Consider the following 57,671-nt stretch of genomic DNA (forward strand, 5'->3'; position numbering starts at 1 on the left):
GCAATACCCCGCGCTCGACCCTGAGGCTCTTTACCTAGGGGCAGCGGCACAGCCGCAATATTACGATACATGCCCTCGACAATATCAGTGATATTTTCTACTGCATCAAAGGCTAAGCGGGCCGCGCCGTGCAGACTTTTTCCAGTTTCCATAGGTCCTCTCGGTGGTCATTTTCTAACGCTAGCTTGGGTTTTCCGGGAGCAAAGCGCTGTTCAGTAAATATACAGCTTGCAATATACCTAGCTTGAGGGAGAGTTAGTACACTTATGTATACATATATTCACAAACCCACTACCCAGATCATTTGGTGGCTCGTGGCCCAGTGCATCAGTCGCCTAGCCTAAACGCTGCCTACATGCCCGCTGAGGAGCTGAGAGCAATGGCGTTCCAAAGAAGCAGCGCTTGAGATTGCCTTAACAACGATTAATAGACTTTTAATGCTAGAATTTAAACCAGAACTGACTGGGCCGCGTACACAAAACTATTAAACGAATTTAAGGTGTTTGCTATGTTTTCATTTCTCAAGAAAGACCCGATTAAAAAGTTAAACAAGCTCTATTTACAGAAACTAGAAGAAGCGATGTATGCCCAGCGCAATGGCGATATACGATCTTACTCCAGCATCACTAGTGAAGCAGAAGATATTAGAATTAAGATGGATGCCCTGCGCGAATCTATCGCCAGCCAGTAAGTCCAATTCTAGTAGCTGGCTGACCAGAGGCTCTTTTATTACCGTGTTTCAGTGCTCCAGGCACTAAACTGAGAATAACGGTCAAGTAAGCAAAGCGCAAAACCCACTGCCACGCCCGGACCGACACCCAAAACTAGGCACACTCAACCGTGCCTTATTCCGTCATTAGAAGCTTCAAACCAAACCCAGACGGCCAACACAATCCAGCAAAAAAGCAGCTCGGTGGAATATCCGGCTGCAAATAGGTTTACAGAACCTGCGCCAAACGCCGCGATAATATCGAAATTTTCAATCAGTGCCGGAATCATCAAAACACAAAAGGTGATTGTGAGTAGTAGTGCCACCAATATAAGGCAGGCTTTAAACACAGTACGACTCATAACTTAATTCTCGCTAGATAGCGCAAAGAAGGTACTTAAATTGAGAAAACTAAGGCGGCAGACGTACCCGTGACTGCTAGGGAAGCGCCGCCAAAATTTAAACACATATTGCGAACGTACACCCAGCTACGACAAGATAGGCCAATATCCGCGAGGGCTGAAGTCCTATCAGATAATACAATGTGTGCAGATAGCAGGTCGCAGCAGAACCTCATCAAATAATTAAGATCCTGGATTTTTTGGAAACCAAGGAAAAAACCTGTTTGTTGTTTCTTGATATCTTTTATATCCCGTGCGTTTTTGCACTGAATAGTATTCCGAAGGAATGGCACCAGTAAGATAGTTGAGGGTGATGTATAACATCACCGACGCGCCAAGCGCGCCTACCCCCAATACGATCCAAATACCCTGTATTTCAAACTCTTGCAATGCCAACCACGAAGGCACTGAGGCTATCATCAAGCTGGTCCACACCAGCCATTCAGAAAAATAGTTGGGGTGACGGCTGTAGCGCCACAGACCAATATCACAGACTCCCCGCTTGTTTTTAGAGATAAACTGCATCTTCTGCGCATCCGCTATCGATTCCAGGATATACGCTAAGAGCCAAATACCTACGCCCGCAATTTCCCATACCGAAAATACATCGCTACCGTTAACAGCCAGCATAAAACCAGGCAAGGCCAAAACCGATATATTCGCAAAGCCCTGAACCATAATTTCGGCCAGAGAATGAAATTTAACCCGCGCTCCGTCGGAATCCTCCAAAATCATGCGACGATAGACGTAACGAGGGAATTCGATTTTAAAAATTACACCCGTGGCCTTAGCCATAATCAGTGCACCTAGGCCCATGCGCAAGCCAATGAGCAGATAGACACCGCCAACCACAAACTTACGGATGGCATTGCCATCGCCCATCAATAGAATCAGAACACCAATAAGGGCGACACCAAACGGCCAGGCGATATCAACATATGACATACGGCCGGTTATCAGAAATGGAATGCATGCGACCAAGATAAAGAGCACCATCTGCACAGCTGCGTTCACCAACAACATGGAAACCAATGTTTCATTCGCAGCAAACATTACCACCGACCAGATAGCCAAAAACACTACACTTAACGCGCCACCGAAATTCATCTCCTGCCCCTAAATTGATTGTTTTAAATGTATAAGATACCGGCTGGGAAATATTCCCATCCCTTTAAAATCACCGCCATGATTATGCTCGCCGTTAGCGTGCATCTCCCTGCACGCCTGCCATTGCATATTAGATTTACTGCTGCTCAAGCCCAGATAGAAGTCACATATTAAAATCGCAGCAGCGGTCACTTGTATTTAGCCGAAGTAATAAACTCGCCAAAAGTCTCACACCAAACAATAACGCTTGTGTAACGCGACGGGTCGACGCCTGCAGGAACGTTAAGCAAGAAGTTGGCGAAGGTCTTAATGTCGCCAACAAGCGTCATACGCGACTTCAGACGATTGAACTCGGCTTCGGTCTCGACAAACTCGGGTGAGAGGTAGAGCTTGTAGTCCGGCCCCGGCGCTAGACTGCCCATTAGCGAAATTGAGTCACGCCCTATTGATACCTTGCCGTCTCCCCAGTGAAAAGCGTCACTGCCCTCAAGGTCGCGATGAAACTCTGCCGAGTACATGGCACCCTCGGCAACCGCAGATATATCATCAAGCGATGGCGGTGGCGGAGCAATAAGAATAGGTAGGGCATAAATCCCTCCAGCAAAGCCAATTGCGACAGCAAGCCCGTGGGACACAAGAATTAAGAACGCGTACTTAATCTTCACGAATAGATCTCCAGTTATTTTTTATGGCCTAGCAAACACGTAAAAAGGCCTTTGTATCCAGCGAGCGAGCTTATCACCGTCGGTCTGTAGTGCCTTAACTTCACGAATTTTAAATATTACACAAAATATCCCGGCGCTGACATTGTGTATTAACATTGAAGTTTATCAGCAAGCGATAATCACGTCGGCTCGCCCTGCTTAGCGATAAGATCTCAACATCTTTAGCCCAATGTGGTCGCCAATCGTTGCGTCAGTGCCTGCAAGCCCCGGCCTTTATTACTTATTTTCCAAGCGAGAAAATTTTCAAGGACAGATACTGTAGCCAATCCTAGCGGTAGCAATTCACCGCTATCAAGTTGCGCTTGAATACGCTGGCGTGGCAGGTGGCCTATACCAATGCCGGCCCGTATCGCCGCCACTTTTTGATCAATGTTTTGCACATAGAACATTTTGCCATCGCTGCTTAAGCCTGCGCTGCGAGTCACGCTCGTCATCGAGGTGTCGTGGGTAATGATCCGCCTGACCTTTAAAAGTAATACTTCTAAGGTCTCGGGCCTCGCCGCCATATCGGCCAGCTCATGACAAGACGCTATCACCGGCAGCAAATCAACCCTTTTCATAGGTACCGCGCGGTAGCCTTTTTGGAGCGGAACCGGCCCTGGCGAACCCACAATCAAATCAACCCGCCCCTGCTCGAGCGCCTCCCACCCACCATTTAAAACCGATTCACGCACATCGATTTCGATAGTTGGATGCTCTCGGAGAAACTCGGACAGCACCGCAAAAAAACTGGAATAGGATTGCAATGACTCAACTGCAATATTGATATGGGGCTCCCAGCCCGTGGCGAGCTCCTTTGCCTTGTTTGCCAGATGCGTCGTGGCTTGCAATATATCCCGGCCCTCGCTAAGTATTAGTCGGCCTGCTGGCGTTAATACTGAGCGCCGTCCCTGCCGCTGAAACAAAGTGATATCTAACTGTTCCTCTAACTTTTGTACGGCGTAAGAAACCGCCGACGTTGCTCTATTCATCTCTTCAGCCGCTTTTGCAAAGCTACCCCGCCGGTCGATAGTATCCAGTGTTTCCAATGCCTCAATTGTTATTGGATTTCTCGCCATTTCAATATCCGAAAATAGTTCTAATAATTAGAACATTCTAAACAATTAACAGACCTTATAACCAGCTCTAAAATCATTATAATGAACACACCAATTAAGTAAACCGCATAAAAAACACTTGGGTAAACAAAATGAAAGCAATTATAAACAACATAACTTCAACAAACAGCGGTCTGGACACGTTAGCTCCTCGGATAGCTGCCGGCGCAATTTTTGCGGCCCATGGCGCTCAAAAACTATTCGGCTGGTTCAATGGTTATGGCCTAGAAGCCACCGCAGGCTGGATGGCATCCATTGGAATTGAGCCCGGAATGCTAATGGCAATCTTGGCTGGTAGCGCCGAGTTCTTTGGCGGTCTTTTACTAATTGCCGGCCTACTCACACGCCCAGCGGCGTTGGCACTTACCTTCACTATGGTCGTTGCTCTGGTTACTGTTCACTTAGATAACGGCTTCTTTATGGCTAATAACGGCTACGAATTTGCCTTAGCTTTGCTCGCCATCAGTGTTGGATTAGTATTCAGGGGCGGCGGCAGCCTTAGTGTAGATCGCCTAATTAATATTCAACTGACAAAGTAGACGATTCGCTGAAAATCATCGTCCAAGCAATATTAATAAGAACATATTAGTCATCAATAACGGGGCAGGAGTGAATCCTTAGGCCGGCCATATTACCGAGCGAGAAGTACAGCTCGGTCGGTTTTTCGGGCAACGCACTTTTCAGGAGCAATAAAATGGGCTTATTACAGCAGGGAAAATGGGTTGATCAATGGTATGAAACAGATAATAGCGGCGGTGAATTTCGCCGTCAAGACAGCGGCTTCAGGCACTGGTTAACGCCAAACGGAGAAGCTGGCCCTGAGGGTCAACAGGGCTTCACGGCAGAGAAAGGTCGCTACCACCTCTATGTGTCACTGGCCTGTCCCTGGGCTCATCGCACATTGATTTTTCGCGAACTAAAGCAACTGCAAGACTATATTGATGTCACCGTAGTCGAGCCAGTCATGCTTGAAAACGGCTGGGAAATGACAGATCCACTTTATGGCTTTGAGTTTCTCTACCAATTGTATTTGAAAGCCGATGGCCAGTATGAGGGCCGAGTCACGGTGCCAGTCCTGTGGGACAAACAAACCAAGACCATTGTTAGCAATGAATCCTCAGAGATTATTCGCATGTTTAACAGCGCGTTTAATCATTTAAGCGGCAACACCACTGATTATTACCCCGAGGCGTTACAGGCAAGCATCAATACTTTGAACGACCGCATTTATAACACTATTAACAACGGCGTCTACCGAGCGGGTTTTGCGACCACCCAAGAAGCCTATGAAGCCGCTTTTCATCAGTTGTTTAAATCGCTAGATTGGCTTGAAGACCTATTGTCGCAACAGCGTTATACGGCAGGTATTAAAGTGACAGAAGCGGACTGGCGTTTATTCACCACCTTGATTCGCTTTGACGCCGTGTACTTTGGCCATTTCAAAACTAACCGCCAATTACTGGCCGACTACCCCGCTATTAGTGGCTATGTCCGCGAGCTATATCAAGTCCCGGGCATAGCGCAAACCGTCAATTTTGAACACATTAAAACCCACTATTACGCCAGCCACCTGATGATCAACCCCACGGGTATTATCCCCTTGGGGCCTGAGCAAGACTTTAATATCGCTCATGGCCGAGAAAAACTTTAAACCGCGTAACTGGATTGCAGCGATATCAAAAGTTGGAGGTCAGTACTAATTTAATTTCCGATCAAGAGGATAAAGGGATCAGAGTCGCTCAATTATAATAATTCAGCAGACTGACTCATTTTATGAGCCAGTCCTGAGACCTTAAAACAGCCTACTTTTTGCGCTTCGGCAAAGTGCCCATGGTTTTACAAATAATGCTCAGCATCACCTCGTCGGCACCACCGCCAATCGAGGTTAAGCGGGTATCTCGAAAGGCGCGTGCTATTGGGTTATCCCACATATAGCCCATACCGCCCCAATATTGTATGCAGCTATCGGTGACTTCACGCAGCAGTCGACCTGCCTTTAGCTTTGCCATAGACGCTTTACGGGTGACATCTGTACCATTGAGGTATTCCTCTACGGCATTAAATGTTAGTGCGCGCAGCGCTTCGACTTCGGTTTGTAATTCGGCCAAGCGAAAATGTACCACTTGATTATCTAGCACCGACTGGCCAAATATTTGACGCTCGCGGGTGTAGTCGATGGTTTTATTAATACAATCTTCCATCGCTTTTAAACTGCCGGCAGCTGCAAACAAACGCTCTTCTTGAAACTGTAGCATTTGGTAGATAAAGCCATGACCTTCTTCGCCGATAAGATTTTTCTGCGGCACTCGTACATCGTCAAAGAATACCTGTGCGGTATCGGATGAGCGCATACCCAATTTATTTAATTTTTCAGAGAATGAGATACCCGGTGTATTAGTGGGCACCACGATAAGTGACTTATTTAGATGAGGCTTGTCATCACTGGTATTGGCCAGCAGACACAAATAATCTGCCTGAGTGGAATTGGTGATCCACATTTTAGAACCATTGATAACGTAGTCATCGCCATCTTTTTTGGCGGTGGTTTTAATGGCCGAAACATCTGAGCCGGCGTGCGGTTCACTGACAGCAATAGAAAATACCGCGTCACCAGCGATCGCTGGCGCCAAAAACTCTTTGCACAAAGCATCGCTACCAAAACGCGCCAGTGCCGGTGTTGCCATGTCGGTCTGCACACCAATCGCCATCGCCACACCACCGGTTGCGATACGACCCAACTCTTCAGAAAATACAATCTGGTAGCTATAGTCTAGCCCCATACCACCATGTTCAATGGGCTTACAGATACCCAACAGACCGAGATCACCCATCTTTTTGAACAGTTCATGGGCCGGAAATATGCCGTCCGCTTCCCACTGGTCAGCATGGGGATTAATCTCGGTATCAATGAATTTTGCTATGGTTTGGCGAATCGCCTCGTGCTCTTCTGTCAATATCATTTTTTACTCCGCAATAATGTGTATTAAAGATATATGTCTTAAGCAAACAGATCTGGGATGTTCTCAAAGGGATAGGGAGCTGGTGAAAATAGCGACTTATCTTTACCCATTGGTTCGACCTTTTGAAAGGCCGGGCGAGCCATCATGCGCTGCATATAATCGAGCACCTGTGGCTCATAAAACTGTGATAGCCCCAGTCCATGACCAAGATACAGCGCGTACACAATGGCAATATCAGCCACGGTAAAACGGCCGTCACATAGAAATTCGCGATCGGCCATATGGGTGTTTAGACGCTTAAGACGCGCTAGAAACCACTTATAATAGTCTTTCACTACCTGCGGTTGGCGGCGATCCATAGGCTCTAATTGCGAATAACGCAGCACCAGCGTTTGCGGGAACGTTAAGGTGGCATCGCTGTGGAATAACCAGTTCAGGTAGTCACCGTACTCAGGGTGATCCGCTTTTAAACCAAAGTCATAGCGCTGATAACGCTCAACCAGATATAGGCCAATGGCTGAGGACTCGGTCATATGAGTCTCGCCATCGACAAAATACGGTACCGTCCCCAGCGAGTTCACTTCTAAAAATTCGCGCTGAAACATACGCGGCGGAAACGCTAATACCTCAAGGTCATAGTCTATGCCCATTTCTTCCAGAGCCCACAAGGCCCGCAATGAGCGAGCGGTATAGCAATGCCAAAGTTTAGGTAGCTTAGTCGGTGTCATATCAAGTCCTGTTATAACTGGTATTGACGCGCCGCAAGGTCGCGCATTATTTCTTCTGAACCGCCGCCAATCGCATTAACACGAACTTCGCGATAAAAACGTTCGACTCGATTGCCACGCAAATAACTAGCACCACCCAATATTTGACTGGCCTCGCGAGCGCAGTATTCCATGGTTTCACTGGCCTGCACCTTGGCCATTGCCAAGTCGCCGGGGTCACAGCGCCCGTCGATATAAGCTTGGGTTAGATACTGAAGATAGGTTTGAGTAGCATTGAGCTTTTGCTTCATGGTCGCAATTTTGTGACGAATTACTTGATGATCCGCCAGCCGCTTGCCAAAGGTTTTACGCTGCTGCGCCCATACGACTGCGTCTTCTAGGCAAGCCCGCGCCGCCGCCTCCATGGTCACCGCCAAACTGAGCCGCTCGGGGTTAAAGTTGGTCATAATAACCCAAAAGCCCTTGCCCTCTTCGCCTAACAAATTCTCGACCGGCACCCGTACATTATCGAAGTAAATCGTGCCGGTATCTGCGCACCACCAACCCTGTTTGCGGTCCAGCGGCGTTCTCGCCACACCCGGTAAATCAGTGGGAATCAATAGCATGGAAACGCCACGGCCACCCTCACCACCGGTTCGCACGGCAGTAGACACCCAGTCGGCATTCATCACGCCAGAAATAAAGGTCTTACTACCGTTAACAATATAATGATCACCATCGCGCACGGCGGTAGTGGTGAGATTAGCCACGTCGGAACCACCAGAGGGCTCGGTAATCCCAAGTGAGATACGCTTTTCTCCAGCTAATACCTTGGGTGCAACCATCTCTTTAATCGCGTCACTGCCGTAATTGATCACCGGCGGCAGGCCAATGCCGTGAATAAGCAGATTACTGATTAAGCCCCCAGCAGATCCAGCCCGGGTAAACTCTTCATTGCAGATATTAATATGCCACTGATCAATGCCTTCGGAGATACCGCCGTAAACCTCAGGGTAGCCCATTTGCATAACACCAATTTCTGCAGCTTTGCGCCACAGCTCGTCAGGTATTTTACCGGCCTCTTCCCAGTCATCCAGAAATGGCACCACTTCTTTTTCCAGCCATTTGCGAAGCTGTGTGCGCCACTCTTCGTGCTCGGGTCGCAAATACGGATTAAACATCCTTGCGCTATCAAAACTGAGAGACATTGATCTTCCTTATTATGATAAAGCTGTCGGCATAGTTTATACATATGGACGATAATGGCTTGGGAATTGGTGCCAGCGAAATCGGGAATTGGTGCCAGCGACGGGGGATTATTTCTTGCGGAAATCTCTGGGGGAGAGGCCATACCAGCCGCGAAAGGCCGCCGAGAAAGAACTTTGATCCATATACCCTAGCAAAAAGGCAATATCAGTAATACTCAGACGCTCATCGGCCAAATACTGTTGGGCAAGCTCTGCGCGTAACTCCTGCAGTATTTGTAGGAACTGGGTGCCCTGCTCAGCTAGACGCCGCTGCAAGGTACGCCTGGAGATATTGAGTGCCGCCGCGACCTTATCCACGCCCATATCGCCACTCGGCAATAACCGCAATAAGGTTTTGCGCAAGGCGATAATAAAATCGCTGCTTGTACTATTTTCTTCAAATAAGTGCCGAATTGGCTGCGCTAAAACCTGACCCCAGCCGGCATTTAAACCGATGAGGGGATAACCTAAACAGGCGATATCTAGATACAGACTGCTTACCGGCTGATCAAATTTTAAATTGTCGCCAAACTGCTGCCGCAACAAAGTCAAATCCTGTGGCCGCGCATAAGTAAAATGCGCCGCGCGCACCGGAATCGGCTGAACACATACCGAATTGACAATGGCGGCGGCTACACCCAAGGAGGAGTCTGACAAATAACGCTGCGAGTAAGTTGCTTCTTCCAAGGGCTGCCAATCCAAGCGGATAAACTGCTCCTGGCGCCGCACTTTTACTTCACCAATATCACCGACAATACGCAGTACACTGGGCATCACGTTTAAATATTCTTTAAAGGTGCGACAACCCGAACAGGCATACAGCTGCAAATTCAGAAGATTGATGTAGTCGATACGCCCAACATACAGACCAATGTCGGAGTTATTGGTGGCGCGCGCCACACACTCATATAAGTTAAATAAGTCCGCGACCGGAACTCGCTGATCACTATCAACCTCCGCAGGCTGAACGCCCACTTCGTTAATAAGCTGATCAATGTCTGCACCCAAGATCTTTGCGGCTTGAAAAAGCGTATTCAAGGCAGAACTATTCACCGACCAAGATCGCTTCACCTCCGCGCTTAAGCGCGGCACAGGAGCTAACTTGTTTAATGCATCATTCGTAAGCGACATTCGTATTCTAAATAGCCTTCAATGCCTGAGTGTAAGCGTTCTATTTAAGGACCAGAATATGAGCTTCTGAGCACAAGAATCTAATTTAGCCAGATTATACCGCGAACTTGAGTACCAAGCGGCCCAAAAGCCCGAGCTAAGCACCTATCCAATCCTGCCGGACGCCACCGTGGGTATCGAGCAAGCATTATACTCCGCTATCATGTTTGGCATGCTAACATTGCGCGCGCTAAGCGCGCCTTAAATTTGCACATGTGTTTTACAAGATGACAACGAGAAAGGGACACGAGGATATGAAGGCCTTTGAGTTTCACACCACAAAATCCATTATTGTTGAACGCGGCGCCGCCGCACAGCTAGCCGATCGCATCCGCGACATGGCCTGCCAGTCAGTCATGATTGTCAGTGATCCCGGCGTTGTAAAGGCAGGACTGCTAGAGGCCACCCTGGCTAATTTCAAAAACTTAAATATTCACGTCTCGGTGTTTGCCGATGTGGTGGCAGACCCACCTGAAGCGATTATTCTAAGTGGCATCGAGGCCGCCCAACGGCAGGGTGCAGATTGTATTATCGGCTTTGGCGGCGGCAGCTCTATGGATGTCGCTAAGCTGATAGCCCTGCTAGCCAACAACGAACAAAAGCTGGCCGAGGTCTACGGCGTGAATGCCGCAAAAGGCCAGCGACTGCCGCTGGTGTTAATACCCACAACCGCCGGCACCGGATCAGAAGTCACCGCCATCGCCATTGTGACCACCGGTGAAAACGAGAAAAAGGGCGTGGTGTCGCCACTATTGCTACCCGATATTGCCTTGCTCGATGCCGAGCTAACAATAGGCCTCCCCAGTCACGTGACCGCCGCCACCGGTATAGATGCGATGGTACACGCCATAGAGGCCTTCACCAGCAAGCGCCTCAAGAACCCTATTTCAGATAGCCTCGCGAAAGATGCGCTGCGCCTGCTGTCTGCCAATATTCATACCGCCTGCCAGCACGGAGATAATATTCAAGCCCGTGAAAATATGCTGCTCGGCTCCTGCTTAGCCGGCATGGCCTTTGCCAATGCCCCGGTGGGCGGCGTACATGCCCTAGCCTATCCCGTCGGTGCACGCTTTCATGTACCCCACGGCCTGTCTAACTCATTAATGCTAAATGCCGTGCTGCGCTTTAATTTACGCGATGCCGAACATCTTTATGCAGAGTTAGCCGACGTGGTATTTCCCGCCGCCGCCGGCGCGCCGCAGATCCGTGCGCTGTCACTACTTAACTACCTAAAAGACTTGGCCGGTGAACTCGGCATTGCTAAATCACTGCGAGAAGTTGGCATCAGTGAAGACGATATCCCCCAGCTTGCAGAAGACGCCATGAAACAGAGCCGCCTACTGATCAACAACCCCCGCGAGATCCATTTAGCGGATGCTACCGCACTTTATAAGGAGTCACTGTGAGCGATAAAGCAACGATTCCCAGCCGCGCAGATTTTTCACATTTCTCAGAAATGCAAACTCGCTGGCATGACAACGACGTCTATCAACACGTTAATAACGTGGTGTATTATTCCTTTTTTGACACCGCCGTAAATCAGCATTTAATTAATAGCCGCGCACTCGACATTGCCAACAGCCCAGCCATTGGCTTAGTGATTGAAACCCAATGCCGGTACTTTTCCGCGGTAAGCTTTCCTGACTTGATCGTGGTTGGTATAAAAGTGGAACACCTTGGCAACAGCAGCGTTCGCTACCAAACCGCGATCTTTCGCAATGACGAAGACAGCGCATCAGCGGTCGGCAACTTTGTTCACGTATACGTTGATCGCAACACCAATAAGCCAGTCAGAATTCCGGATAAAGTCAGATCGGTACTAGCCGCTCTCATCTGCGAATAGCTACTCGCAAGAAACTAAATCTGAGTGTCACAAGCAAATTGGAGTAACCATGTCAGACGGACTCAAGAACTTACTTGACCTGCTAACACTTGAAAAAATTGACGAGAATATCTATCGCGGCCAATCCGAAGCCACTGACTGGGGCCGGGTCTACGGTGGTCAGGTAATCGCCCAAGCACTGTCAGCCGCAGCCCAGCAGGTTGCGCCCGACCGCCATATTCATTCATTCCATAGCTACTTTTTGAGACCCGGAAACCCTGACTACCCCATCATCTTTGAGGTGGAAAGTAATCTAGACGCCGGCACCATCTCTAACCGCAGAGTAAAGGCCGTGCAGCGCGGGCAAACTATCTTTTTCATGACCAGTTCCTTTCAGCTCAACATCGACAGTTTTGACCACCAGAGTGAAATGCCAGCAGTACCACCGCCAGATGATTTACCCCATAAATTAGAACTGCGTGAAGAAGATCTGCGCTTTGCCCCACGAGAGCGGCCACACAGATTTAACGGTGTGCGCGCCATTGATTTCCGTACCGTTAACTACGAAGACCTGACGCAGCCTCACAAAAGTCCGCCCACAAAACAAACGTGGATGCGCCCCAATGGTCACTTACCAAACGACCCCCGTATCCACAATTACGTGCTTGCCTACGCTTCAGACTTTTTCTTTTTAGCCACCGCCAGTCAACCTCATGAAGTGTCGTTATTAACCGAAGACTTGCGCATGGCAACTATCGACCACAGCATGTGGTTTCATCGCCCCTTCGATTTTAATGATTGGCTGCTATACGACATAGACAGCCCTAGCGCTTCTAACGGCCGAGGCTTTGTGCGCGGAAAAATTTATGACCGTGCAGGACGGCTAGTAGCGAGCAGCGCCCAAGAAGGCATAATGCGTAAAAAACGCGGAAGTTAAATCCACGGCATCACGTAAACCTAGGGCTGAAAGGCTAAAAGTAGGCGAGCCTGATCCCATAAAGATAGATTATCTAAGTTCAATACTGTGGCGCATAGACCCCTTGGCCCAGATAGGAAGAGAGAAATATACACATGGATCGCAGCGACGGTATCTCTGGCTAACAGCGGCGGGTCACAGCAGAAAAACACTTTTAGGCTGCGGTCTTAAGAACTTGTAAATTGAATAGCACTAATTGATAACATGACGACTCTTGTCGGCATGTTTTTATTCCAGCATTAAAAAGCTACTTTCTAAATTGTTTAAAATTGGCAGGACGCTTTTCCATAATAGCCACTACCCCTTCAATATTTTCCGGTGTACCCGCTAGCCGTGACATGCCTTCGGCTTCGCCACCCATTGCAGAATGAATAGCGGCGCGGTGGACATTGCGCATTAATTTTTTAGTTTCCACCAAGGACGAAATCGACCAATGTGCAATTTCACGGGCCTTAGCCATGGCTTTTTCTAAGAGTTCGTCATCATCAAAACATGCGGTGGCAATACCCACTTCAACTGCTTTATCAGCGTTAATCCACTCAGAGGTATACATAAGTTCTGCGGCCTTACGGGCGCCAATAATCGCCTGCAGCTGGTAGCTACTACCCCATTCAGGCACAAGACCCAGTGCGGTAAACGGAAAGCGCAAACGTAAACTGCTACCCACATAAACCACATCAGTATGCAGCAATAGGGTTGCACCACCGCCCACCGCCACACCGCGGGCGGCGCTGACAACTGGCTTATCAAAATCTACCAGGGCCTTGGCTGATGACTCAAAGGGATGCTCACCGTCGGCATCTGCAAAATCATTAAGGTCAACGCCAGACGAAAAATCTGACCCGGCACCGGTGATTACCACACAGGCGACACGGGGATCAGTATTTGCTGCTGTAAGAGCATCTCTGAAAGCCAGCCACTGCTCATTATTAAAGGCATTCTTTTTGCGCGGGCGATTTAGGGTTAGTAGTAATACACCGTCATCATCTAGCTGCTGTAATAGCGTGTCGCTCATAATTTTCTCTTTATTATTTAATTTAGGGAGAGCTGGTTCGCTCTACTTAACTGCAAAATCTGACTGTGTCTGACAGTTCGGCTCTGTCGGTGCGGCAGGTATTTGCTGCATGTTTAGTGTCTTCAAAACCAAAAGACAGCCCGAAAAGTAATTTATTAGCGGGGTCTATATTGAGTTCCTGCCTAACCAAATCACAGTTAAAGCTCAGTGCCGTCTGCGGGCAGCTAGCCAAACCATGTGCAGCAATACTTAGCATTAGAGTTTGCGCATACATACCTAAATCTGCCGCTTCGCGAAGACCAAAGGGCTCAGGTAAGAACAAAAAAGCCACATGCGGCGCACCAAAGAACTCGTAGTTCTTCATAAACTGTTCATTGCGCGCCACTTTATTTTCACGGGTAATACCCAGGGCATCGTATAAATCTGCCGCTGCCTTATATTGACGATCTTTGTATGCGCCCTGATATTTACCATCGTAGGGGAAATCCATTGTCCACTCGCCGGCGCTGAATGCCGGCAGAATTTTACTGCGCAGACTTTCAATACTTTGACCGCTGGCCACCGCCACCTGCCAAGGTTGGGTATTGCAGTTTGATGGTGCCCGCTGAGCAAGCCCAAAAATAGACTCTAACTCAGACTGCGCGACGGCTTCTGGCAAGAAAGCCCGCACCGAACGCCGTTCAGTCACTAAGTCGGTAAAGACCTTTAAAACATCAGTCATTATATTAATCCGCTTGTTTAATCACACCCCCAGCTAAGAGCTGATCTATGTGATTTTGCTCTAACCCCAGAGACGCCAAGATTGACGCGGAATTTGCGCCTTCAGCGACGGGAGCATGTTGGATTTCACCTGGCGTACGCGAAAAACGTGGTGCGGGCGCCGATTGTAAGACATTGTCGCGACGAATAAGATTTTGCCTTGCCACATTATGCGGGAAAGTCTCAGCTTCTTCCAAGTCCAGTATCGGCGCAACGCAGGCATCGCTACCGTCAAATAAGACTGTCCACTCGTCACGGGTTTTCTCTAAAAACCTCGCAGCCATTTGCGCTCTACGGGCCGGCCATGCAGCCTTATCCATTTGCGAAAAATAATCACTGCCGCCAAAATCTAATTCGAGAATAGCCAGCATTTGAGTATAGAACTGGGGCTCTATGGCGCCCACCGACATGGAGCGGCCATCTTTACACAAATAGCTTCGGTAAAATGGCGCGCCGCCATCTAGCATATTTTGCTCGCGCTCCAACTCCCAGAATTGAATACCCCTGAGGCCGTGAATGGTGCTCAACAGCGATACCGTGCCATCGCAGATTGCGGCATCAATAACCTGACCAACACCCGATTGTTTTCTTTCTAATAATGCCGACAGCACGCCCAGCAATAAGAACATGGAGCCCCCACCAAGATCACCTATCACGTTTAACGGTGTCGGTGGCGCCTCGCCAGCGCTGCCAAAACCGTCTAATAAACCGGTAATTGCGATGTAGTTGAGATCATGCCCTGCCCGCTTTGCCAGTGGCCCATGCTGTCCCCACCCGGTCATGCGACCATAAATTAATGCCGTATTACGTTTGGCGCAGTCCTCTGGCCCCAGTCCTAGCTTTTCCATCACGCCGGGCCGGAAGCATTCTATTAATACATCGGCGGTTTCTACTAGCTGTAGAACCACCTCAACACCGGCGGGATTTTTAAGATCTACCGCAATCGACTTTCGGCCGCGCGCAGTAATGTCGCCGGGATGCGCGCCCAAGCCGCCGCCAGAAGTGCGATCTATGCGAATGACTTCTGCACCAAGGTCTGACAACAACATACAGGCATACGGCGCAGGACCTATGCCAGCCATTTCAATAATACGAAAACCTGTGAGTGGCCCGGACATTCATTTTCTCGCTATGTAAAAGGGTGTAACTGGAAGGGAACAGCACACAGCGCAGCGGCAATTCAAGACATGGAATCGTCGCCGCACTGTAAAAAAGCTTAGCTGCCGGTAAAGACTGCAGGACGTTTTTCTTTAAAGGCGCGCATACCTTCTTTGGCGTCTTTAGAGCCAAAGACCGGACCAGCTAATTCATCAGATTTCTGCATGGCGTCGTCTTCAGCTAAATGTTCGGTGTGCTCACGCAGTGAACGCACCACCGCTTTAATCGCCAGCGGACCATTGGCACATATTTTTTCTGCCAGCTTCTTCGCTTCGTTCAAGGTTTCGCCCTTGGGAACAATACGGTTAATCAAGCCAAAATCTAGGGCCTGTTGGGCGGTGATATGTTCGCCTAACAGCAAAATTTCAGCGGCCAAACAGTAGGGAATTTGCTTGCGCAAGCGAATGGTCGAACCCGACATTGGGTACAAGCCGCGCGCCACTTCGGTTACACCGAAAATAGCATCTTCGGCAGCAACACGAATATCGGTGCCCTGCAGCATCTCGGTGCCACCGGCAAGTGCATAGCCCTCTACAGCAAGCAGTAAAGGCTTGCAGGGACGGTTTTCCCGCAGTAGTGCCTGCCAATGGATATTGGGGACGGTGGCCATTAAATCCATAAATTCTTGGGTGCTGCCTTGGTCGCCATCGGGGCCGACTTTTAAGTCCATCCCGACGCAAAACGTATCGCCATTGGCGGTAAGGATGGCGCAATATAAACTGTCATCTTCGTCTAATAGACGCCACGCTTTATACAAACCCAGCAGCATTTCTGGATTAAATGCATTCTTAGCCTCGGGTCGATTTAGGGTGACAATTAAAACATTGCCTTCCTGTTCGATAAGGCAGGTTTTAGTACTGATGGCTAATTCAGTGGGCATTTTTGGGCTCCGTAAAATGTATTATTACTGCGTAGCAATAAGGGTAGCGACGCGGCACACAGCTCGGTTGCCATGATGCCCTGCCCCGCTACCATAATGTCTTTAGGCCGCAGCGCCTTTACCACTGTCGGCGTATGCCTTGGCGGTTTTATAATCTGGTTTACCACTTGGCGCACGGGGCAGCTCGTCTATCAAGTGAATTTCTCTAGGCACTTTGTAGCCAGCAATATGCTTGCGGCAGTGCTCTTGAATATTTTCTAGGCTTAATTGGGTTCCCTCGCGGGCCTGAATAACAGCGCTCACTCGACTGCCCCAGCGCTCATCATCAACGCCGACAACGAGGGCATCAAATATTCCCTTGTGGGCTTTGAGTGCGTCTTCTACTTCTTCTGGGAAGATTTTTTCGCCGCCACTATTGATGCAATTAGAACCCCGTCCAAAAACGGTGATTGAGCCGTCATCTTCGAGCTTGGCGGCATCACCGGTTAGTAGCCACGTTTTATCTTCAACTTGAATAAAGGTTTTTGCGGTTTTTACAGGGTCGTTGTAATAACCATTGGGGATATACCCAGCGCGAGCAAAGATACCGGTTTCGCCTAGCTCTGCATGACGCCACGTGTCGCCCTCAAGGTTTATAAGCACATCCATAAAATCTGTGCGGCTGACATTACCAAGGCCAGATGCGGTCTTTTTACTGCCATTATCCATACCCATTTGACCACCTTCGGACGAGCCGAAGCTGTTGGTGATAAAGACATTGGGGAAATGCATTTTAAAGGCTTCTTGCTTAGCTTCAGAGAAGATCGCACCGCCGGAACCAACATTAAATACCGCGCTTAAATCCCAGCGATCAATATTCGCGTCTAGGGCATCCAGCAGCGGAATAGCCATGGCGTCGCCAACAATTTGCACCGCGTTCACTTTCTCGTCTTGAACAACCTGCCAAATCGCTTCGCCATTAAAAGAGCGCTGATGATTAAGGATTAAGGCATTGCCCGCCAATAGCTGAATACAGGCATACCACCATGACGCGCCGTGCATCAGTGGCGCCAGCGCAATACCGCGCAAGGCGTGTTCAGTAACGCGGCTGGCCATGTCTTCAGGCTTCTCACAGGCGCCTAGGGGTGAAAAGTGTCCACCGCCGCCCATGGCTGCAAAAAATACATTCTTCTGTGGCCACATCACGCCTTTGGGCATGCCAGTGGTGCCACCGGTGTAGAGAATGAAATAATCATCCCCTGAGCGCTCACCGAAGTTGCGCTCTTTAGATTGGGCTTCTCGCACGGTGTGGTAATCCACTGCATCAATCGTCGCCAGCGGCTCTTCACTATGGTCGGCAACGGCAACACATAATTTCAGGGTCTTGGCGGCGCTGCGAACCTCAGCGATGGCCGGAATAAATTCGCGGTGATGGATACAGGCAACCATGTCCGCATTATCAAAAATATATAACAACTCGTCTTTTACATAGCGATAGTTGACGTTGATTGGCACAGCCCGAATTTTAAAACAGGCGAGCATCGCTTCCAGATACTCATTGCAGTTATACATATACAGGCCGACGTGATCGCCAGCATTAACACCCTTAGACACCAGGTAATGGGCCATTTGATTGGCGCCGGCATCTAATTCCGCAAAGCTACAACGGCTCGCTCCGCAAACTAGCGCCTCGCGCTCTGGCACTTTGTCAGCAACAGCTTCAAATAAATCTGCGAGGTTAAATTGCATAGTCATATTCTCAATCCCTTATTATTTTCTGTGCGATATTCGTAAACTATTCTGTAAAAATTCCACACCGCTCGCAACGCTTGTATTGTTCAGCGCAGTACAAAGTATTCACAAATATAACAACCGCCACCTAGCACCACCATCCCCCCAAGAGACGAGCCTAGGAGAAGAGCGCTAGATGGCGGCTTAGCGAATTACGGCTTCTCTGAACTCACTACCCACATTGAGAAGAACTGCGCGCCACCGCCATAGGCATGTCCTAGCGCTGTTTTGGCGCCGTCTACCTGATGACCACCGGCTTCGCCACGGACCTGCTGCGCGGCTTCCGCAAAGCGAATCATACCTGATGCGCCAATGGGGTTAGAACATAGCACGCCACCGGAGCAATTCCAGGGAATGTCGCCGCCGTCGATCAAGGAGGTCGCACCCGCCATGGTCAATTCCCAGCCCTTACCGGGATCGGCAAAGCCAAGGTTTTCAAGCCACATTGGCTCGTACCAAGAAAACGGCACATAGACTTCAGCACAGTCAAAATCTTTACGTGGATTATGAATGCCAGCCTGCGCGTAAACATCTTTGGCGCAATCGATACCTGCCTGCGGATTTACTTGATTACGACCTGCATACATCGTGGGTTCTGAGCGCATTGCCGCGCCGCGAATCCACGCCGGTTTACGAGGTGACTTAGCCGCCAGCTCTTCGTTGGCGATAACCATGGCACAGGCACCATCAGACGAGGGACAGGCTTCTAAGAATCTCAGGGGCTCCCACAGCATTGGGCTGTCTTCAACTTCCTTGAGGGTAATATTTGGCAGCTGCAAATGCGCCAATGGGTTTCTAGAACCGTGCAAACGATCCTTAACTGCCACCTTGATACCCGCGTCGTAGGGTGCATCTGACCGACGCATATACTCGCGAATAATCGGCGCGAAATAACCGCCCGCACCGGCATTTAAATGCGGTGAGAAAGGCTGGGGATTAGATAGCGCCCACATGGCATTCGACTCTGACTGTTTCTCATAAGACACAGTCAAAATACGTTTAAACACCCCGCTTTGCACATACGATGCGGCAACGATGGCGGTAGAACCACCCACCGAACCCGCGGTGTGTACGCGCAACATCGGCTTGCCATTACAGCCCAGCGCGTCGGTTAAATACAATTCAGGCATAATCACGCCTTCAAACATATCCGGCGCCTTGCCAATAATGACCGCGTCGATGTCATCCCAACTTAAACCGGCGTCTTCAAGGGCATTAACCGCGGCTTCGCGCACCATGCCAGCAATGGAAACATCTTTGCGTTTGGTTTTATATTTTGTTTGGCCTACGCCAACAACAGCAGCTAACTGAGCCATTATTTTGCCTCCAGTACGGTAATCAGGTTTTGTTGCAAGCACGGACCTGATGTCGCGTGGGCAACACCGCGTTTTGCTTCGCCACGAATAATGCGCATGGCAACTTCACCAATACGCGACAAACCTGATGCCATCATCACGTTACCCGCCAACACACCACCGGATGGATTAATCACGGTGTTGTCATCCAAGCCCAAGGCCTTTTTAAGAATAATTTCTTGATGACTAAAGGGCGCATACAGCTCGGCAACATCAACCGGACCATTTGCCACCCCCGCTGCCTTCGCGGCGATTTCTGTTGATACCGACCGGCTTAGATCACGCGAGCCAATGTGGTGGGTTTCAATACGGTGATCAATGCCCTTTATCACTGCATAGGGCTTGCCCCATTCCTTTGCTTTCTCGATGGTGCAGATAATCATGGCGCAGGCGCCATCTGAAATTGGGCAGCAATCATGACGACGCAGTGGCGAAACATAGGTCGCTTCTTTCAATAAGTCAGCAGCGGTCTGATCGCCTTTTAACTGCGCGTAGGGATTATTCGCCAAGGCGTTATTTCTTGAGCGCGCCACGACCTCAGCCATATCGGTCTCGGTAATTTCGCCTGAGTCCAACATCGTTCTCGCCTGCATAGCAGCAAAGGCAATACTGTCTACCCACAGCGGTGCGAGGTAATACGGATCGAGTTGTTGAGACAGCACGATGGGGAGTTCACCCGGAGAAGATTTGCCAAAGCCGTATAATAACGCTGACTCAGCTTGCCCCATCTGGATTTTCAGCCAAGCTTCATAAAGCGCCCACGCTGCATCCATTTCCACATGTGATTCTTTAATCGGTGGCACTGCGCCCAAGGCGTCAACACCGGCAACAAAGGCAAAGGCTGCGCCCTGCTGATAATCACAGCTACCAGAGCAAGTGAAGTCGACGTCTTGCGCGCTGCTAATTCCCGCTTGCTTAAATACTTCACTGAGCACTGGCATGATCAGTTCTACTTCGTTTTGCGCGCCGGCATCTCGCTGGCAATTCGATTGCGCAAAGGCAACTATTGCAACATCACGCATTTTATCGGCCCTCATCAATTAATTTACCAATCAGATCCACCGCCATATCCGGCTCGTCTATTGGCTTAAAGTACTGGATGTTTTCCATGGCAAAGCCCCACTCTTCCTCAGGGCGCCAAAGCGCTTCTACTCGCATACCAATCCGCACGTCTTCGTTTTTACATTCGCTAAGCAAATGCAAGAAACTCAAGTTCGCGCCGTCTAAAACCAAATTGGCAATAACGTAGGGCGGCTTGATCGGGTTACCTGGAATGGGAATGTAAACAATAGTAAAGGACTCAACTGTGGCCTTGTTGCCTAAGGTCACTTGCTCTTCGGTCGGTACGCCACACGCCGCGCACGAACCACGGGGTGGGATATAAACATTGCGGCATTTTGGACAGCGCTGACCGACCAATTTGCCTTCTTTCATTGAACGCAAATAGAGTGAGGTCGCTTTACCTGCGGTGAAGTTATAGGTTAGGTAGCTTGGCGATTCGACACCGATAATAGGCTCATCAGAAGCCGCCGGTTTCAGCTCAGTCAGGAGCGCAACGGACTCGGGAACAAAGCCGTTAAGATCATCCATGACGCCCTTAGTCTCTGCGGCCCAACGCGCTTTGACACGCATACCAGTAGTCACCGCCGCTTCGTCACCTGCGTCTAGCCAATGCAGCATTGGGGTATCGGCGCCGTCCAGCAAAATCATTGCCCAGGCGAATGGCTTATCACTGGGATGGGCTTTGCGGGGCTCTTTAACCCAGCACCAAGTCTTGACCACACCGCTGTCAGCAACATCGACAAATTCGGTTAATGCGGCAGCGCTCACCGGATCAAATTCCACCGGCGGCATTAGCACTTTGCCATCGCTGGCTTTAATGCCAACCATTTTGCGTGCGCGCAAGGAGGTCAAAAACTGACCCACAATAGGTCCAGTGGACCGTGTATAGGTATAGCCCAGCGTAAAGGCTTGGCTAAGAGTTTCAGCCGATGACGACATTAGGTCTCTCCTTCGTATTTAAAATCGGTCAGCGCTGCACTTAGGTGTGTCGCCAACCAGCCTGATGCGAAGTATCTCTGTGGCCCCGAAATCAGACAATGTCGCAGCTGATCAAGTACATGACAAAAACGATCAAGTACTGTCGGTATTAAGCGATGAAGGAGACAGGTCTGTTATGAACTGAAGTAACGATGGGATGATGTAAATAGTGAGCCGCGAGGGCAAGGTAAATACGGTCGGTGCGCAATCACTCAAGAGAGCCATTGCGCTAGTGATAAAGCATACTCATCCATGACTTAGCGCCGGCGGGTCACGCTGAGAACGCATACCACAAGCATACACACCGCCGCCTACTTAAGACTTAACAATGTTAAGGCTGAATCTGATCTACCGGGCAACTATCTGCGGGGATATTGGGATCAACGATACACTCAAAATAAGGTACGGTTTCGTTGTAGCTGCCATCGAGCATTTTGCGCATATTTTCAAACGCGACCCGCATAACCGGATGGTAGGCCTGCGCTTCTGAGGCGTGGCCGGCCAGATTAAGGTAGGGGTCAGCATCACCCGCACCCGCTGTGCCGGTCCCCGTTGTACCGGGATCCTGCTCGGCAGGAATACCAACAATGGTGAAGAACTGCGTGGGTATACCAGAGGTGGTTAAGGTAGATGCCATTACTCGGGCCTGATTGTGGGGAACCAAACCATCATTTACTGCATGTATTACCGTGGCTGCACGCACACCGGCGAGTTTCATTTCGGCGGCATGATAAGCGGGCGAGCGTCGCGCAAACGCCAGCGGACAGGTAACCGGATTGCCACCGGTGTCGCGCTCAATACCGGCCTGGGCTTGTGCCGCGGTTTCCGATATTGATGCAGCAGCGGTCGCCTCTGCGTAGGTTTCAGCTAACTGACTGACACCCTCTACATCGAGCCAATAGTCATACAGCGAAGAGCCGTCTTCGGTAACAGCAGTAGATTCTATAATCGCGGTACCCGAGACAGCGCCACCCATAGATACGCCGAACATATAGACAGTAGCGATGCTGGGGAATTTCTCCATGGCATAACGTGTTGCTGTAATCGTGTCATGGGCGCCGCGCAGGGTGGGGAAACCGAGGTTGTCCCGGTAGTCGGTGCTCACAAATGCCACGTCGCTGGGCTGGTTCTCAAATGACTTTGCTAAACGGATTTCGCGGGTCATATGGGGCAGCCAACTGTCGCGGACGTTATTGCCTATGCCATGGGCAAATACCACCAGCCGGGTAGGCGCCTCACCTTCTTTATAAACCAATATGCCTTCTGGTAATGGCAGATTTGAGTCGGTATCGGGAATGCAGCCGGGATTAACATCCTGAGGTCCGGCAATATTATAGCTGGCTAAGTCCGTGGCGGAGTCGGTAGTAAAGGTCTCGGTCACATAAGTGGCACTACCCGGGCCAGAAACACTGGAACTGCTGCTTCCGCCACAGGCAGTAACTGTTACGGCCATAATGGCACCAAGAATAAGGGGTTTTTTCATATTATTACCACTGCAAATAGGGAATTAGCGAGCTATGAAGCAATCTCGGAGGCAGACACTGATACACAAAATTTATTGTTTATGCTGTATCGTCACCCAGAATAGCCATGACCGTCAAATATTCAATCGCCCTAGACTGCGGTATTATTGCCGTCAAGCCACAATAGACACCGCGAAGATGTCGACAGCAACGTCTCTTTAGAACGAGTAATAATGAAAGCACCCTACCAGCATCGCAATCCAGTCATACGCTACATATTATTTACTATTGGGTGGATCTCCTTCGTTTTGGGCATTATCGGCATACTATTGCCGGTACTCCCGACAACCCCTTTCTTACTCCTTAGCGCCGCCTGCTTTTTACGCAGCTCGCCACGTTTCTATATTTGGCTGACAGAGCACCGCTGGTGGGGAAAATATATTCGCTACTATTTAAACGGCGAAGGCATACCACGGCGCATCAAAATCTTAATTATTGTCATGCTGTGGATTACCATTCTTACCAGCGCACTGCTCATTGTGAAAATACACTGGCTGAGCGTGATGATGATTTCGGTCGCCACCGTAATAAGCATTTATATTTTTAGACAGCCCGAGCCTATCCCCGAAGACATGCCCAAAGCCACTGAAACTAGAAATATTAGAGAACCTATAGAAACCACCGAGGCCGTAAAAATTAGAGATGTTCGAGAAACGCCGAAAGATCAGCATACATAGCCATATCCTCACAGCTCACGTTACCTAGACTTACAAAACAATCCCCTGTCGCACACATCGCCGACACTTAGTTCATATATCTCACTCTCAATAGCGAATCTAAGAAACGCCATTTCGAGAACTAATCGACATCATCTGAATGAAATTAACTTGACGAAACACCAAAGCTCACTCAATATTAAACACCTGTTTAATATTGAGTGAGCTTTGCAGTGAATCCCAGTACAGCACCCAGACGCCGGGGCCGACCAAAGAAGAGCGAAGCGCCCGCCCGGTCTATCGAGCAATTACTCGAAGCCTCAGCGGATATCTTCGCCCGCGACGGCTATGACGGTGTTTCCCTGCGCAAACTGCAAGATGAACTAAACGTCAGCTACACCTTTTTCCACCACTACTTCAGCTCTAAAGAGCAGCTGTGGCAGGCTATTGTAGACCGGCTCTGCGGCCACACCACCGCCAAGATTTTAGAAGCCCTGCAAAACATTGATGAAGGCCAGAACGAGTTAGATGCACTTAAAGAAGGTATTGCCGTATATATTCGCAGCGCCTTTGAGTACCCCGCGCTCTACCATATCTGTCAGCAAGAATCCCTGCGTGAAGGGCCGCGCCTGAGCTACCTTCACACACACTATTTTGAACCTGCGTGGCAGCTCATCAGCGATATGGTCGCCAAGGTAGAAGACTTGGGCCTTATTAAGGACATCCCCATTGTGACTCTATTCTTCATGGTTCAGTCCGCGACGGCCCCCGTTGTGCAGCTACCCTTTTATCAAAGACTCACCGACAAACCAGAGTTAGCCCCTGAATTTATAGAAACCCATATTCAACAATCTATAGACCTGCTGTTTCACGGCTGGCGCAGATAATAAAACGGAGCCCCCAAATGAAAACACCAACTGATTACTTAGCCTTACCCCGCAAGTCGACCGACGATATTATGCACGTGCCGGGTGACAAAGGCGCACTGCCAATCCTCGGGGATACAGTCGAATTCTTGACTGATTATTTAGGCTTAGTAACACGCAAGCACAAGCTTTATGGACCGATCTTCCGCAACAACGCGCTACTGCAGCGCTCGGTTGCTTTGCTAGGGCCAGAGGCGAATGAACTGGTCCTTAAAGATAGCGGCAAAATTTTTTCCAGCAAAAAAGCTTGGGACCCTATTCTGGATAGATTATTCCCTGACGGTCTGATGCTGCGCGATTTTGATGAACACCGCTTCCATCGCCGCATTCTGCAAGCGGCATTTAAAAAGGATGCACTGCAGGGCTATCTCGACGAGATGAACCCGCGCATGCGTGAAGGCGTTGCCGCCTTCCCTAAGCAAGTCGAGTTCGGATTTAAAGACAGCATTAAATCAGTATTGCTAGACGTCGCCGCGCAAGTGTTTATGGGCGTAAAAATGGGCAGCGACGCCGATGCCATTAACAAAGGCTTTTTGCATGCGATGGAAGCATCAATGGCGGTCGTGAAACTGCCGATACCGGGCACTACATGGCAGAAGGGTTTGAATGGTCGCAAAACGCTCAAAAACTTTATTGAAAAACATATCGAAGCAAAACGCGCCACCGAGAGCAGTGATTTCTTCTCACAGTTTTGTCACGCCAAAGACGAAGATGGCAACACCCTTAGCAATGAGGCCGTGCGCGACCACACTATTTTCTTGCTGTTTGCCGCTCATGACACCACCACTAGCACGCTGTGCTCGATCATTTACGCACTAGCTAAAAACCCAGAGTGGCAAGATATTCTGTACCAAGAATGCCAGCAAATTGAAGGCGACAATCTAGGGTACGACGACCTGCCAAAACTAGAAAAAGCCGCGCTGGTAATGAAGGAAGCTTTGCGGATGTACCCCCCAGTCCCCGCTATTCCGCGTCGCTTAATTAAAGAAACAGAGATTATGGGTTATACCCTACCGGCAAACACTGGCGTCGGTATTTCACCGCTCTTCACCCACTATATGGAAGAGTGGTGGACTGAGCCCAAGAAGTTTGACCCCGAGCGTTTTTCTGCTGAGCGTGCCGAACACAAGCGCCACCTTTATCAGTGGATTCCCTTCGGTGGCGGCGGCCACAAGTGTATCGGTCTTAACTTTGCTGAAATGCAGGTGAAATTATTTATGTTCCATTTACTGCGCAGCTACACCATTAGCGTTAAGCCCGGCTACGAAATGAAGTATAACGCCGTGCCTATTTCCTTCCCGACTGATGGCTTGCCAGTCACCCTGACCGCCAGAAAATAGTCCTGCCTCTACACCAGTAAATTCATTAATTTACTGGTGTAGAGCTCTGACTCTAATCTACGTCTATTCCCATTTTCAATACAGCGCCTGCCCTCAGGCATCAGCTTAATACCCACACCTAGCTTAAACTCGGCCCACTCAGTCTAATCAACACACGCCTCAATCATGTTGACGTTAACGTCAACTGCGGATAAAGTATGGCGCTACTCAGCAATCTAACCATTGGCAGTGAGCTATGGCCGACAGAACTTACGGTATTTCAGATCTGGCATCGGAATTTGACGTCACCACGCGCACGATCCGTTTTTATGAGGAAAAGGGCCTGCTTAATCCCCTGCGCGACGGGCAAACTCGAATTTACAGCGCCGCCGATCGCATTAAACTTAAATTAATTTTGCGCGGTAAACGCTTGGGCTTATCCCTGGAAGATAGTAAAAGCATCATTGAGATGTATCATCCCGAGCACGACAACAGCCCACAGCTTATTAAACTTATCGACAAGATACGTGAGCGCCGCCGACTATTAAAAGAACAACTCAAGCAGCAGCTACAAGACTTGCAAGATATGATCTATGAATTAGACCAAGCCGAAAATCGCTGCCAAGACGCCTTGAATGAAATAAATAAAACGAACCACTAAATATAGTAATCACGGATTATCCAGAGGAAAATACTATGAGCACTTCCTACCCTACTTTGAACTTTGGCCTCGGTGAAGAAGTTGAGATGTTGCGCGATGCCGCCCAGCAATTTGCCCAGAAAGAAATTGCCCCCCGCGCGGAGAGCATCGACAAAGACAATGAGTTTCCCATGGACCTCTGGCGCAAAATGGGCGACATGGGCTTGCTCGGCATCACTGTCTCAGAAGAGTATGGCGGCAGCAATATGGGCTATCTGGCCCATGTTATTGCCATGGAAGAAATCAGCCGCGCTTCCGCGTCGGTGGGCCTTTCTTACGGCGCTCACTCCAATTTGTGCGTAAACCAACTCTTCAAGAATGGCACTGACGCCCAGCGCGAAAAATATCTGCCCAAACTCTGTTCAGGCGAACATATTGGCGCACTGGCCATGTCAGAACCCAATGCCGGCTCGGATGTTGTCAGCATGAAACTTAAAGCCGAAAAAGACGGTGACCACTATGTGCTTAACGGCAATAAAATGTGGATCACCAATGGCCCCGATGCCCACACCTATATCATCTACGCAAAAACTGATATCCACGGCGGCTCACGCGGCATTACCGCATTTATTGTCGAACGCGACTACCCCGGCTTTAGCCGCTCACCTAAATTAGACAAGCTCGGCATGCGTGGCTCCAACACCTGCGAGCTGGTGTTTGAAAACTGTAAAGTGCCAGCGGCAAATATTTTGGGCGCGGAAGGCGGCGGCGTAAATGTATTAATGAGCGGCTTAGATTTTGAACGCACGGTGCTATCTGGCGGGCCAACAGGCATTATGCAAGCCTGCCTCGACGTGGTGATCCCCTATCTTCACGACCGCAAACAATTCGGACAGAGCATTGGCGAGTTTCAATTGATGCAAGGCAAATTGGCAGACATGTACACCGAATTGAATGCCAGTCGCGCCTATCTTTATACCGTCGCCAAAGCCTGTGATCGCGGTGAGGCCAGTCGTAAAGATGCGGCCGCTGTCATTTTGTATACTGCCGAGCGCGCCACCCAAATGGCACTACAAGCGATTCAAGCTCTGGGCGGTAATGGCTACACCAATGAATATCCAACGGGCCGCTTACTGCGCGACGCCAAGCTTTATGAGATCGGCGCTGGCACCTCAGAAATTAGACGCATGTTGATTGGTCGTGAGCTCTTTAAAGAAACGATGTAACACACTCGCTTATAAAAATTAATCCTAAGAAATACCATAGGCACCGCGACAATGACTGTACTGACATCGACTATTAATCCACGCGACCCAAGCTTTATTGAAAACGCCGAACACATGCAAGCGCAAGTCGACGACTTAAAGCAGCTAGTCGCTAACATTAATCAAGGCGGTGGCGAAAAGTCACAGCGGCGTCATCAAGACAAGGGCAAGCTACTGCCCCGCGAGCGAATCAGCGCGCTAGTAGATGTGGGTGCCCCCTTTTTAGAGCTATCGCAACTGGCCGCCTATAAAGTCTATGACGAAGAAATCGCCGCTGCGGGCTTAATCACCGGCATCGGACGGGTCTGCGGTCAAGAGTGCATGATCATTGTTAATGACGCCACGGTGAAAGGCGGAAGTTACTTTCCGCTAACGGTAAAGAAACATTTACGCGCGCAAAATATCGCCCAAGAAAATCATTTGCCCTGTATTTACTTAGTCGATTCCGGCGGCGCCAATCTGCCCCGTCAAGACGAAGTGTTTCCAGATCGCGAGCACTTTGGTCGAATATTCTTCAATCAGGCAAATATGTCTGCAATGGGTATTCCGCAAATCGCAGTGGTCATGGGTAGCTGCACCGCAGGCGGCGCTTACGTCCCGGCTATGGCGGACGAATCTATTATTGTCAAAGAGCAAGGCACGATTTTTCTGGCCGGCCCGCCATTGGTTAAGGCCGCCACCGGTGAAGTGGTTAGCGCGGAAGCCCTGGGCGGTGCAGATGTGCATTGCAAAGTGTCTGGCGTTGCCGACCACTACGCCCAAAATGATCATCATGCTTTGCAAATAGCGCGCAATGCGGTAAAACGCTTGAATCGTTGCAAACCGATATCTATGGATATTAGCCCCAGCGTCGAGCCGGCTTTTTCACCCCAAGAAATTTACGGCGTGGTTCCCAAAGACAGCCGCAAACCCTACGATGTGAGAGAAGTGATTGCGCGGATTGTCGATGGCTCCGACTTCGACGAATTCAAAGCCCTATTTGGCACGAGCTTGGTATGTGGCTTTGCCCGCATCTTTGGCTATCCGGTGGGCATTGTGGCCAACAACGGTATTCTGTTTTCAGAGTCGGCACAAAAAGGCGCGCACTTTATTGAGCTGTGTGCGCAACGCAAAATTCCGCTGATCTTTTTACAAAATATCACCGGGTTTATGGTTGGCCAGCAATACGAATCTGGCGGCATTGCCAAGCACGGCGCCAAAATGGTGACTGCCGTTGCCTGCGCACAAGTACCTAAACTCACAGTATTGATTGGTGGCTCGTTCGGCGCAGGGAACTACGGGATGTGCGGCCGCGCTTACGACCCGCGCTTTATGTTTATGTGGCCTAATGCCCGCATCTCGGTTATGGGTGGCGAGCAAGCCGCTGGCGTGATGGCGCAAATCAAACGCGACCAGTATGAGCGCGAAAATAAAGATTGGCCAAGTGACGAAGAGCAGGCCTTTAAGCAACCTATTCTCGACACCTACGAGGAACAGGGTCACCCCTACTTTGCATCAGCCAGACTGTGGGACGACGGTGTTATCGATCCTGCCGATACGCGCATGGTGCTGGGCTTAAGCCTGTCAGCCAGTTTGAACAAGCCCATAGCAGACACTAAATTTGGTGTCTTTAGAATGTAAGCCAAGCCCTAATTAATACACTAAATGCCGCCGTGATCGCTACGCCAAACGCGGGTAATAATATCCAGGAAATAAAATAATGTTCGACAAAATTTTAATCGCAAACCGTGGTGAAATTGCCTGCCGAGTTATTAAGACGGCGCGTGAACTGGATATTCTAACCGTTGCTGTTTACAGTGACGCCGACCGCAGTGCGCTGCACGTCAGTATGGCTGACGAAGCCGTCTATATTGGCGCGTCGCCGGCTAGAGAATCCTATTTAGATGTTAATAAAATTATCGACGCAGCAAAAATAAGCGGCGCCCAAGCTATTCATCCCGGTTACGGTTTCCTATCTGAAAACGCCGAGTTTTGTCGCCGCTGCGCAGCCGAGAATATCGTTTTTATTGGTCCGCCAACCAGCGCAATAGTGGCGATGGGATCGAAATCTGCCGCCAAAGACATTATGGGAAAAGCCGGCGTACCCCTGGTTCCCGGTTATCATGGCGCCGACCAGAATCCAGAAATCATTCGCCAGGCGGCTAATGATATGGGCTACCCGGTATTGCTAAAAGCCACCGCCGGGGGCGGCGGTAAGGGTATGCGACAAGTGTGGAGCGCCGAAGAGTTCGACAGCGCCCTGCAGGCCGCAAAGCGCGAAGCCCTTAATGGCTTCGGCGACGATACGATGTTGGTAGAAAAGTATCTTACCCAGCCACGCCACATCGAAATTCAAGTTTTCTGCGACAGCCACGGCAACGCTGTTTATCTGTTTGAGCGCGACTGCTCTATTCAGCGCCGCCATCAAAAGGTCATTGAAGAAGCGCCCGCGCCGGGCTTAAGTTCGGCACTGCGTAGTGAAATGGGTAATGCCGCGGTATGCGCCGCGCAAGCCATAGACTACGTTGGCGCCGGCACCGTTGAATTTTTATTAGATAGCGACGGTAGTTTCTATTTTATGGAAATGAATACCCGCTTACAGGTTGAGCACCCGGTCACTGAAATGATCACTGGCCTCGATCTAGTCGACTGGCAGCTCCGCGTTGCCGCGGGCGGTGTATTGCCACTGAAGCAAGATGAACTGCAAATTCGCGGTCATGCCATAGAAGCGCGAATCTATGCAGAAGATCCCGACAATGAGTTTTTGCCGCAAACAGGCACCCTCCACTTTTTAGAAACCCCGTCTGAATCCGCCCACGTTCGCATTGATACCGGTGTGCGTGAAACCGATGAGGTAAGTGTGTTTTACGACCCGATGATTGCCAAGCTCATCGTCTGGGATGAAGACCGCGACGCCGCGCTGCGTCGCCTAAGTAGCGCACTTAAACAATACCGTATCAGCGGCGTGATCAATAATATTGATTTTCTGCACACCCTCAGTCGTCATCCGGCCTTTGTTGCTGCCGATTTCGACACCGGTTTTATCGGCAAGCACGAAGCCAGTTTAATCGGCATCGCCCAGCCCCAAAATCCCAGTAGCATAGCCCTCGCCGCCTTGTATTTAGTGCTGGCACAAAAGCAGCGCATCCAAGAATTTGCGCAAGCCAGTGGCGAAGCAAATTCGCCCTGGAACAATCCCCACAACTGGCGCCCCAACCAAGCCGCAGAACATCGCTTTACACTCAAAAGTGGCGACGATCTGCATACGGTAGCAGTGACCGCCCAGTCGAGCGCCATGGATTCTGCCTTTTTGATTCACTGCAATGACACCGCCTACACCGCAAGTGGCGAGCTAGCCGGCCGAGTAATGAAAGCAGATATAAATGGCCGCAAACTCACCGCCACCATTTCTGCTCATGGCGGCAGTTATAGCCTATTCAGTGCAGAGCCAACCCTGCACTTCGCTATTCACGGACCGGACTTGGGTGACAACAGCAATGACGCCGGTGAAGATCAATTAGTCGCTCCCATGAACGGCACCGTGGTGAGCCACTTAGTAGAGACCAGCAGCAGCGTTGTCAAGGGCACTCCGCTGATGATTATGGAGGCCATGAAAATGGAGCACACCATTCGCGCACCCGCAGATGGCATCGTCAAGGCCTTCTATTTTCAGGCCGGCGAGCTAGTCAGCGGCGGTGCTGAGTTAATTCAATTTGAGCGAGCTGAATAATCATGGCAAAGATATTCCCAAACAGAGCACGCATCGTCGAGGTAGGCCCACGAGATGGCCTCCAAAATGAAAAGCAGCCTATCGATATCGACACCCGTGTGCAGCTCATCAATAAACTTGCCGACGCCGGTCTTAGCTATATCGAAGTAGGCAGTTTTGTCAGCCCGAAGTGGGTGCCGCAAATGGCCGGTAGCGACCAAGTGTTTGCCGGTATAGAGCGCAAGCAAGATGTTCACTATATTGCCCTGACTCCCAATCTGCGCGGTTATGAGCAAGCGGTTCTTGCCGGTGCTAGCGAAGTGGCGATTTTCACCACCGCCTCTGAGGCCTTTGCCCAGAAAAATACCAATTGCTCCATCGCAGAAAACCTTGAACGGTTCACGCCGATTATTGCAAAAGCCAAAGCACAGGGAATGCCGGTACGCGGCTATATTTCCTGTATTGCGGGCTGCCCATACGAGGGTGATATTCCACCAGAAGCAGTTGCGCAGCTCGCCGTTAAATTAATTGAGATGGGCTGCTACGAAATTTCACTGGGCGACACCATCGGCAGCGGTACCCCAGAGCAAATCACCGCTATCTTAAAGGTGGTATTGCAACACGTCCCAGCCGACAAACTTGCGGTGCACTTTCACGACACCAATGGCCGCGCATTAGAAAATATTCGCGTGGCACTGCAGTCAGGCATTACCGTGATTGATAGCGCGATAGGCGGATTGGGTGGCTGCCCCTACGCCGAAGGCGCCTCAGGTAATGTGGCAACCGAGTCAGTCATCGGCTTATTGGATGAACTCAATATTGCCCACGGCATTAATCTTCCCAAGCTTTTACAAGCAAGTGCATTTATTACTCAGGCACTAAAGAGCTAAGAAAGGAACAACAACCAGTGTGTAACGCTGGACACATTATCAGGTCTTAGCGCTAGGAAAAAAATAATGGCCCAATGTTTATGGCAAGCTCCACCAAGTCGAATAGCCAACGCCAAGCTCACTCAATTTCAGCACAAAATTGAAGTTGAAAATGGAACTAGCTTTGCCAGCTATGACGCGCTTTATATTTGGTCTATAGATTGCTCGGAATTATTTTGGGCTGCGGTGTGGGAGTTTTGTGGGGTACGCAGTTCAGCGCCCTACCGCTCAGTCATCCGCGCTGGAAAGTCTTTTTCAGATACCGACTGGTTCGAGGGCGCAAAGCTTAACTACGCTGAAAACTTACTGCGCCGCCGCGACGACAAAACAGCCCTTGTCTCACTGCTGGAAAATGGCCAGCGCCGCAGCCTCTCTTATGCACAATTATATAAACAAGTAGAACAGCTGGCAGCGGCGCTGCGCGCTCAAGGCGTAAGCTCTGGAGACCGCGTTGCCGGCATTATGCCCAACATTCCAGAAGCGGTAATCGCCATGTTAGCGACGGCGAGTATTGGTGCAATCTGGTCTTCCTGCTCGCCAGATTTTGGCAGCCAAGGCATTTTGGATCGCTTTGCACAAATCCAACCTAAGGTTCTTTTCTGTAGCGACGGCTATTATTACAATGGTAAAACGATTCACTCCCTAGACATCGTGAAGTCTGTCGCTGACAGTATTCCTGAGTTAAAAAGAATAGTCGTAGTCGCCCTCATTTCTGAGTGCTCAGATATTAGCGCCATTAAACACGCGACGCACTACTCAGACTTGCTAGCGGATGCCCCGACAAGTCCGTTAATGTTTGAGCAACTGCCCTTCGATCACCCGCTGTATATCCTGTATTCATCCGGCACCACCGGGGTACCCAAGTGCATTGTTCACAGCGCCGGCGGCACATTGCTGCAACATCTAAAAGAACACGCCCTGCATACCGACATCAAAACTGACGATGTGCTGTTTTACTACACCACCTGCGGCTGGATGATGTGGAACTGGCTAGTCTCAGGTTTAGCAAGCGAATGCACCCTTGTGTTATATGACGGCTCACCGCTGGCAGGCAGCAACACCCTGCTACTTGACGCCATTGATCAAGAAGGCATTTCCGTTTTCGGCACCAGCGCCCGCTATATTGCCTCGCTAGAAAAAGCCGACATTAAACCGCGCGAGTCTCATTCCCTCAGCAGTTTAAAAACCATCTTATCTACCGGATCACCGCTAAGCGATGAAAGCTTCAACTATGTATACCGCGACATAAAAAAGGATGTGTGTCTGTCTTCCATTAGCGGCGGCACCGATATCGTTTCCTGCTTCGTGCTGGGCAATCCCCTGCTGCCGGTTCACAGCGGCGAAATTCAGTGCCGCGGCTTGGGCATGGCGGTAGAAATTTGGAATGACGACGGCGAGGCGGTTTATCAAGAAAAAGGCGAGCTGGTATGCACTGCGCCCTTCCCTAGCTGCCCCATTGGTTTTTGGAATGATGCCGACGACGAAAAATTTCACGACGCTTATTTTGCTACTTTCCCCGGCATTTGGGCGCACAGCGATTACGCCGAAATCACAGTCAACAAGGGCGTTATTATTCATGGCCGCAGTGACGCCGTGCTCAATCCCGGCGGCGTCCGTATCGGCACCGCAGAGATTTATCGTCAGGTTGCCAAAGTGGAGCAAGTGATCGATTCAGTGGTGGTGGGACAAGACTGGCAAAACGATGTGCGAGTTATTCTATTCGTGGTCTTAGCTGAGGGTGTTAACTTGAACGACGCCCTGATCAAAACCATAAAAGCCACTATTCGCAGCAACGCCACGCCAAGGCACGTACCGGCTAAAGTCCTGCAAGTCCCAGATATACCCCGCACCATCAGCGGTAAAACTGTCGAGCTTGCCGTTAAAGAAACCCTGCACGGACGGGCGGTGAAGAACACCGACGCCTTAGCCAACCCTGAAGCCCTTGTGTATTTTAAAGATCTACAAGAGCTACAAAACTAAAGCGGAGCAGCCTGATGTCGAGTAGCGCTGGTATTAGCCAGTGCTAGGCCATATAGAATCAGCAGGCATCTAAATTTAGTCAACAAAACGCTTTCGGTATTCCGCAAATTGTTGCTTTAAGCCTTCTTCGGTTAAACCAAACTGCTCGAGGGTATATTCATGGCCGGGACGACTGTCACGGCGGTTATCTTCCTGATGTTTTTCCATGGCGGCACGAGCGGTATCGGTAAGGTCCATGCCAATAAAATCATAGACTTTCTTTACCGACGACAGCGGGTCGACCACGGTGTCTTTATACCACACGTCCAAAAATGCCTGCGGCTGTTGATCACGAATTTTTAGCGTGTGTAATGTGCCGCGCGCATATTTTGCAGCCCACTGCTCGCCAACTACTTTTCCATCTACCTTATCGCTGCACATAATCCATAGGTTGTAATTCATACTCGCAGCAGAGGGAATGGTCTGCAGCGGGTCGCGGTGAGTCTGAACAATTTTAGCGTCTGGAAATATCTTTAACAAAGTCGCGATATGGTGGATATGATGTGGCGTTTTTAACAGCCAGCGCTCGGCCACTTGGCTTGTTTGTTTTTTCTGCCACTGCAAAAATTGTAATAGGCGTTTCAGGTATTGATAAGCCGGTGTATTGTCGTGTTCATCGTTCCATTTGCCATAGGTTGGCACATTGCAAAAAGCATCGGGTACGGTGCTATAAAAACTGTGCTCCAGTAGCAGTATATCTTCATCAGCAGCCACCGGGTCCATGGGATGAATAGCTGCAATTTCTGGGTTTGCCGCTAACATGGCGGCCACTTCAGCCTCAGCAGAAGTAATGCGTGCATCCTTACCTTTAAAGTCCCACTCTAATTCCGGTGCGGGGTTGCGCACTTCATACCACAGCGGTGCGTAAAAGCGTTTATCCGCAGCGAGTATTCGATGAAAGAACGTCGAACCCGTTCGCTGCAATCCAATAATCACGACCGGAGCAGTAATTTCTTCGTCAAGAATCTCTGGGTGTTTATCAATCCACCCCTCTACTCGCAGACGATTAATTAGAATATTGAGAATACGCTGGTACTGACCAAAACGGCCGCCGGGATTTAAATTGGCCTCTTCGTTTAATGACTTGATCAAGATGTCCAGGGGCTCACGAAAAGATTCATCACCAAAATCAGTTAGGCCGGTGGCATCCATGGCCGCTGCCAATAAGGTGGTCGCTGTTAAATCAACCTCGGGAATAGCAAAGTCTGTGCTCTGTTGTTCTGTGCTCAAGATCGTCTCTCCTTTATTGGGCCAATAGCTGCGCTAGGTCTGCCAGTTTCACCACTTTGCAGCGGGGGTGCACAATACGGTCTGCACCAATCCACCGAAAAGCCATGGTGCCCTCGCGATGGCCAGTAGTGTCTAGCCAGTTTTCGCAGCCCGGGTCTTTAGCAGACACCACAATACGCACACCACCATCACCGCGATATTTCGCGGTGTGCTTGTTAACATGAATCTGCACGTAGCGGTATTCAAGCGATTCCATCCAGTAATTATTCAACTGAAAATTCCAGTTGTCGCACTGCGGTATATCATCAGCTTCAATCAGCAGCGCTTCATCATCTGCCAAGTTAAAATAGCCGTGGTAATAATAAATATTGGGATCGCCACCAAGCTTTTGACAGTATTCCTGATCCGCCGCTGGCAAGGTATTGGGGTGTTCCTTAAAGCCCTGCGCCCAGTCGGCAAACAAGGTTGCGGTGCCTTTCACAAAGGCGGCGGTGTTGGCTAAATCTGCTTTTAATTTTGGCCCGGCAAGCGCTGCGGGTTTACTATCTCCCATATCGAGACGGCTAATAGTAAGGTCGGCGAAGATCTCGGTAGATCGATCCAAATAGGTTTCACGCACTAACACCGCCACGGTGTCATCGGTTATTTTCAGCCAATTACCGGTCTGCGGGGTTTGCGACAGAATCACATCAATGCTGCCGTCGGCGTTTACCTCTAAGCCGCTGTGGGTATCAATGGCACTGACCGAGCGCATATTGCCGTCGGCCTCCTCGTAGCCACCGGCAATGGCAATAAAGCCAAGATAGGCAACGGTACCCCGCGTACCGCTAATGCGATAATCATGTCTGCCATTGATCTCGGCGCGCAGATAATAGTTGTCGGGGTTGTCGGCACCAATTTTCGCGGTTTCATGAGAGGGTCGGTAAAAGCTGGGGAAATCGCGGTCACTGCACTCCATAAACATATCAAGGGCAATGCGAGTTAGTCGGGTGAGATAGCGCCAACCCTCGGCGCGGTTCAATTCATCAGCGGGCGCTTCTGGACGGATGATCTGCTGGCCAGCGGCCTTGAGCTCATCGCAAAACGCCTCCCATGCATCAATGTCGACGAGGGGATTTGGGGTTTCTGCTGCCATTGTCATACTCCTATTATTATCGTCAGTATTCTGACTTAACAGCAGTATCGACGCATCACCCAGACAGATGACGCGGGTTTGGCCTTAAAATCGAGGGGGAAATTTAACCGTTGAATCTGGGCGCCTTACCGTCGCGCACCGCGTTTTGCCAGACTAGACCATCGACTAATTCGCCGTCTTCAGCCAGTGGCGGATAGGCCAAGCCGTGGTCACGACAATATTCGCTGACTTTGGGCTGCGCCCATTCAAATAGAATTCTATTATAAGTTTCATCGTCAAGTCGACGCTGCGAATACAAACCGGCAATTTGCCGCTGACGCTCAGCCTCTGCCAAGATAATCCCCGCCGCCACCGACACATTGTAAGACTGCACCATACCCCGCATGGGAATAGTGATATGGATGTCAGCCATTTTGCACCCAGCGTCACTGACACCTAATTTTTCGGCACCTAATAACACCACCGTGGGGCGGGTGTAATCGACTTCCCGGTAATCAACTGAATCAGTGGCCAAATGCGCAGCCAAGACCTGATAGCCCTGCGCTTTTAAAGGTCCTAAAGCAGCGCTAACATCAGCGCGCCGCTGCACCGACACCCAGCTATGAGAGCCCATGGCAGTGCCATTAAAGGCTTTATAATCTTTATCTGCCATGGCGCAATACATCGTCGCGATACCTGCGGCATCTGCCGTACGCACAATCGCTGACAGATTGCGGCTTTTATGAACATTGTCGGTCACAATGGTAAGGTCTGGCTGGCGGAACTCAAGTACCTGACGCAGGCGTTGCAAGCGTGCGGCTGTCATTGGCATAGTCTCTATAAACAAAAACGCCGCCTAGTTTACTGCAGCGAACCGAGAGCGCAAATAATTCTTACTCCGGTTATTAATATCCCTCAACTAGGCAAGCATCACCGCGTTTAAACCGTATCGATTACCGCCATCGTCAAACGCGACAGACACACCAATTTATCCGCCTCATCGGTGATGTGAATTTCCCATACATGGGTGCGACGGCCAATATGTACGGGCCGCGCAATGCCGGTTACCAAGCCCGAGCGTACCGAGCGAATATGGTTAGCATTAATATCTAAACCCACACAGGCCATATTCTCACCGGTGGCCATATGCGCTGCAAAACTGCCCAAGCTCTCTGCCAATACTACCGAGGCGCCTCCATGCAAAATGCCCATAGGCTGGTGGGTGCGCTTATCAACCGGCATGGTACCCATCACATAGTCGGCACCAATCTCAGTGAATAGCAGCCCGAGGGGCTCGGCAATCGTATTTTTGTTAAAAGCATTTGCTTCGACGATATCGTAAGTCTGTTTCCAAATTGTCATTTCTAATAATCCCGCTTATTTGATTTATAAATTCGCCTACGAATAAGACCCAAAAGCCTAATTAACGAGGTAAAAAGTCCCACTGGCAATTAAAGTTTACTCTGATAACATGACTGCCATAATAGCATTCATATCCCCAAAGGAAATCACCATGTCAGCAATCCCTAGAACCGTGTACGAAGAAGAACATGAATTATTTCGCAGTTCGGTAAGAAAATTCTTAGAAGTCGAAGCAGCGCCCTACCACGCTCAGTGGGAAAAAGATGGGCAAGTCGATCGCGCTCTGTGGATAAAAGCGGGCGAGCAAGGCTTTCTGTCACCCAGCGTGACCGAAGAATACGGCGGCGTGGGCGTGGATTTCCGCTATAACGCCATTGTTGACGAAGAGTGCGGCCGCTCAGGCTTTACCGGTATTGGCTGGGGCTTACACTCTGACATCGCGGTACCGTATATAGAGCGCTACGGCAGCGAAGAGCAAAAGCAAAGATACCTGCAAAAGTGTGTCACCGGTGAAATAGTAATGGCAATTGCCATGACCGAGCCCGGTGCCGGTTCCGATTTACAAGGCATTAAAACCAACGCAGTAAAAGACGGTGACGATTATATTATTAATGGCTCAAAAACCTTCATCACCAATGGTCAGCACGCCGACCTAGTGATTGTGGTTGTCAAAACTGACCCATCGGCTGGCGCCAAAGGCACAAGCTTGTTTTTGATGGAAGCAGGCACACCCGGTTTCAGCAAAGGTCAGAACCTTGAGAAGATCGGCTTAAAGGCCCAAGACACCTCAGAACTATTCTTCCAGGATGTGCGTCTTTCAAAAGACCAACTCCTTGGCGAAGAGGGCATGGGCTTCATCTATTTGATGCAAGACCTTCCACAAGAGCGTTTGAACGTCGCGATTATTGCAATAGCCAACGCCGAAGCCATTCTTGAGCAAACCATTGCATATGTAAAAGAGCGCAAAGCCTTTGGTAAAACTGTCGCCACCTTCCAAAACACCCAGTTTAAACTGGCGGAAATGGAAACCGAGGTGAGTGTTGCCAGAGTATTCCTTGATCGCTGCTTAGAGCTGCACTTAGAAGAAAAGTTTGATGCTGTTATGGCGGCAAAAGCCAAGCTAATGACAACCGACCTACAGTGCAAAGTGATAGACGAATGCCTGCAGCTACACGGTGGGTATGGCTACATGTGGGAATACCCTGTCGCTCGGGCATTTGCAGATTCACGCGTGCAGCGCATTTATGCCGGCACCAACGAAGTGATGAAATTAATTATTGGTCGCGACTTACTTAAGTAAACATGCTTTAGACGTCATATGACAATTAAGGGGCCGCATATATTCTAAGTGCCCCTATTAAATAGAAAAAATAAGCATTTCTGTGCATGCCTCAGAGGTGCTTTTTTTTGACTAAAATCTAGTTACGACAAGCTAATAGCCAAGCCCTAGGATCTAACTAAAAGATATCTGACGCTGCGATTGATGATCTAATCTTATTAATCGATTCTTGAATTTGTTTTTAAATGAACACCTGAAGACTAATATGAGAATGAATCACCATATTTAGCTGTCAATTGCGCAGATTTTATAAGCAATTTTTGTTCGGCTAATGCCGACTCATTTGAGGGTAAATCTGAATACTATTTTTCAAAGATACTTTCTCGATGTCTTAAGCTTAGATGTCACTATCAGTTGCTTCGCAGAAATATCTATTGCTGACATCGGCTGGCAACATCCCTTACAAGCTCAAAACACTCTATAGCAATGACATGAGCTATGTCATATTCAAATACTTAACGTCATCCAGAAATCGCCCTCATTGGCGACCAAACCAACGATTAATCTTTCACACTCACACGAAGTGTTCGTCAGCATGCCTCCGCCCCCAAAACAGTAACTATCGAATTTTAATCACACAGGCAAAGCGGGTTAAGGGCGAACAAAAGGTTCATGCTCAAGACAAAACATCATGTGAGTGGCACGCTGCAATAACTCAGACACACCAAAAGTAGGCCCCACTAGGGGACGATTAACAAAGCGATTCCTTATTGATATTGAAGCCAGTAATTATTAAGGGGATTTCGTAAAGATGGTTATTTACGATGAAAATCAACAAGTTATTAAAAAGTCACGCCACATCTTAGGAAGACGGATGGCCTGCCATCACTTCCTGATACTCTGCAAGAAATCACAGCGCTATCTTGAACTCGCTGGATTGGCTAAACACCGAGAGACCTCGATGACTTGACTAGCTGATACCAATAGGCGCAGGGTGTGTCTATGCCCGACAATTGTCTTTACTGTCAGTTAAGAAAAATTCCAAAGAAATATTTAAACTTGCCGGCATCTAGACAGTAAGATCATAATCTATTAAGCATTAGGGATGATTTAGAAATTCGACATCAACTAGTCGCAATTATGTGCTTCCTATACTTTGCATATCCGCGCCAAACTCAGACAGGACAAAGTCATCGAATTTACTAAAGAAATTGAACCGGGCTTTAAACATCAAAATCATGCAATCCTTATAAGTGCAGGGGATAGGGAGCGTCAAAAACCAATAAGAAAATGCTCAACAACATATTAGCTAAAGATCAAATGTCTAAATACGTTCAACCGGTGATCTGATAAATCATCGTTCGCGTAAGGAATCTAATTATCTTTACCTATGTAAATGTGTAGGGTAATTGTGATGGGTGTGTCTCGTGTTTATACTCCAGTAAAGATGCAGATGCTAAATAAGAGAAAAGTTCTATTAGGGGATACACATGACTAAAATGTTACCAGTAAACGATTATGTAGGTATGTCTTTTTGGCTAATATCTATGGCTCTCGTTGCTGCCACAGCGTTTTTCTTTATTGAGCGTGATCGCGTCTCAAGCAAATGGAAAACATCTTTGACAGTTTCAGGTCTTGTTACGCTAATTGCGGCAGTTCACTATTTCTATATGCGAGAGGTCTGGGTCTCTACCGGCGAATCACCGACGGCATTCCGTTACATTGATTGGCTATTAACAGTACCATTATTGATGATCGAGTTTTACTTGATTCTATCTGCAGTATCTCCAAAGAAAGTCCCAACTGGGATTTTTTGGCGTTTACTTATCGGCTCCATTGTTATGCTTGGATTCGGTTACGCTGGTGAAACTGGGATAATGGACGCTAAAATTGCATTCGTTCCATCAATGGCAGCTTGGGCATTCATAATCTGGGAAATCTTTCGAGGTGAAGCAAGTAAAGTTAATGCTGGACTTGACAATCCTAACGTCCAGAAAGCCTATAAAACGATGCTTCTGCTAGTAACATTTGGTTGGGCAATTTACCCACTAGGTTACTTCTTAGGTTACTTCGTTGATGGCTCGAACAGCGGCACTATGAATCTTATCTACAACATAGCTGACTTCTGGAACAAGATCGCTTTTGGTCTGGTTATCTGGGCAGCGGCTGTAGCGGATACAGAATCCAAAACAAGCTAGTTCGTTTGAAAGGGTCAGCTTTGCTGGCCCTTTTAATATTGAAAATAAAAATCAGAACATTAGGGAAAACATAACTTACGTCTTATAAGGGTACTAAAAATGTTCCCAGCCATGTTAAGTCAAAAGCGAGCATTGACATCGTTGAGCGCACTGTATCAACGAGAAATATTTGATATGGACAGTATTCTGGCTCAGGCTGCTAGCTATCATTTTAACACTCCAGGTAAATCTTTTAGAGCGCAACTCGCGCTGTCTAGTGGCGAAGCCCTAGGCTTAAATGAGTATGACAATTTACATTGGGCAGCCGCTTGCGAGCTGTTGCACAATGCATCACTTATACATGATGATATTAGTGATGCGAGCACCCACAGGCGCGGAAAAGAAAGCATTCATGAGCACTTTGGTTCTGACATGGCTCTCTGTCTTGGTGACTGGATGGTAGCCAAAGCCTTCGAACTTGCCACCAGGAATAAACAATATGGCGGAGCGCTTGCTGCGCTTTTAGCTCGAGCAATGCAAGATACCTGTCGTGGCCAAATTTCTGACATTAGCCAACGCCAATGCATTGAATTAGATGAGTGGCAGAACATTGTTAAAGGCAAGACCACGCCTCTTTTACTCGCCCCTATTAAAGGTGCTGCATTAGCAGCGGGACTTAGCCAACATTCGGATAGCTTAGAGCCCTTGGGCACTCTGGAAACACTGGTCGGTTTATGCGGATTAGCCTACCAAGGTCTTAATGATATTGAAGATATTATTCCTTCGAGTCACCGTTCATGTGATATGGAGGGCCGAAAACCGAATTTAGTTGTTAGCCTTTTCTTTAAACAAGGTATTGGCAAAGTTGAATTCAACACGTGGTATCAAGCTGCGGATAATAGTCATCTATTTCATTGGCAGCGACGTATTGCTTGCAGTGATATAGTTTTAAAAGCTTACCAAACGGTGGATTTTTGGTTGCTACAGGCAGCTGAACAAATCAGCGACCTACCAATGGAACTCCAACCAGTTGCTTATAGTTTAGTTGAGTCTGTTAGACCAAAAACAACCGTTAACATTGAAGGATGGATAGCTTGACCTCCAAAGAGTTCGGAGCAGGTAAAACAGCTGTAGTAATCGGAGCAGGCTTCGCTGGTATGGCCACAGCACTAAGATTAAGGGCCCTGGGTTACCAAGTAACTTTGCTTGAGCGTCTTGGTAATTTGGGTGGCAGAGCACAAGTATTTGAGCGCGGTGGTTACCGTCATGATGCCGGGCCAACGGTTATTACAGCACCTTTTTTATTCGATGAGCTTTTTGAATTATTTGATGAGAAATTATCTGATCATCTAGAATTTGTACCTTTGGATCCATTCTATCGATTTCACTTTGCTGACGGTAGTCAGTTTGATTATTGCGCTAGTATTGACGATACCCTGACTGAGATTCGACGCTTTAGTAATGATGATGCAGATGGCTACCTTAAGTTATTAAAACAGTCCAAAAAGGTTTATGACGTTGCCTTTAAAAAACTTGTCCATCGGCCTTTTACTCGAATATGGGATATGATCAAACAGATTCCAGCTCTCATTATTCTCAAATGTTATAGAACTGTTTCACAAATGGTGAACAGTCACTTGAAGCACCCACTAATTCGCCAAGCTTTTTCTATTCACCCCTTGTTAGTCGGTGGAAATCCTTTTAAAACCACCGCTATTTACTCCTTGATTCATTACCTTGAACGCCGCTGGGGGGTATTTTTTTGTATGGGTGGAACGGGCAAGCTGGTTGAAGAATTAGGCGCTCTTATGGCGCGCCAGGGAGTTAATGTTGTTCTTAACGCTGATGTCGATGAGATAGTCGTTGTCAATAAAAAAGCAACTGGAATTAGACTCAATAATAATCAATCCATCCAAGCTGATTTAGTTGTGTTTGGTGGTGACCCAGAAACCTGCTATCAACACTTATTGCCTAAAACAAAATTCAGCCTACCTTCTGCTAAAAAGCGATACAGCATGGGATTGTATGTGTTGTATTTTGGCACAAAAAAACTTTACCCTGATGTCGCTCACCACAGTATTTGGATGGGGCCTCGATTTAAAGAGTTACTATCTGAAATTTTTAACGAAAAAAAAATGAGTGATGACTTTAGCCTTTATGTGCATCGCCCGACAGCAACAGACAAGAGTTTTGCTCCTGAGGGCTGTGAATCTTTTTATGTGTTGTGTCCGGTGCCAAACCTGCAGGGCAATGTAAATTGGAGCAGTGAGGGAGTACGTTTGCGTGACAGAATTATCGAAGCGCTAGAAGAAACGATACTGCCAGAGCTAACATCAGTGATTGAAGAAGTTTTTTGGATGACTCCAGAAGATTTTGCAAAGGACTATCGTTCAATGCATGGAGCAGGTTTCTCAATTGAACCGCGACTAACCCAGTCTGCTTGGTTTCGCTTTCACAATCGTGATCGCTCAATTTCTAATCTATATTTTGTTGGCGCCGGCACTCATCCGGGCGCCGGACTGCCCGGGGTCGTCAGCTCTGCCAAAGTCGTCGAGGAATTACTGACAGGGGTCGAGGTCGGCTCAGGCGGATAAGTAATGGAAAATTTATCTACCACTTCTCTTACACAATCGGTCCCTAAACAAATACTGGCTCGGCACGGTAAAACATTTTATTGGGCCAGCTTATTCCTAGGTTCTAAACTGGCCGACCGTGTTGCACACCTCTACCAATTTTGTCGATTTGTTGACGACTTAGCCGATGGTGATTTGCCTAATCGTGAAGGGTCTCTTGAAGATATTCGCGCCCGTTTGAATGGTAGCAATCAACTAGCAGGTCCAGAAGTAGAGGACTTTATGCTTCTAGCGAAAGAAAACGACATTCCATTGGCAGCCGCTCGTGAGTTGCTCGATGGTATGCTTAAAGACCAACAACCAACTGTTATTAGGGATGAAGCTGAATTACTTCGTTACTGCCATGCGGTCGCAGGTACGGTGGGCTTGATGATGTGCCGCGTGCTGAAATGTGAAAATAAGCGCGCCGAGAGCTTTGCCATTGACCTCGGTATTGCGATGCAATTGACCAATATTTCTAGAGATGTGCTGGAAGACGCAAAAATGGGTCGTCGCTATATTCCGGCAAACTGGGTCGATTTGCCCGCTACAGAGATCGCTGAGGCCGACATTAACAGTCATCATCCAATCGCCATAGCAGTTGATCGTTTAATAGATCTGGCAGAAGACTATTATCAGAGCGCCTTGTTAGGTATTCAGCTCCTGCCTTTACGCTCGCGTCTTTCCATTATTATTGCATTACGCGTCTATCGGCAGATTGGCTGGGTATTAAAACGGCGCAGCCTGCCGTGGTGGCAAGGACGAGTCTTTGTGACCAAGCCAGAAAAGGCACTTTTGAGTTTGCGTAGCCTTGGTGACTTAATACCATTGAAAGTCCCAGCGCATAAAAAAGAACTGCACCGACACTTGCAGGGTCTTGCCGGTGTCTAAATTAGGCAATAGTGCGAATGAAATTAATGAGTTTGATATTGCCATTATTGGTGGTGGCAGTGCTGGTATCACACTCGCAGCTAAGCTCCGCAATTGTTCTGCAGTCGTCGTAGAGCCCTATACTCCAGCTGAGCGCGACTGCAGCTGGGCGCTGTGGGCAAACAGTCATCAGGTAAAAAAATTTGCTTCAGCAACTAAAGGTAGCTGGAAACAGTGGCGATTAATTGATCACCAGACTGAGGTGCGCCATTGCAGTGATCAGTATCGCTACACCAGCCTCAGTTCTGCCCAATATATGAGCGAATGTGAAGGTAAACTGGCAGCGGGTGTCGACCTTGTTAGAGCGCCAGCAGAAGATTTGGTTGCCGCTGGTAACGGCGGCACATTTACCGCTGCTGGAAAGTATTATAAGGCAACCCAGCTATATGATAGTCGACCACCAAAAATGGCCAACAATAGTTTAAGACAGCATTTTCTAGGATGGGAAATACGTACCAAGAACCCTATTCATGATTCTGATATAGCGACATTAATGGACTTTCGTGTCGATCAATCTAGAGGCCTGCATTTCATCTATGCTTTGCCTTTTTCTGATCATAGATTATTAATCGAATCGACTATGATCTCTAATCATGTAGAAGATAAAGACTGGTATCGACAAGCTATTTCTGACTGGCTGCGTGAACAAAGCATTGAAATAGAAGAAAAATTGAGTGAAGAAATCGGCGTTATACCCATGCATACAATAGTGCCACTGGATAATGGTATCGCCAGTATTGGCGCAGCCAGTGGCGCAGTGCGCTTGTCATCCGGATATGCTTTTACAGGAATTCAAGCTCAAATCACTCAATTAGCTAAGAGAATTAGCGTCGGCCAGTACACCGTGCCCACCCCTATTTCACCCATACTGATCCGTATGGATAAAGTCTTTAATCGAGTATTAATGGCGCAACCAGAGCTGGCTGTGTCGCTGATGATGCGCACCGCTAAGGCTTTAGACGCCAATGGATTTGCGCGTTTTATGCTGGGCTCCGCTACCATCATGGACTGGGCCAAGGTCATTATAGCAATGCCTAAAGTGCCTTTTCTGAAACAAATCTTCCAGTGATGAACTCTTGGGATATGGTCGCAATCGGCGCCACTTTATTACTAGGCGTACCGCATGGGGGTCTTGATGGTGCGGTTGCTCGGCGCATTGGCTGGCCGATAGGAATTGCACCTTGGCTGGGTTTCCATCTGGTCTATATTGCCTTGGCAGCACTAGTCGCTGGTCTTTGGTGGTTATTTCCGTTAACAAGTTTAAGCGTTTTCCTGCTGATCTCAGCATTTCATTTTGGAGCTAGTGATATTGCCGATAGTGGCTCTCACTGGTTGCCGTGGGCAGCACATGGTGGCTTGGTTTGTATTGCGATTCCGTGCTTACAACCCTCACAGGTAGAGTCAATCTTCGCAGTTCTTGTTGGTGCGGAAAACGCTAGTATATTGATGTTTGGGATAACTATTTTATTTATACCTTGGATTATTAGCTTTATTGGCTATTTTGGGTACGCTTACTATAGGCCCCAATACCGAAAGCCATTAATCACTTTGCTAATATTTTTTGGTTTGGCCGCTACACTCCCCCCCTTGATTAGTTTTGCACTCTATTTTTGTCTCTGGCATAGCCAAGGACACATACGTCGGTTATGGAATAGTCTTGAACAACATGAGCGCAATCGAAGTATTAGTGAAGCAGCGATTTATACAATTGCAGCTTGGATTAGTGTCGGCGTTATTTTCTATTATTTACAGGGTTCGGCCGCCACTTTACTAATCCAATTAACATTTATTGGCCTGGCAGCACTGACTCTACCTCATATGTTATTAGTCGATTATGCCCACAGAAAAATTCAGAAAAAAGAGGCATTGCTATGACTGATATTCGTAATCGCAAAGCAGATCACATAGAACTTGCATTAAAACCAATGCATCAATCTCAGCAGACTGCTGGGTTTGATCGCCTGTGCTTTGAACCTAATCCTCTCCCCCAGATAGCCTTAAATGATATCGAGCTCCAAAGTGAATTCTTAGGTCAGCTTGTTTCAGCACCATTTTTGATTGGTGCTATGACCGGTGGTTGTGAGAATGGCGAATTAATCAATCAACATCTTGCCGAGGCAGCCGAAGCCAGTCAAATTCCACTGGCTCTAGGTTCGCAGAGAGCGGCCTTAGAGCAACATAAGCAGCAAGACATTCGGCGCTGGGCGCCATCCGCTATTATATTGAGTAATTTAGGCGCAACGCAGTTACAGCAGAGTGGTCTTGATCTAGCCCGCAAGGCTGTAGAGTCGGTTCAAGCTAATGCATTGATTATTCATCTTAATCCATTGCAAGAGCTAATACAGCCGAATGGAGACCGAGATTGGAATCTGGTTTTAGAGGCTATCGAAAACTGTGTATCTAAGCTTGGCGTGCCAATTATTGTCAAAGAAGTTGGCTCTGGCATAGGGCCTACTAGTGCTAAAAAATTAATGGATGTTGGTGTTAATTGGATTGAAGTCGCTGGCCGTGGTGGCACTAGTTGGGCCAGTATTGAACTAGAGCGTAATGGTTCTGAGCGTGAACGAGACATTGCTGCTCCCTTTATTGACTGGGGTATGGATACTGTCGAATTGTTGCCTGCAGTGCACAGCGCCTGTCCATCTTTAGGACTGATTGGCTCAGGTGGTGTGCGTCATGGTTTAGATATTGCCCGTTGCATCCGACTAGGTGCAACAATGACGGCTTTAGCCTACCCTTTTTTAGCACCGGCTTTAAGGTCTACCGAAGCCGTTATCGATAAAATTTCGGTACTGCAGGAGCAGTTGCGATGGGCCATGTTCCTAACCGGCAGTAAATCGCTGTCAGAATTGCGCCACGCTGCCTTACAACAGAAACTAACTATTTGAATTCTATTAATTGAATCGGCAGAATTGTCAGTTAATATTCGGCTGAAAAGCCCAAATCAATATTTAACTTGCTCTTAACTATGAAGCTTTTTCCCAAGAGGTTATTTGAAAAACCAGCCTTCCATAGTGGAGTAAGCGGGCATTTAGCGACCATGCCCTGCTATAATCACCAAAAATCATACAACAGGGATTAACTCATGACCGTCGCTAGCGCTCGCCATATTCTGGTAAAGACTGAACAACAAGCCCAAGATTTAAAAAACAAAATAGCTAAAGGCAGCGACTTTGGCGAATTAGCAAAGAAGTTCTCTGACTGCCCATCAGGTCAGAAAGGCGGTGATCTAGGTGAATTCCGTCCCGGCCAAATGGTTAAGCCCTTTGACGATGTGGTATTTAAAGAAGCAATTTTAGAGGTTCACGGCCCTGTTAAAACCCAGTTTGGCTATCATTTAATTGAAACTATCTACCGCAATTAAGCTAACACTAAGCGCAGTCTTCTATACTCAGAAAAAGCCCGACACCCAGTATTGAATACGTGGCTGATTGAAGAGTATAAGACTGCGCTGCACAAACAGAGGATTACATTGAAAACAAGCTCTACCCCGCAAAATTGATAACAATTATCATTTTAGAAAACCAATACTGCCAGTACTAATCTCCCGCCTCTATGTCTACTAGCACTTCGCCCGGCGTTACCCGGTCGCCTTTGGCAACAAATATCGCAGTGACTGTCCCGCTGATCGGCGCTTGTACTTCAGCTTCCATCTTCATGGCTTCGGTGACTAAGACCGCCTGACCTGCGGTGACCGTATCGCCCACGACAACCAACACCTCAACAATATTACCCGGCATATTGGTACTAACGTGACCCGGCTTGCTGGCCGATTTACGCCCACTGCTGCCCTCGGCCTTGTATTCATTCAGGGCTTCAAATACAACCTCTTCAGGCATACCGTCCAAGGTCATGTAAATATGACGTTTACCAGACCCTTTGATGCCCACACCGGTAATGGCGACTTGGTAGCTCTCGCCATGCACATCGATGACAAACTCGGTGGGCACGCCGCCTTCACTCACCGGGCGAGTTGCTTGGCCGATAGGCTCAAGACCTTCGGGAACCAACGTCCCCGCTTCACGCTCAGTCAAAAATGCACGGCCCAAATCAGGGAACATCGCGTAAGTCAGCACGTCTTCTTCCGACTTCGCTAAGTCGCCAACCTCCTTGCGCAGTTTAACTAATTCCGGTGCCAGTAAATCTGCTGGCCGCACATCAATCACATCCTCAGCGCCAATCGCCCTAGCGCGCAGCTCCTTATTTACTTCAGCGGGTGCGGCGCCGTAATGACCTTGCAAATAGCGCTTCACCTCGTTAGTGATCGTTGTGTAACGCTTGTCAGCCAGAATATTCATCACCGCCTGAGTGCCAACAATTTGTGAAGTTGGCGTTACGAGAGGGGGATAACCCAAATCTTTACGCACAGCGGGAATTTCAGCAAAAACATCTCTAATCCGATTCAATGCGCCCTGTTCTTTAAGCTGATTGGCAAGGTTTGACATCATGCCACCGGGCACTTGGTTAATCTGCACACCGACATCTTCGCGGGTGAATTCGCTTTCAAACTGATGGTATTTTTTGCGCACTTCCCACAGCTTTACAGAAATTTCTTGGAGCGCGGGCAGGTCCAAACCAGAATCTCGGGGCGTGCCCTTTAAGGCGGCGACCATGGTTTCGGTTGCCGGATGACTGGTGCCATTGGCAAACGCCGACATGGCGGTATCAATAATATCGATACCCGCTTCAATCGCTTTCAACTGACACAAGCCAGCGAGGCCCGAGGTCATATGAGAATGCAGCGCCAGCGGCACATCAACCGTATCTTTTAAGGCCTTAACGAGTTCAGACGTTGCCATTGGCGTTAACAAACCCGCCATGTCTTTAATCGCAATGGAATCCACCCCCATCGCCACCATGTCCTTGGCCTGCTGCACAAATTTTGCGGTGTTATGAACCGGGCTGGTGGTATAGCAAAGTGTGCCCTGTGCATGTTTACCCGATTTTTTTACCGCGGCAATAGCCGTCTGCAAATTGCGTACGTCATTCATGGCGTCGAATACACGGAAAATATCCATGCCATTATCGGCGGATTTTTGAATAAACGCCTCAACCACATCGTCGGCGTAATGACGGTAGCCCAACAAGTTTTGGCCGCGCAGTAACATTTGCAATTGCGTATTTGGCAGCGCCTCGCGCAATTTTCGCAAACGCTCCCAAGGGTCTTCTTTCAAAAAACGCACACAGGCGTCAAAGGTTGCGCCGCCCCACACTTCCAGCGACCAAAACCCTATCGCATCCAGCTGGGCGCATAACGGCAGCATATCTTCGGTGCGCATTCGCGTTGCCAACAAGGACTGATGACCATCGCGCAGTGCAACATCAGTAATCAGTACAGCTTTATCTTGGCTCATTATAATATCCTTTTTATCTTACAGGCCGGCGTGGGCGGCAATGGCCGCAGCCACCACCAGCGCGATGTCTTCGGGGCGACTTTTATCCGAGTACTGAGTCAGTTCAGGGTGACTTTCAACAAAGCTGGTATCGAAGTTTCCGGCGCGAAAATCAGGGTGCTTAAGAATCTGTTGGTAATAGGCCGCCGTGGTTTTCACACCCTGCAAGCGCATATCATTTAAAGCGCGCGCGCCCCGATTCAAGACCTCATCCCAAGTTAAACCCCAGACAACCAATTTGAGACACATGGAGTCGAAATACGGGGGAATGGTGTAACCGGTGTAAATCGCTGTGTCGACCCGCACACCCGGACCACCGGGTGCGTAGTAGCGACTGATTTTACCAAAGCTAGGTAAAAAATCATTTTTTGGGTCTTCGGCATTAACCCGAAACTGCATAGCGAAGCCGCGATAGGAAATATCCTGCTGGCGATACCCCAGCGGCAAACCGGAGGCAATGCGAATTTGTTCGCGCACAATATCCACTCCCGTAATTTGCTCGGTGATGGTGTGCTCAACCTGAACGCGGGTATTCATTTCCATGAAATAGATTTGATTGTCAGCAAGTAAAAATTCCACGGTGCCCGCGTTTTCATAGCCAACTGCTTCTGCAGCGCGCACCGACATGTCGCCAATATAAGCCCGCTGTTCAGGGGTCAACTGGGGCGATGGCGCAATCTCAATGAGCTTTTGGTTGCGGCGTTGAATTGAGCAGTCGCGCTCAAATAAATGAATCACATTACCGTGGCTGTCACCCAGTATCTGAGCTTCGATATGACGGGGATTAACAATGCACTTTTCCATAAACACATCAGCGCGCCCAAAGGCTTTAGTGGCCTCAGACACCACCCTATCAAACTGCTGAAGGAGGTCTGCCTCACTATTGCAGCGCCGAATACCACGGCCACCACCACCCGAGGTCGCTTTCAACATAACGGGATAGCCAATAGTTTTAGCAAAACTTACCGCCTCGTTAACGTCAGCTAAATTGCCATCGGTGCCCGGCGTTACCGGCACACCCGCTGCAGTCATGGCACGGCGGGCTTCAGTTTTATCCCCCATACAGCGTATGACTTCGGCGCTAGGCCCAATAAACTTAATCCCGCGCTGCGCACAAATCTCAGCAAGCTCGGCATTCTCTGACAAAAACCCATAACCGGGATGCAAACCATCGCAGCCGGTCTCTACCGCCAGACCCACTAACTTTCGGGCATTTAAATACCCTTCCAAAGGATCAGCACCGAGGTTGTAGGACTCATCCGCGCGCTTAACATGCAGTGAAAATCGATCTGGCTCGGTGTAAACAGCCGCTGACCGAATACCCATCTCCGCGCAGGCTCGTACTATTCGCACCGCGATTTCACCACGATTAGCGATCAGGATTTTTTTTAACATAGCTGAACTCCCTCTGGGGAAGAATTACCCCCGCACCTAGCCTTAGCAGTAACCAAATGACTATTAAAAACCGACTTCAGAGCCGCGCAATCTAATACACACGCAAAATACATGCAGCCACCGTACCGAAAACCCTGCAAACATAAAAATTAATATTATTGGTGATATCAATAAATCATTGCTTATAGTTATAGCAGGAGCTCAACTAATATTAAACGATCAATAACGTAGGGTAGTCAGTTACTTGCTCCGCCTAAGTCTAGGCCAAGCCGAGGCATTGCTGGCCGCTTGACCGCACTGCTGCTACTCTAAATCCATCCAGCAAGTAGATTTATAGTAGCAGCGATTAGCTCGTAAATACCCAAGCTGCACGACGTCGCTGGCCAAACCCTGCTTGATTATTTGGCTAAGCGGCTATTCTTGACGGCTGCAGACGACCGAATACATCGCCCGAAGCAAGAAACCCAAACAACGTTTAGTGCACCTTAAATAGAATTAAGTGAACTTCATGGTCGTTTACAGGGCATTCTCAATCTTGCTATAGATTCTAGCGCCGAACAGCGACTACCGCCTTATATCAACAAGTTTTATCAACATCAGCCTGCGCATTGTCAACCACCAGTGCCGGCCAGAACGTCTGGCAGATAATCTCGACGACCTTGCGATCATGACCCAAATGCCCAAAAGACGCGTATTAGATAATATTGTTCTTGCAAGACATTACCTATTTGTACTCGCCTCCCACAGTCACCCAGTATTAAGCTGCGACGCAAATCCCGACATCAGCCTCCTCAAACTACTAAAACATTCACTAACACAGCGAAAACCAACTTCGGTTGCGCGGCACAAAACCATTAGGCAAAGGCAAAGCAATGAACTTTAAAATTGAATCTTGATGGATAACTACATTAATCCGAATTTAGCTTTGTGCATCCAAGAGCAAAGTAAGTCGCCCAGCGCCAGGGGAACCAGCGGTTTGTATGTAAGCAAAAGCTCTTCATAAATCTTTTAATTAGACACACACCTAAAAACCAGCTTTGATAGTTACTAGCCAAGATATTGAGCCGCACCCTCGGCAAGATAAGCACAATGACCATAAACACCCAAGGATCACTCAATGACCCACATCCTAATCAGCAATATAGAAATTATCCCCGGCAAACGCGTAACTCAACACTTAGGCCTAGTGCTAGGAAGCACCGTACGAGCCAAACACGCGGGCAAAGACATTATGGCTGGCCTAAAAAACATCTTCGGTGGCGAACTGACCGGCTATACCGAACTACTATCTGAAGCGCGCAAGGAAGCCACTGATCGCATGACCGAGCAAGCCAAAGCCATTGGCGCCAACGCTGTTGTTAACGTGCGCTATTCCACCTCCTCTATTACCGCTGGCGCCTCAGAAATTCTTGCCTATGGCACTGCTGTTTTCCTTGAGGAAAAATAATCATGGAAGGCCTGATTCAATTAGGCGTCTTTGCGCTGCTGCTGGGGTTAGGTTTTTTCTTTGGCCGCCGCGCCGAAGCCAAACACTATAAAAATATCTTTGCCCGCGAAGACGAGCTGCGCCACATTGTGGTGTCTACCGACCGCTTCCCACCCACGCAATTTATCGCTCACCACGGCGAACTCGTCAGTGGCAATGTGGTGATTTCAGTGGATTATTTCAAGCGGGTGTCTGCCGCATTGCGGGCCTTAGTGGGTGGCCGCATTCGCAGCTATGAGACCTTACTTGACCGCGCCCGCCGCGAGGCGCTGTTGCGCATGCAAGAGCAAGCCCGCAGTGTCGGCGCCGAAGCCATTATTAATACCAAGTTTGAAACCAGTCGAATATCTGGCGGCAGCAGCAAAGGTATTGGCTCGATTGAAGTTTTAGCCTATGGGACGGCTTTAATACCCCAAGCTGCCCAGATAAAAAGCGAGTAAACGGTGAGCTTTGCCAAGCAAAATCCCAAGATTCCAGAGGGCATCAACACTTCTGCAGATAATCCCCTCAAGGAATTTTTTATTCTATTGCTCGGGGTATTTATTGTTTTTGGTACTACCTTGGGGCTACTGCTGGTATTTACACACAGCTTGGCGCCCTATATTCCGTTTCGCTACGAACAGCAGTTGATGAGCAAATACGGACAGTGGACTCGCTCAGAATCTGAGCATAGCAGTGCCTTTCAAGACGCCGAGACCGCAATACAAGAGCTTGGGCAAAGCTTAGCACTACAATCGGAACTCGCAGATGGCATCAGCACCCAGTTCCACCTGCTCGACCAGCCGAATGTACCCAATGCCTTCGCTACCTTGGGCGGCCAAATATTTGTCACCACCGGCTTATTACAGGAAGTGTCTTCGGAAAATGCCCTGGCGATGGTGCTTGCCCATGAAATTGCCCATATTAAATACCGTCACCCCGCCCAATCTTTAAGCGGCGGATTGCTGGTGCAATTATTTCTAAGCATTGTTACCGGCGGACAAAACGCCAGCGCTTTACAAAGCACCGCCCAGCAAACCGGCATACTAACCATGCTAAGTTTTAGTCGAAAAATGGAAGTTACCGCCGACACGGCCGCCATGAATACCTTAGAAAATTACTATGGTCACTTGGTCGGCAGCGAAGAATTCTTCGCAAAAATTTTAGGACAGCACCAACAGGCCAGATGGCGGGCGCTGTTTACCAGCCACCCGAATTTAAGCCAACGCATTGAGTATATTCAGGCCCGCGCTCAAAGCCTTACTCAAGTTAATGGCGACAAACCGAACACCAAGGCATTAGACCCGCGTTTAAAGAATATTCAGGAAATACTCGCTAATAATGACTATCAAAGCCAAGGCTCTAGCGAGCACCAAGATATAAATTAACCTTGGAAAACTCCTCAGACTCAGCCAAATCCGGCACGGTGGTAGCGCGCTGATACGCCAACCAATGATAGCTATCGACCTGAAAATCTTTCACCCTTGAATCAGCCACTAACACCTGTGGAGCACGCTTTAAGAAAGCCTCTAACAAGGGTAAATTTGCGCGATCGTATAGTACATCGGCGACCAGAATGACATCGTAGCGCTCGTCACTCGCGAAGAAATCATCACTGTAGCTAAGCTCGGCCTTATTTAACGCAGCATTGGCACGACTCGCCAAAATAGCATCGGCGTCGAGGTCACAGGCAATCACCTCCTTGGCACCTGCGAGCTTTGCAGCAATGGCTACCACCCCCGAACCACAGCCAAAATCCAGCACTTTTTTACCGCGCACGAGGTCTGGATTATCAAAAAGATAGCGCGCCATGACCTGGCCACTGGCCCAGCAAAAACACCAATACGCGGGATAATTCATGATCCGTCGGGTCTGATCAGGGCTTAGATCATGCTGGGGATAATCTGCGCTTAACAGCAGCAGGGCGATTTCTGGCACTAGGGGTAGCGGCGTATTCACTACTTTCGCCTGTGGTAAAAAATCCTGTAACAACGTCGCAAGAATTTGTCTCCCTTCACTAACTGAAAGCGCTTGTAGCAAAGCCCCAACCCCTATATGTTAAAACATGAAAGTAAGCATATTACCGGATTAAAACGGTTTTTCGGAGAGCGCCATAATGGCAACTAACTCAATCGGAGAACGCTATGAGTAATTTGCCCATAAAGCAACTCGTTCACGATGCATTATTTCAGGTTCAAGGCAGCGAACCCTCTGAACTTATCTCTTGTCTAAACTGCCACCAGGCGATTACCGCCACCAGTTATCGTATCTGTATCCAAGACCAACATCACCACCGCTTTATCAATCCCGGCGGCGTTATTTACGATGTGTGCTGCTTCCACTCGGCACCTGGAACTATTATCAGCGGCGAACCCACGTCGCAGTATTGTTGGTTTCAAGGCTACCGCTGGCAGTATGCCCACTGTGAACACTGCACAGAGCAACTTGGCTGGTACTATGAAAATCACCACCTCGAGTCCTTCTTTGCACTGATTCCCAGTTCTCTACGCAGCAAAAATTAAGACGCCAATATCCGGTATACTTGGGTCAACTCTAGGCTGCGACCAAAAACCCTTATGTCAGATAGCTCACATACCCAAAAGCAGCCAACGACCGGCGTCGATTTCATTGTGCCCCATTGCGCCGAGGCCATTCGCTATCTACACCGCGATGACGACTTGCTTGTTGTCAGCAAACCCGCAGGATTGCTATCTGTACCCGGCCGTCACCCTGACAATAAAGACTGCCTTATTAGCCGCATAAACCAAGATTACCCCAATGCAAGCATTGTTCATCGCCTTGATATGTCCACCTCTGGACTGATGATTGTCGCCTGTCACCCAGACAGCCACCGGGCGCTGAGCCGACTATTTCAAGACCGCAAAATTTATAAAGAATATCAGGCCGTCGTTTACGGCAAGGTCAGCAGCGTAGAGGGGTTTATCGATCTTCCCCTCGCCTGCGACTGGCCCAACCGCCCCCGACAGGAACTTAATTTCGACTACGGCAAATCCGCCCAAACCCACTATGAAAATTGCGGCACAACGGCCGAAGACCACAGCAAATTACGTTTGATACCGATCACTGGACGCTCCCACCAACTTAGAGTTCACACCGCCAGTATTGGCCACCCCATTTTAGGCTGCGAGTTTTATGCTCACCCCAAGGCAAAAGCCGCCGCTGAGCGCTTACTGCTACACGCCTCACGACTAAAATTTATCCACCCAGGCAGTAAAGATGAACTAGATATAAACTTAGGCGCCACATTTTGGTCTGAACCAGCCTAAGCAGAGACCCCTCGCTTTATTGGCAGTTAATATTCGCATTTGTCACAATGACAGTGAATTCATGATATACATCTGTGGCAACGCCAAACTTATATCACCTTGTTTCATTCAATAGGAGCAGACGCATGTGGTTAAAAACGAGTTGCGATTTATCCTTCGATATTGAAGTGCCCACACCGTTTGTATTGATGCTTAGAGCACGCAGTGGCGCCCAGCAATGGATTGCCAGCGAACAGTACAAACTGGCACCCAGTGTTCCTGCATTTGAATTCACCGATGTCTATGGCAATCTCTGTCAGCGCTTAGTCGCTCAGCCGGGGTATTTTTCTATACACACTCGCGCCGAGGCAAAGACCGCCGATTTTTTAGACCAAGCACCCGGCGCGCCGTTCGTTGAAGTTCAAAGACTGCCGGACTCGGTACTCAACTATCTTCTGCCCAGCCGCTATTGCGAATCTGATCGCTTTGGACAAATGGCGATGGAGATTACCGCCGGCCAACTTCTCGGCTACAACCAAGTCGCTGCCATTGAGAGCTGGCTGCGCAACAATGTTACTTTCACTC

The 57,671-nt window shown here is 48.8% G+C and carries 54 protein-coding genes (1 of these 54 running past the window's edge); 30 read left to right on the top strand and 24 right to left on the bottom strand.

The genetic code is table 11. The features are described 5' to 3' along the window. Window positions 1–508 precede the first annotated feature (508 nt). Window positions 509–691 (top strand): DUF6435 family protein, encoded by a 183-nt coding sequence (locus ACI955_RS11605; RefSeq protein WP_415243902.1) that lies wholly within the window; start codon window positions 509–511, stop codon window positions 689–691. 143 nt (window positions 692–834) lie between these two features. Here ACI955_RS11605 and ACI955_RS11610 read toward each other — a convergent pair whose 3' ends face one another. The 4 genes from ACI955_RS11610 to ACI955_RS11625 form a co-directional block, all read right to left on the bottom strand. Beyond that, window positions 835–1,071 carry a DUF2834 domain-containing protein gene (locus tag ACI955_RS11610; protein WP_415243903.1) on the bottom strand — a complete coding sequence of 79 codons (237 nt, stop codon included), beginning with the start codon at window positions 1,069–1,071 and terminating at the stop codon, window positions 835–837. Between the two features lie 222 nt (window positions 1,072–1,293). Further along, a complete protein-coding gene (locus ACI955_RS11615; protein ID WP_415243904.1) occupies window positions 1,294–2,217 on the bottom strand; it encodes a DUF1295 domain-containing protein in 924 nt (307 codons plus the stop codon). 188 nt (window positions 2,218–2,405) lie between these two features. Beyond that, entirely contained in the window at window positions 2,406–2,882 is a 477-nt protein-coding gene (locus ACI955_RS11620) for a DM13 domain-containing protein (RefSeq protein ID WP_415243905.1), read from the bottom strand. Between the two features lie 221 nt (window positions 2,883–3,103). Beyond that, window positions 3,104–4,000, bottom strand: a complete 897-nt coding sequence (locus ACI955_RS11625; RefSeq protein WP_415243906.1) for a LysR family transcriptional regulator — start codon at window positions 3,998–4,000, stop codon at window positions 3,104–3,106. 131 nt (window positions 4,001–4,131) lie between these two features. On the opposite strand from ACI955_RS11625, the gene ACI955_RS11630 reads away from it, so the two are divergent. Continuing rightward, window positions 4,132–4,578: a DoxX family protein gene (locus ACI955_RS11630; RefSeq protein ID WP_415243907.1), complete on the top strand. Its 447-nt coding sequence runs from the start codon at window positions 4,132–4,134 to the stop codon at window positions 4,576–4,578. Between the two features lie 155 nt (window positions 4,579–4,733). Then, window positions 4,734–5,690, top strand: a complete 957-nt coding sequence (locus ACI955_RS11635; protein ID WP_415243908.1) for a glutathione S-transferase family protein — start codon at window positions 4,734–4,736, stop codon at window positions 5,688–5,690. Window positions 5,691–5,841: 151 nt separating this feature from the next. Here the strand turns inward: ACI955_RS11635 and ACI955_RS11640 are convergent, their stop codons facing one another. From ACI955_RS11640 to ACI955_RS11655, 4 genes are all read right to left on the bottom strand, one after another. After that, window positions 5,842–6,999 (bottom strand): acyl-CoA dehydrogenase family protein, encoded by a 1,158-nt coding sequence (locus ACI955_RS11640; protein ID WP_415243909.1) that lies wholly within the window; start codon window positions 6,997–6,999, stop codon window positions 5,842–5,844. Window positions 7,000–7,037: 38 nt separating this feature from the next. Further along, complete coding sequence (locus tag ACI955_RS11645; protein ID WP_415243910.1) at window positions 7,038–7,727, bottom strand: glutathione S-transferase family protein; 690 nt, start codon at window positions 7,725–7,727, stop codon at window positions 7,038–7,040. Between the two features lie 11 nt (window positions 7,728–7,738). Further along, window positions 7,739–8,914: an acyl-CoA dehydrogenase family protein gene (locus ACI955_RS11650; RefSeq protein WP_415243911.1), complete on the bottom strand. Its 1,176-nt coding sequence runs from the start codon at window positions 8,912–8,914 to the stop codon at window positions 7,739–7,741. 108 nt (window positions 8,915–9,022) lie between these two features. Beyond that, on the bottom strand, window positions 9,023–10,084 hold the full coding sequence (locus ACI955_RS11655) for an AraC family transcriptional regulator ligand-binding domain-containing protein (protein WP_415243912.1): 1,062 nt from the start codon (window positions 10,082–10,084) through the stop codon (window positions 9,023–9,025). A 293-nt stretch (window positions 10,085–10,377) separates the two neighbouring features. Between ACI955_RS11655 and ACI955_RS11660 the strand changes: the two genes are divergently transcribed. The 3 genes from ACI955_RS11660 to ACI955_RS11670 are packed head-to-tail and all read left to right on the top strand — an operon-like array spanning window position 10,378 to window position 12,882. Continuing rightward, on the top strand, window positions 10,378–11,529 hold the full coding sequence (locus ACI955_RS11660) for an iron-containing alcohol dehydrogenase (protein WP_415243913.1): 1,152 nt from the start codon (window positions 10,378–10,380) through the stop codon (window positions 11,527–11,529). Further along, window positions 11,526–11,966, top strand: a complete 441-nt coding sequence (locus tag ACI955_RS11665; protein WP_415243914.1) for an acyl-CoA thioesterase — start codon at window positions 11,526–11,528, stop codon at window positions 11,964–11,966. The genes ACI955_RS11660 and ACI955_RS11665 overlap by 4 nt, the downstream gene beginning before the upstream one ends. Window positions 11,967–12,015: 49 nt before the next feature. Beyond that, window positions 12,016–12,882 (top strand): acyl-CoA thioesterase domain-containing protein, encoded by an 867-nt coding sequence (locus tag ACI955_RS11670; protein ID WP_415243915.1) that lies wholly within the window; start codon window positions 12,016–12,018, stop codon window positions 12,880–12,882. 286 nt (window positions 12,883–13,168) lie between these two features. Here ACI955_RS11670 and ACI955_RS11675 read toward each other — a convergent pair whose 3' ends face one another. The 9 genes from ACI955_RS11675 to ACI955_RS11715 form a co-directional block, all read right to left on the bottom strand. After that, a complete protein-coding gene (locus ACI955_RS11675) occupies window positions 13,169–13,936 on the bottom strand; it encodes an enoyl-CoA hydratase/isomerase family protein (protein ID WP_415243916.1) in 768 nt (255 codons plus the stop codon). A 46-nt stretch (window positions 13,937–13,982) separates the two neighbouring features. Then, a complete protein-coding gene (locus tag ACI955_RS11680) occupies window positions 13,983–14,657 on the bottom strand; it encodes a nitroreductase (protein WP_415243917.1) in 675 nt (224 codons plus the stop codon). A gap of 4 nt (window positions 14,658–14,661) precedes the next feature. Continuing rightward, complete coding sequence (locus ACI955_RS11685) at window positions 14,662–15,813, bottom strand: CaiB/BaiF CoA transferase family protein (RefSeq protein WP_415243918.1); 1,152 nt, start codon at window positions 15,811–15,813, stop codon at window positions 14,662–14,664. A 98-nt stretch (window positions 15,814–15,911) separates the two neighbouring features. Then, window positions 15,912–16,733: a crotonase/enoyl-CoA hydratase family protein gene (locus ACI955_RS11690; protein ID WP_415243919.1), complete on the bottom strand. Its 822-nt coding sequence runs from the start codon at window positions 16,731–16,733 to the stop codon at window positions 15,912–15,914. Between the two features lie 102 nt (window positions 16,734–16,835). Next, window positions 16,836–18,467: an acyl-CoA synthetase gene (locus ACI955_RS11695; protein ID WP_415243920.1), complete on the bottom strand. Its 1,632-nt coding sequence runs from the start codon at window positions 18,465–18,467 to the stop codon at window positions 16,836–16,838. A gap of 188 nt (window positions 18,468–18,655) precedes the next feature. Then, entirely contained in the window at window positions 18,656–19,819 is a 1,164-nt protein-coding gene (locus ACI955_RS11700; RefSeq protein ID WP_415243921.1) for a thiolase domain-containing protein, read from the bottom strand. Then, entirely contained in the window at window positions 19,819–20,880 is a 1,062-nt protein-coding gene (locus ACI955_RS11705; protein WP_415243922.1) for a thiolase domain-containing protein, read from the bottom strand. The genes ACI955_RS11700 and ACI955_RS11705 overlap by 1 nt, the downstream gene beginning before the upstream one ends. 1 nt (window position 20,881) lies before the next feature. Further along, window positions 20,882–21,859: a Zn-ribbon domain-containing OB-fold protein gene (locus tag ACI955_RS11710; RefSeq protein WP_415243923.1), complete on the bottom strand. Its 978-nt coding sequence runs from the start codon at window positions 21,857–21,859 to the stop codon at window positions 20,882–20,884. 370 nt (window positions 21,860–22,229) lie between these two features. Further along, on the bottom strand, window positions 22,230–23,381 hold the full coding sequence (locus ACI955_RS11715; protein ID WP_415243924.1) for an alpha/beta hydrolase family protein: 1,152 nt from the start codon (window positions 23,379–23,381) through the stop codon (window positions 22,230–22,232). Window positions 23,382–23,594: 213 nt separating this feature from the next. Between ACI955_RS11715 and ACI955_RS11720 the strand changes: the two genes are divergently transcribed. The 9 genes from ACI955_RS11720 (at window position 23,595) to ACI955_RS11760 (ending at window position 34,824) form a co-directional block, all read left to right on the top strand. Beyond that, on the top strand, window positions 23,595–24,098 hold the full coding sequence (locus tag ACI955_RS11720) for a YbaN family protein (protein ID WP_415243925.1): 504 nt from the start codon (window positions 23,595–23,597) through the stop codon (window positions 24,096–24,098). Between the two features lie 212 nt (window positions 24,099–24,310). After that, complete coding sequence (locus ACI955_RS11725) at window positions 24,311–24,964, top strand: TetR/AcrR family transcriptional regulator (protein ID WP_415243926.1); 654 nt, start codon at window positions 24,311–24,313, stop codon at window positions 24,962–24,964. A gap of 17 nt (window positions 24,965–24,981) precedes the next feature. After that, the gene (locus ACI955_RS11730; protein ID WP_415243927.1) at window positions 24,982–26,343 is read left to right on the top strand and encodes a cytochrome P450; all 1,362 of its coding nucleotides are present in this window, start codon (window positions 24,982–24,984) and stop codon (window positions 26,341–26,343) included. Between the two features lie 235 nt (window positions 26,344–26,578). After that, window positions 26,579–26,983, top strand: coding sequence for a MerR family transcriptional regulator (locus ACI955_RS11735; RefSeq protein WP_415243928.1), 405 nt, complete (start codon window positions 26,579–26,581; stop codon window positions 26,981–26,983). A gap of 35 nt (window positions 26,984–27,018) precedes the next feature. Next, window positions 27,019–28,188, top strand: coding sequence for an isovaleryl-CoA dehydrogenase (locus ACI955_RS11740; protein WP_415243929.1), 1,170 nt, complete (start codon window positions 27,019–27,021; stop codon window positions 28,186–28,188). 51 nt (window positions 28,189–28,239) lie between these two features. Then, on the top strand, window positions 28,240–29,847 hold the full coding sequence (locus tag ACI955_RS11745) for a carboxyl transferase domain-containing protein (protein WP_415243930.1): 1,608 nt from the start codon (window positions 28,240–28,242) through the stop codon (window positions 29,845–29,847). A 79-nt stretch (window positions 29,848–29,926) separates the two neighbouring features. Next, a complete protein-coding gene (locus ACI955_RS11750; RefSeq protein ID WP_415243931.1) occupies window positions 29,927–31,936 on the top strand; it encodes an acetyl/propionyl/methylcrotonyl-CoA carboxylase subunit alpha in 2,010 nt (669 codons plus the stop codon). Window positions 31,937–31,938: 2 nt separating this feature from the next. Then, window positions 31,939–32,805, top strand: coding sequence for a hydroxymethylglutaryl-CoA lyase (locus ACI955_RS11755; RefSeq protein ID WP_415243932.1), 867 nt, complete (start codon window positions 31,939–31,941; stop codon window positions 32,803–32,805). Between the two features lie 66 nt (window positions 32,806–32,871). Continuing rightward, a complete protein-coding gene (locus ACI955_RS11760; protein ID WP_415243933.1) occupies window positions 32,872–34,824 on the top strand; it encodes an acetoacetate--CoA ligase in 1,953 nt (650 codons plus the stop codon). A gap of 75 nt (window positions 34,825–34,899) precedes the next feature. Here ACI955_RS11760 and ACI955_RS11765 read toward each other — a convergent pair whose 3' ends face one another. From ACI955_RS11765 to ACI955_RS11780, 4 genes are all read right to left on the bottom strand, one after another. After that, complete coding sequence (locus ACI955_RS11765) at window positions 34,900–36,093, bottom strand: sulfotransferase family protein (RefSeq protein ID WP_415243934.1); 1,194 nt, start codon at window positions 36,091–36,093, stop codon at window positions 34,900–34,902. 13 nt (window positions 36,094–36,106) lie between these two features. Next, window positions 36,107–37,228: a DUF1214 domain-containing protein gene (locus ACI955_RS11770; protein WP_415243935.1), complete on the bottom strand. Its 1,122-nt coding sequence runs from the start codon at window positions 37,226–37,228 to the stop codon at window positions 36,107–36,109. A 103-nt stretch (window positions 37,229–37,331) separates the two neighbouring features. Further along, the gene (gene trmH / locus ACI955_RS11775; protein WP_415243936.1) at window positions 37,332–38,033 is read right to left on the bottom strand and encodes a tRNA (guanosine(18)-2'-O)-methyltransferase TrmH; all 702 of its coding nucleotides are present in this window, start codon (window positions 38,031–38,033) and stop codon (window positions 37,332–37,334) included. A 113-nt stretch (window positions 38,034–38,146) separates the two neighbouring features. Next, window positions 38,147–38,569, bottom strand: coding sequence for a hotdog fold thioesterase (locus ACI955_RS11780; RefSeq protein WP_415243937.1), 423 nt, complete (start codon window positions 38,567–38,569; stop codon window positions 38,147–38,149). 151 nt (window positions 38,570–38,720) lie between these two features. Between ACI955_RS11780 and ACI955_RS11785 the strand changes: the two genes are divergently transcribed. The 9 genes from ACI955_RS11785 (at window position 38,721) to ACI955_RS11825 (ending at window position 48,931) form a co-directional block, all read left to right on the top strand. Further along, complete coding sequence (locus ACI955_RS11785) at window positions 38,721–39,869, top strand: acyl-CoA dehydrogenase family protein (protein ID WP_415243938.1); 1,149 nt, start codon at window positions 38,721–38,723, stop codon at window positions 39,867–39,869. A gap of 1,469 nt (window positions 39,870–41,338) precedes the next feature. Then, complete coding sequence (locus ACI955_RS11790; RefSeq protein ID WP_415243939.1) at window positions 41,339–42,046, top strand: bacteriorhodopsin-like; 708 nt, start codon at window positions 41,339–41,341, stop codon at window positions 42,044–42,046. Between the two features lie 99 nt (window positions 42,047–42,145). Next, window positions 42,146–43,123, top strand: coding sequence for a polyprenyl synthetase family protein (locus tag ACI955_RS11795; RefSeq protein WP_415243940.1), 978 nt, complete (start codon window positions 42,146–42,148; stop codon window positions 43,121–43,123). Continuing rightward, window positions 43,111–44,619, top strand: a complete 1,509-nt coding sequence (crtI, locus tag ACI955_RS11800) for a phytoene desaturase family protein (protein WP_415243941.1) — start codon at window positions 43,111–43,113, stop codon at window positions 44,617–44,619. The genes ACI955_RS11795 and crtI overlap by 13 nt, the downstream gene beginning before the upstream one ends. A gap of 3 nt (window positions 44,620–44,622) precedes the next feature. Beyond that, window positions 44,623–45,528: a phytoene/squalene synthase family protein gene (locus ACI955_RS11805; protein WP_415243942.1), complete on the top strand. Its 906-nt coding sequence runs from the start codon at window positions 44,623–44,625 to the stop codon at window positions 45,526–45,528. Next, window positions 45,521–46,636: a lycopene cyclase family protein gene (locus ACI955_RS11810; RefSeq protein ID WP_415243943.1), complete on the top strand. Its 1,116-nt coding sequence runs from the start codon at window positions 45,521–45,523 to the stop codon at window positions 46,634–46,636. The genes ACI955_RS11805 and ACI955_RS11810 overlap by 8 nt, the downstream gene beginning before the upstream one ends. After that, complete coding sequence (locus ACI955_RS11815) at window positions 46,636–47,442, top strand: Brp/Blh family beta-carotene 15,15'-dioxygenase (RefSeq protein WP_415243944.1); 807 nt, start codon at window positions 46,636–46,638, stop codon at window positions 47,440–47,442. The genes ACI955_RS11810 and ACI955_RS11815 overlap by 1 nt, the downstream gene beginning before the upstream one ends. Then, window positions 47,439–48,455, top strand: a complete 1,017-nt coding sequence (gene fni, locus ACI955_RS11820) for a type 2 isopentenyl-diphosphate Delta-isomerase (RefSeq protein ID WP_415243945.1) — start codon at window positions 47,439–47,441, stop codon at window positions 48,453–48,455. The genes ACI955_RS11815 and fni overlap by 4 nt, the downstream gene beginning before the upstream one ends. A gap of 197 nt (window positions 48,456–48,652) precedes the next feature. Then, a complete protein-coding gene (locus ACI955_RS11825) occupies window positions 48,653–48,931 on the top strand; it encodes a peptidylprolyl isomerase (protein ID WP_415243946.1) in 279 nt (92 codons plus the stop codon). Between the two features lie 175 nt (window positions 48,932–49,106). Here the strand turns inward: ACI955_RS11825 and oadA are convergent, their stop codons facing one another. Together oadA and ACI955_RS11835 are read right to left on the bottom strand one after the other, a co-directional pair. Next, entirely contained in the window at window positions 49,107–50,921 is a 1,815-nt protein-coding gene (gene oadA, locus ACI955_RS11830; RefSeq protein WP_415243947.1) for a sodium-extruding oxaloacetate decarboxylase subunit alpha, read from the bottom strand. A gap of 18 nt (window positions 50,922–50,939) precedes the next feature. Then, complete coding sequence (locus ACI955_RS11835) at window positions 50,940–52,355, bottom strand: acetyl-CoA carboxylase biotin carboxylase subunit (RefSeq protein ID WP_415243948.1); 1,416 nt, start codon at window positions 52,353–52,355, stop codon at window positions 50,940–50,942. Between the two features lie 1,117 nt (window positions 52,356–53,472). Here ACI955_RS11835 and ACI955_RS11840 point away from each other — a divergent pair. From ACI955_RS11840 to ACI955_RS11850, 3 genes are read left to right on the top strand one after another with little or no spacing between them, the layout of a single operon-like run. Continuing rightward, complete coding sequence (locus ACI955_RS11840; RefSeq protein WP_415243950.1) at window positions 53,473–53,802, top strand: YbjQ family protein; 330 nt, start codon at window positions 53,473–53,475, stop codon at window positions 53,800–53,802. Between the two features lie 2 nt (window positions 53,803–53,804). Continuing rightward, window positions 53,805–54,281 (top strand): YbjQ family protein, encoded by a 477-nt coding sequence (locus ACI955_RS11845; protein WP_415243951.1) that lies wholly within the window; start codon window positions 53,805–53,807, stop codon window positions 54,279–54,281. A 3-nt stretch (window positions 54,282–54,284) separates the two neighbouring features. Next, a complete protein-coding gene (locus ACI955_RS11850; RefSeq protein ID WP_415243952.1) occupies window positions 54,285–55,208 on the top strand; it encodes a M48 family metallopeptidase in 924 nt (307 codons plus the stop codon). On the opposite strand, the gene ACI955_RS11855 is transcribed toward ACI955_RS11850, so the two are convergent. Continuing rightward, window positions 55,183–55,779, bottom strand: a complete 597-nt coding sequence (locus ACI955_RS11855; protein WP_415243953.1) for a class I SAM-dependent methyltransferase — start codon at window positions 55,777–55,779, stop codon at window positions 55,183–55,185. The two genes, ACI955_RS11850 and ACI955_RS11855, sit on opposite strands and share 26 nt — an antisense overlap. A 185-nt stretch (window positions 55,780–55,964) precedes the next feature. Between ACI955_RS11855 and ACI955_RS11860 the strand changes: the two genes are divergently transcribed. From ACI955_RS11860 to ACI955_RS11870, 3 genes are all read left to right on the top strand, one after another. Then, window positions 55,965–56,342, top strand: coding sequence for a cereblon family protein (locus tag ACI955_RS11860; RefSeq protein WP_415243954.1), 378 nt, complete (start codon window positions 55,965–55,967; stop codon window positions 56,340–56,342). Between the two features lie 54 nt (window positions 56,343–56,396). Further along, window positions 56,397–57,107: a pseudouridine synthase gene (locus ACI955_RS11865; RefSeq protein WP_415243955.1), complete on the top strand. Its 711-nt coding sequence runs from the start codon at window positions 56,397–56,399 to the stop codon at window positions 57,105–57,107. A 125-nt stretch (window positions 57,108–57,232) separates the two neighbouring features. Next, window positions 57,233–57,671, top strand: the 5' portion of a protein-coding gene (locus ACI955_RS11870; protein ID WP_415243956.1) for a transglutaminase-like domain-containing protein. Its footprint extends 365 nt past the window's final position; only the first 439 of its 804 coding nucleotides appear in the window; it begins with the start codon at window positions 57,233–57,235; its stop codon lies off the right edge, out of view.

It is taken from the genome of Zhongshania sp., from assembly GCF_047636175.1.
In the GTDB taxonomy this organism is placed as follows: domain Bacteria; phylum Pseudomonadota; class Gammaproteobacteria; order Pseudomonadales; family Spongiibacteraceae; genus Spongiibacter.

What these genes read in the sequence shown, in the direction of transcription:
- ACI955_RS11605 (WP_415243902.1), top strand. Translation starts at nt 509, where the DNA reads ATGTTTTCATTTCTCAAGAAAGACCCGATTAAAAAGTTAAACAAGCTC.
- ACI955_RS11610 (WP_415243903.1), bottom strand. Translation starts at nt 1,071, where the DNA reads ATGAGTCGTACTGTGTTTAAAGCCTGCCTTATATTGGTGGCACTACTA.
- ACI955_RS11615 (WP_415243904.1), bottom strand. Translation starts at nt 2,217, where the DNA reads ATGAATTTCGGTGGCGCGTTAAGTGTAGTGTTTTTGGCTATCTGGTCG.
- ACI955_RS11625 (WP_415243906.1), bottom strand. Translation starts at nt 4,000, where the DNA reads ATGGCGAGAAATCCAATAACAATTGAGGCATTGGAAACACTGGATACT.
- ACI955_RS11630 (WP_415243907.1), top strand. Translation starts at nt 4,132, where the DNA reads ATGAAAGCAATTATAAACAACATAACTTCAACAAACAGCGGTCTGGAC.
- ACI955_RS11635 (WP_415243908.1), top strand. Translation starts at nt 4,734, where the DNA reads ATGGGCTTATTACAGCAGGGAAAATGGGTTGATCAATGGTATGAAACA.
- ACI955_RS11640 (WP_415243909.1), bottom strand. Translation starts at nt 6,999, where the DNA reads ATGATATTGACAGAAGAGCACGAGGCGATTCGCCAAACCATAGCAAAA.
- ACI955_RS11645 (WP_415243910.1), bottom strand. Translation starts at nt 7,727, where the DNA reads ATGACACCGACTAAGCTACCTAAACTTTGGCATTGCTATACCGCTCGC.
- ACI955_RS11650 (WP_415243911.1), bottom strand. Translation starts at nt 8,914, where the DNA reads ATGTCTCTCAGTTTTGATAGCGCAAGGATGTTTAATCCGTATTTGCGA.
- ACI955_RS11655 (WP_415243912.1), bottom strand. Translation starts at nt 10,084, where the DNA reads ATGTCGCTTACGAATGATGCATTAAACAAGTTAGCTCCTGTGCCGCGC.
- ACI955_RS11660 (WP_415243913.1), top strand. Translation starts at nt 10,378, where the DNA reads ATGAAGGCCTTTGAGTTTCACACCACAAAATCCATTATTGTTGAACGC.
- ACI955_RS11670 (WP_415243915.1), top strand. Translation starts at nt 12,016, where the DNA reads ATGTCAGACGGACTCAAGAACTTACTTGACCTGCTAACACTTGAAAAA.
- ACI955_RS11675 (WP_415243916.1), bottom strand. Translation starts at nt 13,936, where the DNA reads ATGAGCGACACGCTATTACAGCAGCTAGATGATGACGGTGTATTACTA.
- ACI955_RS11680 (WP_415243917.1), bottom strand. Translation starts at nt 14,657, where the DNA reads ATGACTGATGTTTTAAAGGTCTTTACCGACTTAGTGACTGAACGGCGT.
- ACI955_RS11685 (WP_415243918.1), bottom strand. Translation starts at nt 15,813, where the DNA reads ATGTCCGGGCCACTCACAGGTTTTCGTATTATTGAAATGGCTGGCATA.
- ACI955_RS11690 (WP_415243919.1), bottom strand. Translation starts at nt 16,733, where the DNA reads ATGCCCACTGAATTAGCCATCAGTACTAAAACCTGCCTTATCGAACAG.
- ACI955_RS11695 (WP_415243920.1), bottom strand. Translation starts at nt 18,467, where the DNA reads ATGACTATGCAATTTAACCTCGCAGATTTATTTGAAGCTGTTGCTGAC.
- ACI955_RS11700 (WP_415243921.1), bottom strand. Translation starts at nt 19,819, where the DNA reads ATGGCTCAGTTAGCTGCTGTTGTTGGCGTAGGCCAAACAAAATATAAA.
- ACI955_RS11705 (WP_415243922.1), bottom strand. Translation starts at nt 20,880, where the DNA reads ATGCGTGATGTTGCAATAGTTGCCTTTGCGCAATCGAATTGCCAGCGA.
- ACI955_RS11710 (WP_415243923.1), bottom strand. Translation starts at nt 21,859, where the DNA reads ATGTCGTCATCGGCTGAAACTCTTAGCCAAGCCTTTACGCTGGGCTAT.
- ACI955_RS11715 (WP_415243924.1), bottom strand. Translation starts at nt 23,381, where the DNA reads ATGAAAAAACCCCTTATTCTTGGTGCCATTATGGCCGTAACAGTTACT.
- ACI955_RS11720 (WP_415243925.1), top strand. Translation starts at nt 23,595, where the DNA reads ATGAAAGCACCCTACCAGCATCGCAATCCAGTCATACGCTACATATTA.
- ACI955_RS11730 (WP_415243927.1), top strand. Translation starts at nt 24,982, where the DNA reads ATGAAAACACCAACTGATTACTTAGCCTTACCCCGCAAGTCGACCGAC.
- ACI955_RS11735 (WP_415243928.1), top strand. Translation starts at nt 26,579, where the DNA reads ATGGCCGACAGAACTTACGGTATTTCAGATCTGGCATCGGAATTTGAC.
- ACI955_RS11740 (WP_415243929.1), top strand. Translation starts at nt 27,019, where the DNA reads ATGAGCACTTCCTACCCTACTTTGAACTTTGGCCTCGGTGAAGAAGTT.
- ACI955_RS11745 (WP_415243930.1), top strand. Translation starts at nt 28,240, where the DNA reads ATGACTGTACTGACATCGACTATTAATCCACGCGACCCAAGCTTTATT.
- ACI955_RS11750 (WP_415243931.1), top strand. Translation starts at nt 29,927, where the DNA reads ATGTTCGACAAAATTTTAATCGCAAACCGTGGTGAAATTGCCTGCCGA.
- ACI955_RS11755 (WP_415243932.1), top strand. Translation starts at nt 31,939, where the DNA reads ATGGCAAAGATATTCCCAAACAGAGCACGCATCGTCGAGGTAGGCCCA.
- ACI955_RS11760 (WP_415243933.1), top strand. Translation starts at nt 32,872, where the DNA reads ATGGCCCAATGTTTATGGCAAGCTCCACCAAGTCGAATAGCCAACGCC.
- ACI955_RS11770 (WP_415243935.1), bottom strand. Translation starts at nt 37,228, where the DNA reads ATGGCAGCAGAAACCCCAAATCCCCTCGTCGACATTGATGCATGGGAG.
- trmH (WP_415243936.1), bottom strand. Translation starts at nt 38,033, where the DNA reads ATGACAGCCGCACGCTTGCAACGCCTGCGTCAGGTACTTGAGTTCCGC.
- ACI955_RS11780 (WP_415243937.1), bottom strand. Translation starts at nt 38,569, where the DNA reads ATGACAATTTGGAAACAGACTTACGATATCGTCGAAGCAAATGCTTTT.
- ACI955_RS11785 (WP_415243938.1), top strand. Translation starts at nt 38,721, where the DNA reads ATGTCAGCAATCCCTAGAACCGTGTACGAAGAAGAACATGAATTATTT.
- ACI955_RS11790 (WP_415243939.1), top strand. Translation starts at nt 41,339, where the DNA reads ATGACTAAAATGTTACCAGTAAACGATTATGTAGGTATGTCTTTTTGG.
- ACI955_RS11795 (WP_415243940.1), top strand. Translation starts at nt 42,146, where the DNA reads ATGTTCCCAGCCATGTTAAGTCAAAAGCGAGCATTGACATCGTTGAGC.
- crtI (WP_415243941.1), top strand. Translation starts at nt 43,111, where the DNA reads ATGGATAGCTTGACCTCCAAAGAGTTCGGAGCAGGTAAAACAGCTGTA.
- ACI955_RS11805 (WP_415243942.1), top strand. Translation starts at nt 44,623, where the DNA reads ATGGAAAATTTATCTACCACTTCTCTTACACAATCGGTCCCTAAACAA.
- ACI955_RS11815 (WP_415243944.1), top strand. Translation starts at nt 46,636, where the DNA reads ATGAACTCTTGGGATATGGTCGCAATCGGCGCCACTTTATTACTAGGC.
- fni (WP_415243945.1), top strand. Translation starts at nt 47,439, where the DNA reads ATGACTGATATTCGTAATCGCAAAGCAGATCACATAGAACTTGCATTA.
- ACI955_RS11825 (WP_415243946.1), top strand. Translation starts at nt 48,653, where the DNA reads ATGACCGTCGCTAGCGCTCGCCATATTCTGGTAAAGACTGAACAACAA.
- oadA (WP_415243947.1), bottom strand. Translation starts at nt 50,921, where the DNA reads ATGAGCCAAGATAAAGCTGTACTGATTACTGATGTTGCACTGCGCGAT.
- ACI955_RS11835 (WP_415243948.1), bottom strand. Translation starts at nt 52,355, where the DNA reads ATGTTAAAAAAAATCCTGATCGCTAATCGTGGTGAAATCGCGGTGCGA.
- ACI955_RS11840 (WP_415243950.1), top strand. Translation starts at nt 53,473, where the DNA reads ATGACCCACATCCTAATCAGCAATATAGAAATTATCCCCGGCAAACGC.
- ACI955_RS11845 (WP_415243951.1), top strand. Translation starts at nt 53,805, where the DNA reads ATGGAAGGCCTGATTCAATTAGGCGTCTTTGCGCTGCTGCTGGGGTTA.
- ACI955_RS11860 (WP_415243954.1), top strand. Translation starts at nt 55,965, where the DNA reads ATGAGTAATTTGCCCATAAAGCAACTCGTTCACGATGCATTATTTCAG.
- ACI955_RS11865 (WP_415243955.1), top strand. Translation starts at nt 56,397, where the DNA reads ATGTCAGATAGCTCACATACCCAAAAGCAGCCAACGACCGGCGTCGAT.